Source organism: Adlercreutzia sp. CNCM I-6215, from assembly GCF_977072315.1.
This window is the reverse complement of record NZ_CDRVMA010000010.1, coordinates 1-57,313: the sequence shown is the minus strand read 5'-3', so window position 1 is coordinate 57,313 and position 57,313 is coordinate 1. Positions and strand designations below refer to the sequence as shown.

At 63.2% G+C, this 57,313-nt stretch carries 53 protein-coding genes, 2 tRNA genes and 2 pseudogenes (1 of these 57 cut by a window edge); 51 read left to right on the top strand and 6 right to left on the bottom strand.

Annotated features, from left to right (window positions below; translation table 11 throughout):
- The 15 genes from kdpA to ACW4LP_RS08600 all read left to right on the top strand — a co-directional run.
- On the top strand, positions 1-970 hold the 3' portion of the coding sequence (gene kdpA / locus ACW4LP_RS08670) for a potassium-transporting ATPase subunit KdpA (protein ID WP_331880081.1). 818 nt of this gene lie to the left of the window's left edge; the window shows 970 of its 1,788 coding nt (coding positions 819-1,788); its start codon lies off the left edge, out of view; its stop codon occupies positions 968-970.
- Positions 971-986: 16 nt separating this feature from the next.
- On the top strand, positions 987-3,065 hold the full coding sequence (kdpB, locus tag ACW4LP_RS08665) for a potassium-transporting ATPase subunit KdpB (protein ID WP_455803718.1): 2,079 nt from the start codon (positions 987-989) through the stop codon (positions 3,063-3,065).
- A gap of 80 nt (positions 3,066-3,145) precedes the next feature.
- Positions 3,146-3,757 (top strand): potassium-transporting ATPase subunit KdpC, encoded by a 612-nt coding sequence (gene kdpC, locus ACW4LP_RS08660; protein WP_417000681.1) that lies wholly within the window; start codon positions 3,146-3,148, stop codon positions 3,755-3,757.
- A gap of 121 nt (positions 3,758-3,878) precedes the next feature.
- The gene (locus ACW4LP_RS08655) at positions 3,879-6,710 is read left to right on the top strand and encodes an ATP-binding protein (protein WP_455803717.1); all 2,832 of its coding nucleotides are present in this window, start codon (positions 3,879-3,881) and stop codon (positions 6,708-6,710) included.
- A complete protein-coding gene (locus ACW4LP_RS08650; RefSeq protein ID WP_302012725.1) occupies positions 6,700-7,410 on the top strand; it encodes a response regulator in 711 nt (236 codons plus the stop codon). Before ACW4LP_RS08655 ends, ACW4LP_RS08650 begins: the two co-directional genes overlap by 11 nt.
- Before the next feature lie 82 nt (positions 7,411-7,492).
- Complete coding sequence (gene nrfD / locus ACW4LP_RS08645) at positions 7,493-8,578, top strand: NrfD/PsrC family molybdoenzyme membrane anchor subunit (protein ID WP_302683065.1); 1,086 nt, start codon at positions 7,493-7,495, stop codon at positions 8,576-8,578.
- Positions 8,566-9,108 carry a GntR family transcriptional regulator gene (locus ACW4LP_RS08640; RefSeq protein ID WP_241521349.1) on the top strand — a complete coding sequence of 181 codons (543 nt, stop codon included), beginning with the start codon at positions 8,566-8,568 and terminating at the stop codon, positions 9,106-9,108. The genes nrfD (ACW4LP_RS08645) and ACW4LP_RS08640 overlap by 13 nt, the downstream gene beginning before the upstream one ends.
- Entirely contained in the window at positions 9,011-9,958 is a 948-nt protein-coding gene (locus tag ACW4LP_RS08635; RefSeq protein WP_161128368.1) for an SPFH domain-containing protein, read from the top strand. Before ACW4LP_RS08640 ends, ACW4LP_RS08635 begins: the two co-directional genes overlap by 98 nt.
- Positions 9,959-10,613: 655 nt before the next feature.
- Positions 10,614-13,067 (top strand): molybdopterin-containing oxidoreductase family protein, encoded by a 2,454-nt coding sequence (locus ACW4LP_RS08630; RefSeq protein WP_173112201.1) that lies wholly within the window; start codon positions 10,614-10,616, stop codon positions 13,065-13,067.
- Positions 13,068-13,069: 2 nt separating this feature from the next.
- Positions 13,070-13,699: a 4Fe-4S dicluster domain-containing protein gene (locus tag ACW4LP_RS08625; RefSeq protein WP_114539621.1), complete on the top strand. Its 630-nt coding sequence runs from the start codon at positions 13,070-13,072 to the stop codon at positions 13,697-13,699.
- A gap of 73 nt (positions 13,700-13,772) precedes the next feature.
- Positions 13,773-15,062, top strand: coding sequence for an NrfD/PsrC family molybdoenzyme membrane anchor subunit (nrfD, locus tag ACW4LP_RS08620; protein WP_114539622.1), 1,290 nt, complete (start codon positions 13,773-13,775; stop codon positions 15,060-15,062).
- Positions 15,063-15,405: 343 nt separating this feature from the next.
- On the top strand, positions 15,406-15,807 hold the full coding sequence (locus tag ACW4LP_RS08615; RefSeq protein ID WP_114539623.1) for a hypothetical protein: 402 nt from the start codon (positions 15,406-15,408) through the stop codon (positions 15,805-15,807).
- On the top strand, positions 15,797-16,237 hold the full coding sequence (locus ACW4LP_RS08610; protein ID WP_114539624.1) for a DUF4405 domain-containing protein: 441 nt from the start codon (positions 15,797-15,799) through the stop codon (positions 16,235-16,237). The genes ACW4LP_RS08615 and ACW4LP_RS08610 overlap by 11 nt, the downstream gene beginning before the upstream one ends.
- Positions 16,238-16,342: 105 nt before the next feature.
- Positions 16,343-16,852, top strand: coding sequence for a prolyl-tRNA synthetase associated domain-containing protein (locus ACW4LP_RS08605; RefSeq protein ID WP_227070356.1), 510 nt, complete (start codon positions 16,343-16,345; stop codon positions 16,850-16,852).
- Between the two features lie 115 nt (positions 16,853-16,967).
- Positions 16,968-17,759, top strand: coding sequence for a TorD/DmsD family molecular chaperone (locus tag ACW4LP_RS08600; RefSeq protein WP_197745990.1), 792 nt, complete (start codon positions 16,968-16,970; stop codon positions 17,757-17,759).
- A 24-nt stretch (positions 17,760-17,783) separates the two neighbouring features.
- Here the strand turns inward: ACW4LP_RS08600 and ACW4LP_RS08595 are convergent, their stop codons facing one another.
- Both ACW4LP_RS08595 and ACW4LP_RS08590 read right to left on the bottom strand, forming a co-directional pair.
- A complete protein-coding gene (locus tag ACW4LP_RS08595; protein ID WP_173112207.1) occupies positions 17,784-18,734 on the bottom strand; it encodes a DUF5685 family protein in 951 nt (316 codons plus the stop codon).
- A gap of 11 nt (positions 18,735-18,745) precedes the next feature.
- Positions 18,746-19,489: a class I SAM-dependent methyltransferase gene (locus ACW4LP_RS08590; RefSeq protein ID WP_114539626.1), complete on the bottom strand. Its 744-nt coding sequence runs from the start codon at positions 19,487-19,489 to the stop codon at positions 18,746-18,748.
- A 178-nt stretch (positions 19,490-19,667) separates the two neighbouring features.
- On the opposite strand from ACW4LP_RS08590, the gene ACW4LP_RS08585 reads away from it, so the two are divergent.
- The 18 genes from ACW4LP_RS08585 (at position 19,668) to ACW4LP_RS08500 (ending at position 37,566) form a co-directional block, all read left to right on the top strand.
- Entirely contained in the window at positions 19,668-21,029 is a 1,362-nt protein-coding gene (locus ACW4LP_RS08585) for an amidohydrolase family protein (protein WP_114539627.1), read from the top strand.
- Between the two features lie 151 nt (positions 21,030-21,180).
- On the top strand, positions 21,181-21,393 hold the full coding sequence (locus ACW4LP_RS08580) for a CASC3 protein CASC3 (protein ID WP_114539628.1): 213 nt from the start codon (positions 21,181-21,183) through the stop codon (positions 21,391-21,393).
- A gap of 22 nt (positions 21,394-21,415) precedes the next feature.
- Positions 21,416-22,108 carry a Sec-independent protein translocase subunit TatA/TatB gene (locus tag ACW4LP_RS08575; RefSeq protein ID WP_227070357.1) on the top strand — a complete coding sequence of 231 codons (693 nt, stop codon included), beginning with the start codon at positions 21,416-21,418 and terminating at the stop codon, positions 22,106-22,108.
- A 2-nt stretch (positions 22,109-22,110) separates the two neighbouring features.
- Complete coding sequence (gene tatC / locus ACW4LP_RS08570; protein ID WP_173112216.1) at positions 22,111-22,890, top strand: twin-arginine translocase subunit TatC; 780 nt, start codon at positions 22,111-22,113, stop codon at positions 22,888-22,890.
- A complete protein-coding gene (locus tag ACW4LP_RS08565) occupies positions 22,891-23,247 on the top strand; it encodes a hydrogenase maturation nickel metallochaperone HypA/HybF (protein WP_173112219.1) in 357 nt (118 codons plus the stop codon).
- A 98-nt stretch (positions 23,248-23,345) separates the two neighbouring features.
- Positions 23,346-24,182, top strand: a complete 837-nt coding sequence (nadE, locus tag ACW4LP_RS08560; RefSeq protein WP_173112222.1) for an NAD(+) synthase — start codon at positions 23,346-23,348, stop codon at positions 24,180-24,182.
- Between the two features lie 137 nt (positions 24,183-24,319).
- Positions 24,320-25,555, top strand: a complete 1,236-nt coding sequence (locus ACW4LP_RS08555) for a sensor histidine kinase (RefSeq protein WP_455803716.1) — start codon at positions 24,320-24,322, stop codon at positions 25,553-25,555.
- Entirely contained in the window at positions 25,548-26,249 is a 702-nt protein-coding gene (locus ACW4LP_RS08550) for a response regulator (protein ID WP_173112228.1), read from the top strand. The genes ACW4LP_RS08555 and ACW4LP_RS08550 overlap by 8 nt, the downstream gene beginning before the upstream one ends.
- Positions 26,250-26,496: 247 nt before the next feature.
- Entirely contained in the window at positions 26,497-26,784 is a 288-nt protein-coding gene (locus ACW4LP_RS08545) for a co-chaperone GroES (RefSeq protein WP_022740431.1), read from the top strand.
- Between the two features lie 49 nt (positions 26,785-26,833).
- On the top strand, positions 26,834-28,468 hold the full coding sequence (gene groL / locus ACW4LP_RS08540) for a chaperonin GroEL (RefSeq protein WP_022740430.1): 1,635 nt from the start codon (positions 26,834-26,836) through the stop codon (positions 28,466-28,468).
- Between the two features lie 372 nt (positions 28,469-28,840).
- Positions 28,841-29,419, top strand: a complete 579-nt coding sequence (locus tag ACW4LP_RS08535; RefSeq protein ID WP_022740429.1) for a xanthine phosphoribosyltransferase — start codon at positions 28,841-28,843, stop codon at positions 29,417-29,419.
- Positions 29,416-30,831 carry a uracil-xanthine permease family protein gene (locus ACW4LP_RS08530; protein ID WP_114549682.1) on the top strand — a complete coding sequence of 472 codons (1,416 nt, stop codon included), beginning with the start codon at positions 29,416-29,418 and terminating at the stop codon, positions 30,829-30,831. Before ACW4LP_RS08535 ends, ACW4LP_RS08530 begins: the two co-directional genes overlap by 4 nt.
- 4 nt (positions 30,832-30,835) lie before the next feature.
- Positions 30,836-31,798, top strand: a complete 963-nt coding sequence (locus ACW4LP_RS08525) for a putative manganese transporter (protein ID WP_173112231.1) — start codon at positions 30,836-30,838, stop codon at positions 31,796-31,798.
- A 131-nt stretch (positions 31,799-31,929) separates the two neighbouring features.
- A complete protein-coding gene (locus tag ACW4LP_RS08520) occupies positions 31,930-32,622 on the top strand; it encodes a hypothetical protein (protein WP_455803715.1) in 693 nt (230 codons plus the stop codon).
- On the top strand, positions 32,619-34,370 hold the full coding sequence (locus ACW4LP_RS08515) for a carbon starvation CstA family protein (protein ID WP_114549679.1): 1,752 nt from the start codon (positions 32,619-32,621) through the stop codon (positions 34,368-34,370). The genes ACW4LP_RS08520 and ACW4LP_RS08515 overlap by 4 nt, the downstream gene beginning before the upstream one ends.
- Before the next feature lie 491 nt (positions 34,371-34,861).
- Complete coding sequence (locus tag ACW4LP_RS08510; RefSeq protein WP_114539640.1) at positions 34,862-35,464, top strand: HD domain-containing protein; 603 nt, start codon at positions 34,862-34,864, stop codon at positions 35,462-35,464.
- Positions 35,465-35,743: 279 nt separating this feature from the next.
- Entirely contained in the window at positions 35,744-36,175 is a 432-nt protein-coding gene (locus tag ACW4LP_RS08505) for a universal stress protein (protein ID WP_114539641.1), read from the top strand.
- Positions 36,175-37,566 carry an MFS transporter gene (locus tag ACW4LP_RS08500; protein ID WP_114549678.1) on the top strand — a complete coding sequence of 464 codons (1,392 nt, stop codon included), beginning with the start codon at positions 36,175-36,177 and terminating at the stop codon, positions 37,564-37,566. Before ACW4LP_RS08505 ends, ACW4LP_RS08500 begins: the two co-directional genes overlap by 1 nt.
- Positions 37,567-37,649: 83 nt before the next feature.
- On the opposite strand, the gene ACW4LP_RS08495 is transcribed toward ACW4LP_RS08500, so the two are convergent.
- Positions 37,650-37,723 (bottom strand) — tRNA-Gln (locus tag ACW4LP_RS08495).
- A gap of 20 nt (positions 37,724-37,743) precedes the next feature.
- A tRNA-Lys gene (locus tag ACW4LP_RS08490) sits at positions 37,744-37,819 on the bottom strand.
- A 446-nt stretch (positions 37,820-38,265) separates the two neighbouring features.
- Here ACW4LP_RS08490 and ACW4LP_RS08485 point away from each other — a divergent pair.
- Positions 38,266-39,558: a hypothetical protein gene (locus ACW4LP_RS08485; protein ID WP_114549677.1), complete on the top strand. Its 1,293-nt coding sequence runs from the start codon at positions 38,266-38,268 to the stop codon at positions 39,556-39,558.
- A 9-nt stretch (positions 39,559-39,567) separates the two neighbouring features.
- Here the strand turns inward: ACW4LP_RS08485 and ACW4LP_RS08480 are convergent, their stop codons facing one another.
- A complete protein-coding gene (locus tag ACW4LP_RS08480) occupies positions 39,568-40,134 on the bottom strand; it encodes a TetR/AcrR family transcriptional regulator (protein ID WP_114539644.1) in 567 nt (188 codons plus the stop codon).
- Between the two features lie 220 nt (positions 40,135-40,354).
- Between ACW4LP_RS08480 and ACW4LP_RS08475 the strand changes: the two genes are divergently transcribed.
- The 14 genes and pseudogenes from ACW4LP_RS08475 (at position 40,355) to ACW4LP_RS08410 (ending at position 52,148) form a co-directional block, all read left to right on the top strand.
- The gene (locus ACW4LP_RS08475) at positions 40,355-41,656 is read left to right on the top strand and encodes an agmatine deiminase family protein (protein WP_114549676.1); all 1,302 of its coding nucleotides are present in this window, start codon (positions 40,355-40,357) and stop codon (positions 41,654-41,656) included.
- A gap of 45 nt (positions 41,657-41,701) precedes the next feature.
- Entirely contained in the window at positions 41,702-42,784 is a 1,083-nt protein-coding gene (locus ACW4LP_RS08470; protein ID WP_114549675.1) for an ornithine carbamoyltransferase, read from the top strand.
- Between the two features lie 62 nt (positions 42,785-42,846).
- On the top strand, positions 42,847-44,145 hold the full coding sequence (locus ACW4LP_RS08465; RefSeq protein WP_114539647.1) for an MFS transporter: 1,299 nt from the start codon (positions 42,847-42,849) through the stop codon (positions 44,143-44,145).
- Positions 44,146-44,226: 81 nt separating this feature from the next.
- On the top strand, positions 44,227-45,159 hold the full coding sequence (locus ACW4LP_RS08460) for an alpha/beta hydrolase (RefSeq protein WP_181815615.1): 933 nt from the start codon (positions 44,227-44,229) through the stop codon (positions 45,157-45,159).
- Between the two features lie 51 nt (positions 45,160-45,210).
- A complete protein-coding gene (locus tag ACW4LP_RS08455; protein WP_114539649.1) occupies positions 45,211-46,482 on the top strand; it encodes an MFS transporter in 1,272 nt (423 codons plus the stop codon).
- 364 nt (positions 46,483-46,846) lie between these two features.
- Positions 46,847-47,065, top strand: a complete 219-nt coding sequence (gene infA, locus ACW4LP_RS08450) for a translation initiation factor IF-1 (protein ID WP_016309306.1) — start codon at positions 46,847-46,849, stop codon at positions 47,063-47,065.
- A 132-nt stretch (positions 47,066-47,197) separates the two neighbouring features.
- Positions 47,198-47,311 carry a 50S ribosomal protein L36 gene (gene rpmJ, locus ACW4LP_RS08445; RefSeq protein ID WP_016309305.1) on the top strand — a complete coding sequence of 38 codons (114 nt, stop codon included), beginning with the start codon at positions 47,198-47,200 and terminating at the stop codon, positions 47,309-47,311.
- Positions 47,312-47,333: 22 nt separating this feature from the next.
- Positions 47,334-47,702, top strand: coding sequence for a 30S ribosomal protein S13 (rpsM, locus tag ACW4LP_RS08440; protein WP_022740416.1), 369 nt, complete (start codon positions 47,334-47,336; stop codon positions 47,700-47,702).
- Between the two features lie 15 nt (positions 47,703-47,717).
- Positions 47,718-48,116: a 30S ribosomal protein S11 gene (rpsK, locus tag ACW4LP_RS08435; RefSeq protein ID WP_022740415.1), complete on the top strand. Its 399-nt coding sequence runs from the start codon at positions 47,718-47,720 to the stop codon at positions 48,114-48,116.
- A gap of 18 nt (positions 48,117-48,134) precedes the next feature.
- Positions 48,135-48,731 carry a 30S ribosomal protein S4 gene (gene rpsD, locus ACW4LP_RS08430; protein ID WP_022740414.1) on the top strand — a complete coding sequence of 199 codons (597 nt, stop codon included), beginning with the start codon at positions 48,135-48,137 and terminating at the stop codon, positions 48,729-48,731.
- A 29-nt stretch (positions 48,732-48,760) separates the two neighbouring features.
- A complete protein-coding gene (locus ACW4LP_RS08425) occupies positions 48,761-49,711 on the top strand; it encodes a DNA-directed RNA polymerase subunit alpha (RefSeq protein WP_022740413.1) in 951 nt (316 codons plus the stop codon).
- A gap of 13 nt (positions 49,712-49,724) precedes the next feature.
- Positions 49,725-50,159, top strand: a pseudogene (gene rplQ / locus ACW4LP_RS08420) (50S ribosomal protein L17); the annotation flags it as partial.
- Positions 50,160-50,823: 664 nt separating this feature from the next.
- Positions 50,824-51,048 carry a hypothetical protein gene (locus ACW4LP_RS08415; RefSeq protein ID WP_114549710.1) on the top strand — a complete coding sequence of 75 codons (225 nt, stop codon included), beginning with the start codon at positions 50,824-50,826 and terminating at the stop codon, positions 51,046-51,048.
- A 218-nt stretch (positions 51,049-51,266) separates the two neighbouring features.
- Entirely contained in the window at positions 51,267-52,148 is an 882-nt protein-coding gene (locus ACW4LP_RS08410; protein WP_114549709.1) for an energy-coupling factor transporter transmembrane component T family protein, read from the top strand.
- Here the strand turns inward: ACW4LP_RS08410 and ACW4LP_RS08405 are convergent.
- Entirely contained in the window at positions 52,145-53,131 is a 987-nt protein-coding gene (locus ACW4LP_RS08405; RefSeq protein ID WP_147270689.1) for a DMT family transporter, read from the bottom strand. The two genes, ACW4LP_RS08410 and ACW4LP_RS08405, sit on opposite strands and share 4 nt — an antisense overlap.
- 149 nt (positions 53,132-53,280) lie before the next feature.
- Between ACW4LP_RS08405 and ACW4LP_RS08400 the strand changes: the two genes are divergently transcribed.
- The 3 genes and pseudogenes from ACW4LP_RS08400 to ACW4LP_RS08390 all read left to right on the top strand — a co-directional run.
- A complete protein-coding gene (locus ACW4LP_RS08400) occupies positions 53,281-55,206 on the top strand; it encodes an oleate hydratase (protein WP_114549707.1) in 1,926 nt (641 codons plus the stop codon).
- Between the two features lie 138 nt (positions 55,207-55,344).
- A complete protein-coding gene (gene eno, locus ACW4LP_RS08395; RefSeq protein ID WP_114549706.1) occupies positions 55,345-56,637 on the top strand; it encodes a phosphopyruvate hydratase in 1,293 nt (430 codons plus the stop codon).
- Between the two features lie 486 nt (positions 56,638-57,123).
- Positions 57,124-57,313, top strand: a pseudogene (locus ACW4LP_RS08390) (IS21 family transposase); the annotation flags it as partial.

Genomic DNA, 57,313 nt, shown 5'->3' with positions numbered 1-57,313 from the left:
GAACCCCACGCCGCTTACGAATCTCCTCCAATGCGCGGCGATACCGCTCATCCCCTTCGCTCTCGTATTTGCTTTCGGGCGCATGGTGGGCGACCGCCGGCAGAGTCGCGCGCTCATGACGGTTGTCCTCACGCTTCTCGCGGTGGGCCTGTTCTCCGCTATCGCCGCCGAGACGGCGGCCACGTCTCAGCTTTCAGCCGATGGGGCAGTGTATCTGGGCGCCTTGGATCAGTCGGCTGGCAATATGGAGGGAAAGGAATGTCGTATCGGCGTCGGCGAATCGGCGGCGTGGACGGCGCTCACGAGCGCTACTTCCAACGGCTCGACCAACGCATCAATCGAGGCCATGACTCCTATCGGAACGCTGGTGCCGCTGGCGCTCATCGGACTTGGCGAGGTGGTCGGCGGCGGTGTCGGCACGGGGTTGGTGGGCCTGCTTGGCTTCACGGTGCTGGCGGTGTTCGTTGCGAGCTTGATGATAGGGCGCTCTCCTGAATACCTGGGAAAGAAGCTGGGTCCGGCCGAGATGCGCATGGCGGTCGTTATCGTGGTGGCGCCGGCACTTGCCATCCTGCTTGCCGCATCGGTGCTTGTGATGAGCCCCGCCAGCGCGGCGGCGGTGGGAACTCCGGCTCCCTTCGGTTTTACCGAGTTGCTGTATGCGGCCACTTCGGCCGGCGGAAACAATGGCAGCGGCCTTTCCGGTCTGAGCTCGAACACGCCGCTGATCAATGTGGTGCTGGGGGTGGAAATGCTCTTTGCCCGCCTGGCTCCGCTCGCTGCGGCGCTGGTGCTCGCCGGGAATTTGGCACAGCGCAAGGTTCAGGCGACGGGAGCGGTCGGGCTTTCCACCTCAAGCGCTTTGTTCGCCGTGCTGCTGTTGGTCATCATCGTGCTCATCGGCGCGCTCTCCCTTCTTCCGGCTTTTGCGCTGGGACCTCTGGCCGAGCAGTTCATGGGTGCGTTCTAGGTAAGGTGCGTGGGCTATGAAAAAGGAAACGAAACGAGCGATTCGCGACGCTTTTGCCAAGCTGTCCTTTCGCAGCCAGGCTCAAAATCCGGTTATGCTCATGGTGTATCTGTCGGCCTGTTTGACCACCGTGCTGCTTGCGTTGGCGCTCGCGGGCATATCTGACGCTCCGTGGGGCTATATTGCGGCAATTTGCGTGGTGCTGTGGGCGACGGTGCTGTTCGGAAACTTTGCCGAGTCGCTCGCCGAGGGTCGCGGCAAGGCGCAGGCCGATGCGCTGCGCTCCGCCAAACGCGATGTCGAGGCGTGCCTCATAGACAACGCCGCCCTCGCTGATGCCGCCACGATGGAAGACCCGTCGGCGTTTCTTGCCGATCGAGGCCGCGCGGTGGGATCGGCTACGTTGAAGCGGGGGCAGGTGTACCTTGTTCGCGCGGGCGAGCAGGTGCCCGCCGACGGCGAGGTCATCATGGGGGCGGCAAGCGTGGACGAAAGCGCGATTACCGGCGAATCGGCGCCGGTCGTGCGCGAGAGCGGCGGCGATCGGTCGTCGATTACCGGAGGCACGACGGTGCTCTCCGATTGGCTGGTAGCGCGGGTGACCGCTGAGGCGGGTCAGAGCTTTCTCGATAAGATGATCGCCATGGTCGAGTCGGCCGCGCGCAAAAAGACCCCCAACGAGCAGGCTCTCGAGCTGCTGCTCATCGCGCTGACGTTAGTGTTTCTTGCGGTGTCGCTGTCCTTGTACCTGTTCGGAGCATTTACCGCCGCGCAGCACGGCGCGGGAAATCCTCTGGGAATCACCTCGTTGGTGGCGTTGTTCGTGTGCCTGGCGCCTACCACCATCGGCGCGCTGCTGTCCGCTATCGGCATTGCCGGCATGAGCCGACTGAATGCGGCCAATGTGCTGGCCACCAGCGGGCGTGCCGTCGAGGCGGCGGGTGATGTAGATGTGCTCCTGCTCGACAAAACGGGCACTATCACGCTCGGCAACCGTCAGGCTGCGGCCTTTCTGCCCGTTGGCGGCGTTAGCGAGCACGAACTTGCCGATGCGGCTCAGCTGGCAAGCCTGGCCGACGAGACGCCCGAGGGACGCAGCGTGGTGGTGCTCGCCAAGGAGCGCTTCGGCATCCGCGAGCGCGAGTTGGCGCAGTCCGGTTTTGCGGTGGTTCCCTTCACGGCCCAAACGCGCATGAGCGGTGTGGATTTCGAGGGTCACGAGATTCGCAAGGGTGCGGCCGACGCCGTGCGGGCTTACGTGGAAGCGCGCGGGGGCGTCTTTGGCGCGGAGGTGGCCGCCGTGGCCGAGGAGGTGTCTCGATCGGGCGGGACGCCTTTGGTGGTGGCGCGCGATGCGCGCGTGCTCGGCGTCATTCACTTGAAGGACATCATCAAGTCGGGCATTCGCGACAACTTCGCCGACTTGCGCGCCATGGGCATTAAAACAGTGATGGTCACGGGCGATAACCCCCTCACGGCCGCTGCCATCGCCGCTGAGGCGGGGCTTGACGACTTTATTGCCGAGGCCACGCCCGAAGCGAAGCTTGCGGCCATCCGTCGCTACCAGGCCGAGGGGCATCTGGTCGCCATGACAGGCGACGGCACCAACGACGCTCCGGCGCTGGCCCAAGCCGATGTGGCCGTGGCCATGAACTCCGGCACTCAGGCGGCCAAGGAGGCCGGCAACATGGTGGACCTGGATTCCTCGCCCACCAAGCTCATCGAAATCGTGCGTATCGGCAAGCAGCTGCTCATGACCCGCGGCAGCCTCACCACGTTTTCGATCGCCAACGACCTGGCAAAGTACTTCGCGGTCATCCCGGCGCTGCTCGTGCCCCTTTATCCGGGTTTGGAGGTGCTCAACATCATGCATCTGGCCACACCCGCCTCGGCGATGCTTGCGGCCATCATATACAACGCTCTTATCATTGTCGCGCTCATTCCGCTTGCGCTGCGCGGGGTGAAGTGTCGCGAGGCGTCGCCGCACCGTCTGCTCGCGCGCAATTTGGCAGTGTACGGCTTGGGCGGCGTGATCGTTCCCTTTGCGGCCATCAAGGCGCTCGATGCGCTCATGGTGTTTGTCGGCGTTGCGTAAAGGCATCCGGGCCGCAACATGGCGGCGGCCTTCGTTTGAACCGCTGTGAAGGCAATTTTCGAGAACAGGAAGAACGCATTATGAGTGGAAAGATGGTGACGCGGTGCTTCGCGAGTGCCCTGGCGTTGTTTATCGCGGCAAGTGTGCTGTGCGGGATCGTTTACCCCTGGGCTGTGACGGGGCTGTCGGCTATAGCGTTCCCGTACCAGGCGACAGGCTCTATTATCGAGGTCGACGGGGTGAAGTACGGCAGCGAGTTGGTGGGACAGCCCTTTAAGAGCGACACCCATTTGTGGGGTCGGCCCACGGTGGTCGACGCCAGCTCCTTCTCCGATGCGGAGGGGCAGCCGCTTTTGTGGTACAGCCCCGAGAACCTCAGTCCCGCGAGCGACGAGTTTGCCGCGCGAGTGGACGAACGCATACAGCAGGTGCGGGCGGCCCATCCCGACCGTGCCGCGCAGCCCGTTCCAAGTGATTTGGTGACGGTGTCGGGATCGGGCTTCGATCCGCATATCTCGCCGGTCGCTGCCGATTACCAGGTGGAACGTATCGCTGCGGCAACGGGACGGCCCGAGAGAGAGGTGCGTGCCATTATTGCTCAGTGTACCGAGTACCCCCTGTTGGGCATTATCGGCGAAGCGCGGGTGAATGTGCTGAAGGTGAACCTCATGCTCGACGGCGTGCTGGAGTAAGTGGAGCTTGGCGCGCTTGGAGAAAACCTGAGGGAAACGGATAGCGAATGAGATGCGGCTGAGGAGTGGGGCGTGCTAGGATGCAGGGGCGCTGTCGGGACGACACGAAAGGGCAAGTGACGTGGCGGAAGTTCGAGAGAGATGGGAGATCGGCGGCGGCCGCGGCGACCCCGATGCCATCCTACAGCGAATCCGGGAGGAAGAGGAAGCGGGTGAGGCGGAGCGCTTCGAGGGGCGCGGCCGGCTCAAGGTGTTCTTCGGGTACGCCGCCGGCGTGGGAAAGACCTTCGCCATGCTCACCGAGGCTCATCATGTCCAAGATGAGGGCGTCGATGTGGTAGTGGGCTACGTTGAGCCGCACACGCGTGCCGACACCCTTGCCTTGCTCGATGGCCTGGAAGTGCTGCCCGTGAAATCGGTGAAGCACCGAAACGTCGCTTTGCGCGAATTCGACCTCGACGCCGCCCTGAAGCGCCGTCCCCAAGTTGTGCTGGTAGACGAGCTGGCGCATACCAATGCGCCGGGGTGCCGCCATCGCAAGCGCTATCAAGATGTCGAAGAGCTGCTCCGTGCGGGTATCGATGTGTACACGACGGTGAATGTGCAGCATCTCGAGGGGCTTAACGACAAGATTGCCTCCGTGACGGCTGTGGAGCCCTCCGAGCGGATCCCCGACCGCGTTTTCGACGCGGCCGATTCGGTCGAAGTCGTCGATTTGGAGCCTGCTGACCTCATCAAGCGCCTGCGTTCGGGCAAAATCTACACGCCCGAGCGGATCGGGTCGGCGCTTTCGCACTTTTTCTCGCGATCGAATTTGGCGGCGCTGCGCGAAATTGCCCTGCGTCGCGCTGCCGACCGCCTCACGCGCGCCTCTGCGGCTACGGTGCCGCATGCGGCTGGCGGCGAAGACGTTTTGGTGCTGGTGACCGCCGATGCGGCGGCGCCGCGAGTTATTCGCGCGGCAGCGGGTATGGCCGAGGCGTTTGGCGGCTCGTGCACGGCGCTTGTGGTCGAATCGGGCGGCGAGGGCGTGGAGGGGCGATCGAAAGGCGATGCGGCCCTTGCCCGCTCGATCGCCCTTGCGGAGGAGATGGGTGCGCACATCGTCACGTTGACGGGGGACGATCCGGTGCAGCCCGTGGCCCTTTACGCCGCAGCGGCGGGTATTCGCCGTATCGTGGTGCCCTCGATGCCCGGTCGCATCGGCCTGCTCGGATGCGGGGACGTGGCGTCGCGGTTGATGCGGGCCGCTCCCGAGGCCATGGTGACGGCCGTCCCCGCGGTGGACGCCCCCTCGGTGCTCGAGCGCTTGCGCACCCATGCGAGCTTTCGCCTCACGGCCTCCGATGTTTTTCGAGCGCTTCTCGCGATAGCCGTTGCGACGGCGCTGGGGGAAGTGGCGTGGCTGGCAAGCCCTACGCCCTCGATCATCCTCATGACCTATCTGCTGGTCGCGCTGCTGCTCGCCACGCGCGCGGATGGTTTTCTGTATGCCGTGCTTGTGGCGCTGGGCAGTGTCGTGGCCTACAACTTCTTCTTCACGGCGCCGCGCTACACCTTCCATGCCTATAGCCTATCGGCCCCCATCATCTTCGCGTTTCTGCTGATAGGAACATTGGGGGCCTCATCTTTGGCCATCCGACTGAAGCGTCAGGCGACCACGGCGGCGCGACGGGCCTATCGTACCGAGGTGCTTTTGGAGAGCAGTCGGGAGTTCCAGGCGGTCGTGAGCCTCGGCGCTTGTTTGGAGACGGCGGCGGCCCAAGTGGTGAAGATTCTCGATCGGCCGGTGGTGATGTACCAGGTCGATGGGGCGGCGCATGGCGGCCTCCTTCCGCCGCGGGTCTTCGATGTCCCCGGCAGCGGCGGGGGAGACGCCGAGAAGCTGGATCTCGCGGCTCCGGGCGAGATGGCTGTTGCGTCGTGGGTCGCCGCCAATGGCGAGGCCGCCGGCGCGACGACGGATACCTTGCGCGAGGCGCGCTGCCTGTACCTTCCCATTCGTTCGAAGGATCGCGTGTTCGGTGTGGCGGGATTGGTGATGGAGCAAGGCGACGACGACTTCGGCTCCTTCGAGCGCAATCTGCTCGTAGCGCTGCTTGACGAATGCGGTCAGGCGGCGGAGGCTCTGGCGCTGGCGAGCGAGCGGAAGAACCTCGCCGTGAAGGCCGAGAAGGAGGCGCTGCGCTCGAATCTGCTGCGTGCCATTTCCCATGATTTGCGAACGCCGCTCACGAGCATCTCGGGCGACGCCGATATGTTGCTCGCCTCGGGGGACGTCCTGGACGAGGCGCAGAGGAAGCGTTTGACGTCGGATATCCATGAGGACGCGAATTGGCTGATCAATCTGGTGGAAAATTTGCTGTCGGTGACGCGGCTCGACGACGGCGACGTCGAAGTGTCGCGCGCCCCCGAACTGGTTTCCGACGTGCTGGCCGATGCGCTGCGCCATGTCAGTCGCTTTGTGAGCGAGCATCGGCTGACGGTGGAGATCGAGGATGAGTTTCTCCTGGCTCAGATGGACGGACGTTTGATTGTGCAGGTGGTGGTGAACCTTTTGAACAACGCCATCGCCTACACGCCCGCGGGGTCGTCCATTCGCCTCACCGCGCATCGCGAGCGCAGCGCTTCCGGCGATAGGGTGGTTGTCGCGGTGGCCGATGACGGTCCGGGCATCCCTCCCGCCGAGCAAGCGCGCGTGTTCGATCTGTTCTACCACGGGGGACGGGTGGGCACAGGCTGCGAGGACGGCGAAGGGGGCGATGCGCGTCGAGGAATGGGGCTGGGTCTTTCGCTTTGCCGCTCTATCTTAAGGGCGCACGGCAGTGATATCGTGTTGCGCGATGCCTATCCGCACGGTTGCGTGTTCTCGTTCGCTCTTCCCGCGGCAGAGCTGCGCGAAGAGGCTCCGGTTGGCGTCGTCGAGGAAGGGAGTGCGGACGTTGAGCGATAGAAACGAGGGCGTTATCCTCGTTGTGGAGGATGACCCGGCGGTGCGCAATCTGGTTACGTGTGCCCTTGACGTGCACGGCTATCGTTCGCGCGAGGCATCCACGGCTACGGCGGCTCTCGCTGACCTTACGTGCGCGAGGGATGTCAACCTCGTCATTTTGGATTTGGGACTGCCCGATCGCGACGGGACGGAGGTCATCGGAGCGGTGCGCGGGTGGTCGCGCGTGCCGATCATCGTTCTGTCGGCGCGCCAGGAGGATGCCGATAAGGTGACGGCTCTTGATGCGGGGGCCGATGATTACCTGACAAAGCCCTTCTCAGTTGCGGAGCTGCTTGCCCGAGTGCGCGTGGCGCTGCGTCGCGTCGCCTTCGACGAGACCGAGGAAGAGGCGGGGGAGACGTATCGCAATGGCGATCTCGCCATCGACTTCGATGCCAAGGTTGTCGTGAGGGGCGACGACGAGATTCATCTGACTCCCATCGAGTACAAGCTTCTGGTGCTTTTGGCCCACAATACCGGCAAGGTACTCACCCACAACTATATCCTGAAAGAGGTATGGGGGCAGGCGTTGACGAGCGATCTGCCCAGTCTGCGCGTGTTTATGGCCACCTTGCGCAAAAAGATCGAGCCCGATCCTGCCAGCCCGGTCTATCTCCAAACCCACGTTGGCATCGGCTACCGCATGCTGCGTGTGGAATAGGTTTTCGCTTCTGCCCCATGTTGTCATATACATTGGCGAGCGTTTGTGTCATACTTCGGGAAACGGAATCGAAGGGGGCGCGTTGTTCGGGGAGCTGGTGACAGCCTATCTGTTCTTGGCCGGGGTCGGCGCGGGCGGCGTGGCCGCGGCGTCTGTGGCCGACCTGCTCTTCGTGCGCGAGCCCTTCGGCGCGGATGTGGTGCCTGACTTCGTTGAGAAGCGCCCGGCTGAGCGCCTGGTCGCCGGTGTGCTGGCCCTCTCCTGCGGGGCGCTGGCCCTCGGTGCCGGCTGCCTCGCCGCCGACCTCGGGCGTATCGACCGCGTGCTGTCGCTGTTTACGGCACCGCCTGTGACGCTCATGAACCTGGGCGCCTGGGCCGTGGCGCTGCTGACGGCGCTGGCGGCGGCGCTCGCCCTGGCGCGGTTTCTGTACGTGCCCTGGTTGCGTCGGTGCGCGATGGTGGTCGCGGAGATCGTCGCCTGCGGGCTGGCCGTGGTCGTGGCGGTTTACGCCGGGCTGCTGCTGCAGACGCTTTCCGGGGTGCGGCTGTGGTCGTCGCCCTGGGTGCCGACGCTCTTCGCACTGTCGGCCGCCTCCTGCGGCTGCGCCCTGCTCATGGCCGGGGCGCTTTTCGTGGAAGGCGACGGGAGCGTTCGGAAGGCGGTGCGCAGTGCCGCCCGCGTCGATGTGGTCGTCATCGTGGCGGAGGCGGTGGCGGCCGCGGGGCTTCTCGCCTTCGCGCTGGGAAGCGATCATTCGGGTGTGCGAGCCTCGGCGACGAGCCTCATGCACGGCCCGGCGGCGCTGCCCTGGTGGGCGGCTTTCGTGGCCTGCGGCCTTGCGGCGGCGCTCGCCGTGGAAGTCGGCTGCCTTGTTCGCGGGCACGGGCGCTCGCGCTCGGCTGCGAAGGCGGTCGCGAAGGCGTATCCCGCTGCGGCCCTGGCTCTTGCGGCTGCCCTCGTGCTCGTGGGTGCTCTGGGCCTGCGCGCCGCGGTGGTGGAGGCCGGTGCCCAGCGTCCCTTGGAGCTGCAGGAAGCGGAAGCCCCCGCTTCCGTACCTTCCGAAAACGAGGAGGCGGCGGGCTTGCGTTCCGCGCCTTCTGCAGAGGAAAGCGGGGGAGAAGGCTCCGCAACGGAAAGAGAGGACGTGACCCTGTGGTCAAACTAGGCAAGACGATACCGGCCGGGGACCTGTTCCAGCTGGACGATGCCAGCTCCATCCCCGTCTGGCTCCAGTTGAAGAACCGCTTCATCTACCTCATCACCTCGGGGTTCTACCTGCCGGGCGACCAGCTGCCCACGGTGCGGGGCCTGGCCGCCGAGGTGGAGGTGAACTACAACACCGTGAGCAAGGTGTACCAGAGCCTGGAGGAGGACGGCTACATCGTGTCGAAGCGGCGGCTCGGGGCGTTCGTGGCCGATGTGTCCGACAAGCCCGGCGTCTCGGCCGAGGTGACGGCGGAGATCGTCACGGCAGAGTATTTGCAGCGCTGCCAGGAGCTCGGCATGTCGCTGGAGGATATTGACGCGCAGTTCACGGCGGCGCTCGTGGCCGCCAAGGCCAAGCGCGAGAAGGACGGCACAAGCGAAGGAGCAGCCCATGACCCGCAAGAAGCACGGCGCGGACGCCTCGTCAAGTTCCCCGAGCCCGCAGGAGAGGGCGCCGCAGACGGGCGCGCGGCTGGAAACGGGGCGTAACCGCACCTCCCGCAACGGCGCCGTGGCGTTCACCATCATCGTGTTCGCCGCCGTTTGCGCGCTGGTGCTCGCTTGCGCCCAGGCCCTCGCGGGCGGCATCGGCCTCGCGGCCCTCGTGATCGCCGTGGTGGTCGGCATCCTGGCCGCCTCGTCGGTGCACATCGTCATGGAATGGGAGCGCGCCGTGGTCATGCGCTTCGGCCGCTTCAATCGCGTAGCGGGGCCGGGCATTGTGTTCACTTGGCCCGTTATCGAGTTCTACACCGTGCGCATCGACCAGCGCGTGGCGGCCACCTACTTTGGTGCCGAGGAGACGCTCACGGCCGATCTGGTGCCCGTGAACGTGGACGCGGTGGTGTTCTGGATGGTGTTCTCGCCGAAGAAGGCGGCCGTAGAGGTGGAAGACTACGCAAGCGCTGTGGCATGGATGGCCCAGGCCACGCTGCGGGCGGCCATCGGGCGCGCGAGCTTGGCTGAGGTGGCCTGTCGGCGCGACCAGCTGGACGCCGAGCTGAAAGAGGTGCTGGAGGCGAAGCTGGACGGCTGGGGGATCGACGTCATCGACGTGGAGGTGCGTGACATCGTGGTGCCCCGCGAGCTGCAGCCGGCGATGGCCGCCGCTGCCGTCGCGGCCCGCGAGCGCGACGCTCGCATGACCCTGGCCGAGGCGGAGGCGGACATCTCCGACATGCTAAAGGACGCGAGCGCCAACTACGAGGGCGACCCGGAGGCCATGAGGTTGCGCACGATGCATTTGGCCTACGAGGCCGTGAAGCAATCTGGCGGCACGCTCGTCATCCCCAGCGCCTTCAGCGAGGGCTTTGTGCCCGAAGGCGGGGAGAAGGCCTAGCGACCGACGACGCATCTGTGCTACAATGGGCCTCGCCTAGAGAACTTGGCCCCGAAGGGCCGGGACGCCCGAAGACGTCCCGGTAGCGAGGGTGCCTAGTCCTCGCTGTTGTTGGATGACCCGTCACTATGTGGCGGGTCCCCGCTTTCTAGGGCCAAAAGTGCAACCCCAAGAGTGGCGGCTCCAATCAAAGTCTGGACTAAGGCCAGGAAAACGCTCATCTGCATCACCTCCCTCCCGTTATCTAGAATTGGTGTTAGGGGAGATGTATGCAGAGAGCCCCAGCTCCCCGCTTAATTCATAATAATACAAACAAATATTCTATAATCAAGACTTGACTTTGCAAAATGGTGCAATTTTCTGCCATGAAAATGGTTTGCATGAAATGATCTCTGATCCGGTGTTTTGAATCAAGGACAAATTTTGTCATAGATTGTCCTACATTTTCTCTTGACAACATATGACAAAGTATGACAGACTGGCAGCATCAGAATCCGGCCGATTCTAAAGACATGTACGGTATCCCATCAAACTGTTGCGCGATTACCGGGTTCGCCCATGGGGGATGGGAAAGAGGAGGAAAGCGCAAGACGATTCTGCGGATCAGCTCTCTGTCTGAATTGCGCGTTCCTCTCACTCGAAAGAGGAGGAGAGAATGTCTGGAAGCGAAAAGCGTTCCAATCTCACTCGCAGAGGTCTCCTGAAGGCTACTGGGGCGACTGTGGGAGCGGCGGCGCTTATCGGCGGCGGTGTCTTACGGGCGCTTGGTCCTGATGAGGGGGCTTTTGCCGAGGAGCCTGAGGACCAAACAAAATGTCGTGTAGGCTGCTGCTGGACCTGTGTTTACTGTCAATATGAAGCACACGTTAGAGATGGAAAGATTGTAAAGCTTTCTCCGATTGAGGGCGGAAGCCCTCGGGGTTCTCGTATGTGCCTTCGAGGTCGTTCAAGGATGCGTGCTGTTTACAACCCCAATCGAATTCTTTATCCGATGAAGCGAGCTGGCGAGCGAGGGGAAGGCAATTGGGAACGAATCAGTTGGGATGAGGCAATATCTACTATTGCGTCAAAATGGAAATCGTATAGGGAGGAATTCGGTCCACGCTCTATTGCATACTATTGGGGTTCTGGGAATTGCGCCGCGCTTGGTTCGGGCAACTTTGGAGGTCTTTTAGGACGGCTTGCAAATGTTCTCGAGATGACCATGGTGGATTACTGCACAGATATGGCCCTTGGATATGGCATGGCGCGGGTTGCGGGGGACGGGATGTTCCGAAATGGAGCCTCGCTCATAGGCAATGCCGATAAAGTTGTCATGTGGGGGTGCAACTTTGTCGATGCTTGGTGGCAGCATTGGTGGCCCCTTGCTGATGCAATGGAAAAGGGAAGTACGAGGCTTATCGTAGTTGACCCCAACTACTCCACCACTGCGTCTAAGGCGAATATGTGGGTGTCTAATCGTCCCGGTTCGGACCCCGCTCTGCTCCTTGGGATAATGAATTACATCGTCGAAAACGATTTGCACAATAAGGAGTTTTTGCTAAATCATTCGAATGCATCTTTTTTGATACGTCAGGATACAAAAAAAATCCTTCGTGCAAGCGACCTCGGCATTCTTTCTAAGGAGAAAGGAGACTCCTCTGTCGAAAATGTGTCGGAAATCCTCGATTCTCCTATTGTCTGGGATGAGCAATCGCAGACAACAGTTGCCTATGATGCCGCTGTCAGCCCGGCTCTCTCCGGAGAGAGGCTGGTGCATGGGATACCAGTGAAAACAGCCTTCGACATGCTTTGCGATGAGCTCGGAAAGTACTCGCTTGAAAGAACCTCGGAACTGACTGAAGTTTCAGTTGACGATATCCGAAAGCTCGCAATCGAGGAATCCGAAGGAGAGATCTGGAACATCGCAGGATATGCAAGTCAGGCTTACGATAATGGTGCCGAGTTCGGGCAGGCGCTTGCTACGCTGGCTATTTTGACGGGCACGGTAGGGCGTGCTGGCTCTTGTGTTGGAGGTTCTTGGTACTCTTTCAACACTAATCCTGCGTTCATGGCTCCGACAGGCACGTTTGTTAATACTGTTCCCGTTCTTTCTATGACTGACATTATGGACTCCGGGCAATATGCTGGGGAAGACTACCCGATCAAGTCTCTATTTGTAGCTGCTGCGAATCCTATGTCGAGCGGTGGAAGCTCAAATGAGATATTGGAATGGTGGAATAAGATTGACTTTATCGTTGTGTCTGATCTGCAATATAGCGATAGTGTGAAATATGCCGATATAGTGTTGCCTTGTGCGCATGCGCTTGAAGTCGAGGATGTGCTAAAGGGTAGTTATTATCCGTATGTTGGAATAACCGAAAAGGCGGTCGAGTCGCCTGCAGAGGCAAAAAGCGATTCTGATATTGCCCGGTTAATATCGGTCGAAATGGGCGTTGGAGAGTATTTTGAAAAGACCGATGAAGAGTACTTGAGGGAATTGGTTGACGAGTCCGAGCTCGGTCTTGAACGGGGCATCACTCTCGATAGGCTTCGGGTTGAAAAAGATATCTGTTACGACGAAACAGATATCAAATTCTATGGCGGAGTATTTCCAACAGAAACGGGCAGGGCAAATATCTATTGCGAAACGGTTGTGCCGCGTATCGATTGGGGTCAAGAGCTCGATCCTGATTTTGGACATGTTCCAACGTTCTCTCTCCCCAACGAAGCGTGGCCCAGGGGTGAGGTCGCGAAAAAATATCCTTTTACTTTGATGTCGCACCGGCTACGAACACGCTGGCACACTGGCGAGTTCGAAAATGAATGGATGCGTGAGATCGCGCCCGAGCCCATTGTGAAGATTAATCCATCAGATGCAATAGCCCGCAGCATTGAAGACAATTCTTATGTCGAGCTGTTCAACGAACGAGGACATGCCGTCGTTCGTGCGATTTACGCAGACGATATTCGTCCAGGGGTGCTGATTTACCCGAAAGGCTGGCAGCAGTGTGAATTCAAGGAAGGCGGGTTCTCGGAAATGACCTCAGCTCATTGCAATCCGTTTACCGTAAACACATCGTTTATGGATGTGGCGGCAGACATTCGACCGTGGGGGCAGGGAGAGTAAAAATGAGTGGATCGAGATACGGCTTTGCCATAGATACAATAAGGTGCGTCGGGTGCCATACCTGTTCTATAGCATGCAAAATTGAGAATAATTTACCAGACGATGTGATCTGGAACCGCGTTTTGACAAATGGTGGCGCCTCCATGGATACAGCGAGTGGAACGTTTCCTAATCTCAGCAAGGAGTATGTAACCGTTGCGTGTCAACATTGCGAGAATCCTGCATGTGTGAAGGTCTGCCCTGTCGGTGCAACGTTTAAAGATCCGGATACCGGTGCGGTAAGGCAAGATTATGATAAATGCATTGGATGTCGTATGTGCATAGCTGCTTGTCCTTATACGGGGGTTCGTTCTTTCAATTGGGATGAGCCGACTCATTCAATAGGATTTGCCGTTGGAGACACAGATGCGCCTGAACACCAGAAGCATACGGTGGAAAAATGCACAATGTGCTGGCATAGGCTTGCCCGTGGAGAAGAGCCGACTTGCGTAGAGGCATGCTTGGCAAAGGCTAGGCATTGGGGCGATTTGGACGATCCGAATTCGGAAATTTCCAAGCTTATAGCTTCGCGCGAGTACAAGCAGCTGCTTCCTGAAGAGGGAACGAAGCCGTCGGTGTATTACCTGGTGTAGGGCGCTTTCCCTCGTCATGCGATATCGCGGGCGGGGCGTGGTTGCGCCGCCCGCCTACTTCTAGGAGATTCTCATGTCTGATTTCTCTACTGGGGCCATCGTCGATGATGACCTCGACCTTAGTGCGGCCAAGGGCCGCTCAAAAAGCCATGAGGCGGTCGCTGCTAAGACGGCCGCATGGGGCGGCAAGGGGCTGAACGCCGCCATCGGCGTCTCGGCCGTCATCATGGTTGCCGGCATCGTGCTGTGGGGTGTGCAGCTCTCGGGCGGCATGGTGCAGACCGGCATGCGCAATCTGAGCTCGTGGGGCCTCTACATCACGTCGTTCATGTTCTTCGTGGGCCTGTCGGCCGGCGGCCTCATCATCTCGTCGGTGCCCAAGGCCTTTGGCATCGCGGGCTTCGGCGGCATCTCCAAGGTGGCCGTCATGAGCTCCATCGCCTGCACCGTGGCCGCCATCGGCATGGTGGTGGTAGACCTCGGCCAGCCGGCGCGCCTGTGGGAGCTGTTCGCCTACTCCAACCTAGGCAGCCCGCTCATGTGGGACATCGTGGTGCTCGGAACCTACCTCATCCTGTCCTGCGTGTACCTGTGGGCCCAGGTGCGGGCCGACGCGGGCAAGGTGTCCCACACCGCCCTGCGCGTGATCTCGGTCGTGGCGCTCGTCACCGCCGTGCTCGTGCACTCGGTGACCGCCTGGATCTTCGGGCTTCAGCAAGGCCGCGAGATGTGGCACACGGCCCTGCTCGCCCCCTGGTTCGTGTCCTCGGCGCTTGTGTGCGGCACGGCGCTCGTGATGGTGGTCGCCATCGCGCTGCGCCGCGCGGGATACCTCTCGCTCGACCAGGCCTACCTGGTGAAGCTCGCCAAGCTGCTCGGCGCCTTCGTCGTGGTGGACCTGTACTTCTTCGGCTGCGACCTGCTCACCGAGGCGTTCCCCGGCGGCTCGGGCGCGGAGGTGGTCGCCATGCTGACGGCCGGCCCGCTCGTCCCTTACTTCTGGACGGAGGTCGTCGGCTGCGCCCTCTGCGCCGTCATTTGCTTCACGCCGGCGCTGCGCACCAACGCCCTGCTGGTCGCCGGCTCGCTGCTCGCGATCCTCGGCATCTTCTGCAAGCGCGTGCAGCTGCTCGTCGGCGGCTTCCAGATCGCCAACCTGGACTACGCCGGCCCGCTAACCCCCATGCAGCACACGGCGTGGGATTCCGGCCTCTCCGGCATCTACGGCGGCATGGTCTACTGGCCGACGCCGCTGGAGCTCGGCGTGACCCTCGGCGTCGTGGCCCTGGGCGTGCTGGTGTTCCTGCTGGGCATTAAGCTCCTGCCCCTTCGCCCGAAAGACGACGAGGCGCCTTCCGAGTAACCGTCCCTCTTATGTGCAGGCCCGCGCCGCCCCTTCCCGGCGCGGGTCCCTTTGGTGAGATAGACGTGGCGCATTCGCGAGTGTGGTTTCGGAGGGGATGCTCCACAAAGGAAGTCTCAGAAAATAAAAGTGAAGCGTGGGAGCGAAATTTTCGAGTTGTTAGGTGTCGTTGCGCGCGCCATTGGCCGTATCGGTTGGGAGAAAACTCTACGACCTGGGGTTTTGCTTCCGCGCTTTCCCTGTGGGCTCTCCGAGCGCGCAAGCAAACCCCTAACAACTCGAAAATCTTGGTCCAATAATGGCTTGAAAATTGTCTGGCTCAGCGAAAGGGAGGAGATTCGCAATGCTGAAGAAGTTGGTCGCCACCGCTGTCTTGGCGGCGCTCGTGGGCGCGGTGGCGATGGTCGGCTTTGCGGCTGCGCCCTCGACGGCTATCCAGCCCATCGCCGCTGATTCGCCGTGTCCGGCCGCGGGGTGCGCGTCGGACGCGTGCCATGGGTTCGAGGCGGTGCCCGAGCCCGACGGGGCTCACGAGATGGTGTGCCCCGAGGCCGGTTGCGCGTCGACGGAGTGCCATGGGTGGGGCTCGCTGATCGAGCGCTACCATCAGGCCTCCGACATGTCGTTGAACGTGTGGATACTTATGCCGGTGGCCCTCGTGCTGGGGCTGTGGCTGCTCGTGCGCCGCATGGGCCGCGGCGCTCGTAGGACTGCCGGCGAAGAGGAGGCCTGCTATGAAGCGTAGCCATGCGCTGTTCGACATCGCCGTGCTCGCCGTGTACCTGCTGGCGGCCAACCCGGCCCTCACGGGCATCCCGCTGCACGAGTTCCTTGGGCTCGGCGCCTTCATCATGGTCGCGGCCCATGTGGTCGAGAGCGGGGAAGGTCTGGGCGGCCGCGGGCGCGTGGGCCAGCTCGTTCTGAACGCCGTGCTGCTCCTGGCGCTTGCTGTGTGCGTCGTGTCCGGCGTCATGGTGTCGGGGACGGTGCTGCCCTCCCTGGGGCTGTACGCCTCGGGCTACCACTTTTGGGATCCGCTTCACGCGGTGGCGGCCAAGGTGCTCTTGGCGGCCCTGCTCGTGCATCTGGTCGTGCGCGCTCCCGCCGCGCTGGCGGTTCTACGGCAACGCAGGGGTCTTCGCGCTGCGGAAAGCGATTGCCTGATGGGCCGCTGATCCAAGTTAGTCTTCCACCCCGCTTTTCTTCGCTATACTGTGCCGCAGAGAAATCGACGGCGTGTTTGCGATAGGCGATGCCGGACGGCGGAAAGGAGCGGGACTGTGGCTTTTGGAAAAGAAGAGGTGTGCGCGTATCTGGACAGTCGCGGGGTTGTCTACGATCGAGTCGATCACGAGGCGGTCTTCACCATGGAGGCGATGGACGCGCTCTCATTGCCCTTCGCCAATGTGGTGGTGAAGAACCTCTTTTTGCGCGACGACAAGAAGCGCAACTACTATCTGGTCGTCATGCCCGAGGATAAGCCGGCGAATCTGAAGGCTTTGCGGGCGGCTCTCGGAGCGCGGCCCTTGCGTTTTGCCTCGGAAGAGGACTTGCAGGGAATTCTCGGTCTGCGCGGTGGGGCGGTCTCTCCTTTCGGCGTGCTGAACGATACGGAAGGGAAAGTGCAGGTGGTGTTGGATGCGGCTTTGCGCGATTGGCCGGCCGTGGGCGTGCATCCCAACGACAACACGGCCACGCTGCGCGTTCCTCTGTCCGACTTGCTGGCGCTGTTCGAAGATCGCGCCGTGCCCTATCGGTTCGTCGCCACAAGCGAGGCTTCTGCGCAGTAGGGCGCTCGGCGTCAGCCATGGAGTTGCGACGCTGGTCGCGAAGCTACGCCGACAACGGGGCCGCACAATGCTATGCTTCTCGTTGATAAAACCCATCCGCAAAGGAGGAACTTCCATGACCGTATCCGCAAACATTTGGCAGGCGCGCGCGGCGATGTGCGAGCTGTTGGCGCTGTCGTTCCGCTACCCGGAGGACAAGGTGCTCGCCGAGGCCATCGCCTCGGGGGAGTGGGGCGAGGCCGCCGACGAGATCGCCGGCGCGCTCGGGATCGACTGGACGGCCGCCGCGGCCCCCGGTGCCGCTGAGGCCGCTGCGCTGCCCGATCCGGACGACATCCAGAAGGAGCTGCGCCCCGAGGCTACGCGCCTGTTCGTGGGCGCTCCCGAGGCGGCGTGCAGCCCGTACGAGGGCGTGTGGCGTGCGAAGGCCGAGGGCGTGCAGCCGCTGCTGTTCGTGAACCCGCACTCCATGGCTGTGGAGCGCTTCTGCAAGGCCTGCGGATTGGGCCGTCCCGAGGGCACCAACGAGCCCTTGGACGCCGTGTGGACCGAGCTGGAGCTTCTGGAGTACCTGGCCCTGCGCGCGGCGGCCGACGCCATGGACGCAGCGGCCGAGGCCGATGTGGAAGCTGGCGGCGACGGCGCGCCTACCGAAGAGCAGGCCGCGCAGTACAAGGAGGTCGGCGACGAGATTGACGAATTCGACGCGGAGGACGACGGTCCCGAGCCCGGCGACGTGGTGGCCTCGGCCGATTTGCCCGGCGGCTCTCCGGAGGCGGCCTGGGACGAGTTCATGGCCGAGCACGCGAAGGTGTGGATGCCCCAGTTCGCCGAGGCCTGCGAGAAGGATTCCCGCGTGCCGTTCTACAAGCAGGCCGCCAGCCTGCTTGGCGCCTTCATCAAGTAGCGTCAGCGCGGTTGCGCGCGTCGGTCAGTTTCGAGGGGGTTCGCTCTGCGGGCTCCCTTCATTTTGCGCGAGGGCGTCTTGGGGCGGATAGGCTTTGTTGAACTGGGCCCAGACGCCGGAATACAGAATGGCGTCCATGAGATGCGCGTCTTGCACCAGCGGCAAACGCTCGTAGGGCGCGGCCGCGTCGGCGGCAGCGAGGGACAGCGTGGCGCGCATGGCCTCGGCATCGGAGCCGAGCGTCACGAAGGGATTGTAGCTGCCCGAAGCGGCGTCGTCGTTGAAATCGACAGCGGCATCCATCAGGTAGATGAAGCGCCCGAGGCCGCGCCCCAGCTCTTCCATTGCTTCGGTCCAGAATCCCTGGTTGTGGGCGAACAGCCGCCCGAGCATGCGCCCGAACTCGCGGGCTGCGGCATCGGGGTCGAACGCGAGGGCGGTATCGGTTGCGTCTGCGCTAAGAGGAGAGACGCAAGCGGTTTCAGTGCTGTCCGAAAGTGCCGGTGTGTTGTTGCGTTCAGCGCCTTCGATAGCCCGAATCGCCGCCATGGCTCGCTCAATCTCGGCGCACTGCTCGGGGATGCGCGCCCGGGCCCGCTCGTAGGCGCCGGCGAGCAGGCGCTCGGCCGCCCGTGCCGCAAGATCGCCGTCGTCGGCCACGTCGTCGAGCACCTTGTGGTAGGCGAGTGCCACGGAGAGGTCGGCGGCATAGTCGGTCCACGCCGAGCGCGCCCATGCCCGCGGGGCGGCCGGTGCCGGGTGCATCACGCAATGGCTCGTGCCCTGCGTCTCGGCAGGCTCATGCAGGGAGTTGCACAGCAGCACGAAGAAGGTGAGGTCGTAGGTCAGGCACGCCCGCGACAGCTGCCCGTACCGGTCTCGCAGCGCGAGGCACAGCCCGCAGTACACCGCCCGGTAGCGCTCTTTCTCCTCCTCGGAAAGTGCTCCCGCATCCGCCACCACGAACCCGAACATGGGCTGCCCGTTTACTCCGGCTTCTTCGCGACATGCACGGCCGCGATGCCGCCGGTGTAGTTCTTCCAGGTGACGTCGGTAAAGCCGGCCTCGCGCATCATCTCCGCCAGGCCTTCCTGGTCGGGGAAGGCGCGGATCGATTTCGCCAAGTACACGAAGCCGTCCTTGTCGCCGGTGACCAGGCCGCCCCAAAACGGGATGAGGTGGCGCAGGTAGAAGTGGTACAGCGCCCGCCACGCGCCGTTGGGCGGCGTGGAGAACTCCAGGCACACGAGCGAGCCGCCCGGCTTCAATACGCGGAACATCTCGGAAAGCGCCCGGGGCCGGTCGGGCATGTTGCGGATGCCGTAGGCCATGGTGATGACGTCGTAGGAGGCGTCCGCGTAGGGGATGTCCTGGGCGTCCACCACGTCAAAGTCGATGGGCACGCCGGCGCCGTCCCCCTCATCGATGTGCATGCGCGCCACGTCCAGCATCTCGGGTACCAAATCGGTGCACTGGATATGGCTCGGGTGCTTGGTGCGGGCCACGGTGAAGGTGACGTCTCCGGTGCCCCCCGCGATGTCCAGCACGTCGTGGCTCTCATCGATGGGGGCCTGGCGCATCATGCCCGCGAGCCACAGCTTGTAGGCGCCGAAGCTGGAGAGGGCGTTGAACCGCTCGTATTTCCGGGCGATATGCGAGAAGATGTCGCGCACGCGCTCGCTGGAAAGCTCGGCCGGGGCCTCGAGCCCGGTGGCGGTGTCGATGGTCATAGGCGTAAAACTCCCTCGTGCGGCGCGCCGATCCCGCAAGATCGCGCCCTTCGTATCGTCGTTTGGCCCCAGTATAGGGCACTCGCCCGCAAATCGAGGGCGCATATCCCTAGGCGGCGCGGCGCCGTGCTATCATGGGTGGCTAATTGAACACGCCCCTCATGAATTGGGAGGTACCATGCTTCTGTGTGCCCAGTATATCCTGCCGGTTTCTTCCGAGCCCATCATCGATGGCGCGGTCCTCGTGCGCGACGGCGTCATTCGCGACATCGGGAAGGCCGAGCAATTGCGCCTGCGCTACCCCGAGGAAGAGGTCGTCGACCAGGGTCTGGCCGCCGTCATGCCCGGCCTGGTTGACCTGCATACGCGCCTCGAGCAATCGGTGCTGCGCGGCGTGGTGAACGACGCGCCCTATGTGCAGTGGCTCGCGGAAGTGGCCCAGAAAAGCGGGCGCATGGAAGCTTCAGATTGGTTCGACTCCGCTATTCTGGGCGGCCTGGACGCTCTCTCCAGCGGCATCACCACGGTGGCCGACATCACGCTGACCGGCGCCTCCTGCACGGCCGTGAACAAGCTCGGCCTGCGCTCGGTGATCTACCGCCAGGTGGGCGCCATGGACAAGAACCGCATCGACGCGGCCATGCAGTTCGCCCAGAAGGACATCCTGCACTGGCGCGAGGAGGTCGACTCCGACCGCGTCGCCATCGGCATTGCCGCGGCGCCCCTGTTCACCAACCACCCGGCCATGCTTTCCGCTATCTCGAAATTCGCCCAGAAGGAGGATCTGCCCGTGGCCCTGTGGCTCGCTGGCAGCCGCGAGGAGTCCGACTTCGTGCGCTACGGCTCGTCGCCCTTCCAAGTGCACGGCGGCGATGTGAAGCGCGGTTACGTGGAGATTCCGCCCTGGCTGCCCACGGGTGTGAGCCCGGTGCGCTACGCGCTGAACTGGAACGCCTTCGACGCCGACAACGTCATGATCGTCGGCGCGGTCTACGTGGACGACGAGGATTTGAAGAAGCTGCGCTCCCACAACGTGGCCGTTTGCGTGTGCCCGCGCGCCTCGGCCCAGCTGGGCATGGGCGTCGCGCCCCTGGACGAGTACATCCGTGCCGGCCTGCGCGTGGGCCTCGGCACCGACTCGCCGGCGGCGACGGAATCCACCGACATGCTCTCGGAGATGCGTTTGGGCATGCTGCTGCAGCGCGCCGTGAACCCCGGGCGCTTCCTCGACTCCCATACGATGCTCGAGGTGGCCACGCTCGGCGGCGCGCGGGCACTCGGCATTGCTGATAAGGTGGGGTCGCTGGAGATCGGCAAATGTGCCGACATGATCGCCGTGGATCTGTCCAGCTCGCATCAGTCCTTCACGACCGATCCGGTGGCCGCCGTGGTGAACACCTGCACCACGGCCGACGTGCTCATGACCATGGTCGACGGCAACGTTCTGTACGAGAAGAACCGCTGGCACGTGAAGGTGGAAGTGGCGAAGAGCATCGCGCGGGTCATCGAGATCCGCTCCAAGCTGCGCCCCGAGGCCTAGCGGGCGCAATCGCTGAGCGGGGTGCTCGGCGCAGTTGTGAATTCGTGGAGGGCGCGCCGCGGCAGGCATTTTCGCTGGCGCGGCGCGCCCGCTTCTGCGATAATGCCATATTTGCGTATACTTGAAGTTGGGAACCTGAGGAGTACCCGCGATGTCGAGCAAGAAGAACAAGACCGGCGCGAAGAATCCCACGCGCAAGCAGCAGGCCGAGCGCATCAAGCAGGCCGAGGAGCGCGAGCGTCGCGCCAAGGAGGCCGCCGAGGCCAAGGCGCGCACCAAGAAGATCTTCACCGTGGTCGTGTGCGTCATCCTCGTGCTCGCCTTGGGCATTCCCACTATGGCGTTGACCGTGCTCTCGCTGTAGAGCTGTTGAAAGGAAACCAGTCGTGTTTGGAATCGGCGGATTCGAGCTTTTCCTCATTCTGCTGTTCGGGTTCCTCATCTTCGGACCCGACAAGCTGCCTGCCATGGCGAAGACCCTCGGCAAGGCCATCGCGAAGTTCCGCAACGCCCAGGAGGAAATGAGCGGCGTGCTGAAGGGGGAGATGGTGTTCGACAAGGACGCCGAGGATCCCTTCAAGAACCCGCTCGACGCCTTGGACGAGGCGGCGGCCAAGGCCAAGAAGGGCGCCGACAGTGCCAAGAAGGCCGCGAGCGCTGTGTCGAAGAAGGCGAGCGCAACCACCAAGAAGAGCACTTCCACTGCTGCCGCCGGCGCCGCCGCGGCTGCTGCGGCCAAGGCCGAGCAGGACGGCGAGGGCACAGCCGATAAGGCCGATGCCGCCCCGGCGAAGCCCGAGAGCTTCGCCGAGCGCAAGGCTCGCTACGACAAGGAGCGCGCCGAGCGCAAGGCCGCTGAAGCCGAGGAGCTGAAGAAGAAGGAAGAAGAGGAGCGCAAGGCCGCAGCCGAGAAGCGCAAGGCCGAGGCGGCTAAGAAGCGCGAGGAGGCCGCCGCCAAGCGGAAGGCCGAGGCGGAGGCCAAGAAGGCCGCCGAGGAGGCCAAGGCTGTGACCGAGGCCGCCGATGATGTTCCGGTTGCTGGCGTTGCCAAAGCCGCCGACGAGAAGAAGGAGGCATAAAGATGCCAATCGGACCGGCACGCATGCCGCTATTCGACCACCTCGGCGAGCTGCGCATGCGCCTCGTGCGCATCGTCGCCTGCCTCGCCGTGGCCGTGGTCGTGTTCTACATGGCCACCCCTACCATGGGCCAGTTCCTCCTCATGCCCATCGCGGAGTTTCTGCCCAACGTTGACGGCATGGCCTCGCTTCAGGCCATCGACCCCTTCGAGGCGTTCTCCGTGCGCTTCCAAATCTCGCTGTGGGCGGGCATCGTGGCCACGTCCCCCGTCATCCTGTGGCAGCTGCTCGCGTTCTTCCTGCCGGCGCTGAAGCCCAGCGAGCGCAAGTGGTTCATGCCCACCTTCGCCGCCGCCGTGGCCCTGTTCATCATCGGCACGGTGTTCTGCTACCTCATCATCTTGAACCCGGCGTTCCAGTGGCTCACCGACCAGGCCATGGGCCTCGGCTATGTGGCGCCGCGCATGAGCTCCTACATCGACATCATCATCAAGTTCGAGCTCGGCTTCGGCTTCGCCTTCGAGCTGCCGCTCATCGTGTTCTACCTCGTCATCTTCGACGTCATCCCCTATAAGAAGCTGCGCGGCAGCTGGCGGACGGTCTACGTGGTGCTCATGGTCATCTGCGCCGTGGTCACCCCCGACGCCTCGCCGGTCACCATGCTGCTCATGTTCGCCGCCATGATCGCGCTTTACGAGGGCAGCCTGCTTATCGCGCGCGTGGTGCTGGGCCGTCGCATCAAGCGCCAGAACGAGCGCTTGGCGGCGGAAGAGGACGAGTAAGTGCACGAGCTGGGACTGATGACCGGCGTCATGGACGCCGCCGTGGAGGCGGCCCGCGAGGCCGGCGCGACGCGGCTTCTGGGCGTGAGGGTCTCCATCGGCGAGGCCACGGAGGCGGTGGAGGACGCCCTCGTGTTCGCCTTCGAGGCCCTGGCCGAGGCCGACCCGTTCACCCAGGGCGCCACGCTGGATCTGACGATGATCCGCCCGCGCAGCGTCTGCTTGGAATGCGGCCACGAGTTCGAGCACGACCTCTACAACCGCTTCTGCCCCGTCTGCGACTCGTTCGCCACCGAGCTTCTGGCCGGACGCGAGCTGCAGATCGACTCCATCGAGGTGGATCTGCCGGAAAACTGACGGCTGCGGGCGTCGCCAGACTGACGCACGCCGGCAATCGGCCCGAAACAAAGCGCTGCCATACTCGTGGCAGCGCTTTTGCTATAGAAAGGACGTCTATGAACCCCCAGCAGATGTACGAGGCCTGCACCGACGCTTTGGGCGCCTTCGTGCGCAGCGCCGGCTTCACCGATGTGGTCATCGGGCTGTCCGGCGGCATGGATTCCACACTCGTGGCCGTCATGGCCGCCGACGCGCTGGAAGCCGACCACGTCCACGGGGTCATGCTGCCTGGCCCCTATTCTAGCGAGTCGTCCATCGACGACGCCGAGGCGCTGGCCTTAGCCCTCGGCATCTCCAACATCACCGTGCCCATCTGCGAGCCCTTCGAGGCCTTCGAGGCCGTGCTCGCCCGGGCCTGTGGCGGCGCGCTTTCGGGCCTTGCCGCGGAGAACACCCAGGCCCGCTGCCGTATGGTGTGCCTCATGGCGCTCTCGAACGCCCACGGCTGGCTCATGCTGAACACGGGCAACAAGTCCGAAGCGGCCATGGGCTACTCCACTCTTTACGGCGACACGGCCGGGGCCTTCGCGCCTTTGGGCGGCGTGTACAAGACCGACGTCTTCGCCATGGCCCGCTGGCGCAACCGCCGGGCTGTGGAAGAGGGCGGTACTGGCCCCATTCCCGTGAACGTGTTCGTGAAGCCGCCGAGCGCGGAACTCGCGCCCGATCAGGAGGACGAGAAGTCCCTCGGCGTCGATTACGCCACGCTGGATCGAATTCTCGTCGCCTATGTGGAAGAGGGGAAGGATGCGGCGGCTATCGTCGCCGAGAGCGGCCTGAGCCGCGATTTGGTGGATTACGTCATCGCCCGTACCGACGCCAACGCCTTCAAGCGTGCGTTGGAGCCTCCGTACCCTGACGCGCCGTTCTACGGCGATCCCGCGTCTCGTTAGTGAAGCTGCGTCCCGCTGGCGATCCCGCGTCCTGCTGGCGAACGAGCCCCGTCTGGGGTCGGCGTTGTTCAACAGGCTCGTTTCATACACTCCGCGGTGTATGGCGCGTGGGCGTCCGGTCGTTTACCATAGCGGTCATGGATAAGATCTTTCGAAATACCCCGAAGTTTACGGCCACCGACTGGCTCATCGACGCCGTCATCGCGGCGGGGGCCTTCGGGTTCTGCTGCCTGCAGCTCACCGTGGCCGTTAACCTGCTCATCCCCGACGAGTTCATGCGCCGGCTCATGGGCATCCAGGCTATGGTGCCCTCGGGCCTCTCGCTTCTGGCCGTCGCGCTCACCACGCTGCCGCTCGTGCTGCGGCGCAAGTGCCCCTGGGCCGTGTTCGTGTGGTGCCTGGTCAGCTGGGGTCTGCTTCAAGCGGAGCTGAACGGCATCGCCCTGTCCGTGGCGGGCCCCCTCATTGCGCTGTTCACGCTGGCGTCTGCGCGCTCGCGGGCCGAGGCGGCCATCGCGTGCGCGGTCATGTGCCTGGTGCTGCTGTTCGCACCGGCGCCCCCGGAGCAGTCGCGCATCTTGACGCAGCTCACCGTGTTCCAGAACATGGCGCTGGCCCTGGCGGCCGCGTTCGCTGGCTACGCTCTGCACGAGCACCAGGAGCGCACCCGCGCCATCGAGGAGCGGGCGGTTGCCGCCGAGCGCAGCCGCGACGCCGAGGCGCGCCGTCGGGTGGAGGCCGAGCGCGTCTCCATCGCCCGGGAGGTGCACGACATCACGGCCCATTCGCTGTCGGCTGTGAGTATCCAGGCCGCGGCCGCCGAGCGCCTGGTCGATCGCGATCCCGCCGCCGCCAAGGAGGCCATCGCCGAGGTGCGTCGCACCGCCAAGGGCGCTCTGGAGGAAATCCGCGCCATGATCGGCGTGTTGCGCGCGGGGGAGGGGCCGGCCGAGACGACGCCCACCCAGGGCACCGATCGCATGGGCGATTTGGTGTCCTATTTGGAAGGTGCCGATATCGAGGTCACGCTGGACGAGACCGCCTACGACCGCGCCTGCGTGCCGGCGTTCATCGACGTGGCCCTCTTCGGCATCGCGCGTGAGGCGGCCACGAATATCGTGCGCCACGCCGGGGCGCGCCGTGCGACGCTGGCACTGTCCACGAAACGGGAGGGCTTCGCCGAGCTTATCGTCGACGACGACGGGAAGGGGCTCGCTGCCCCGGCCGCCGCGGCCGGTCACCACGGCCTGCTCGGCATGCGCGAGCGCGCGCGGCTTCTGCAGGGTACGTTCTCCGCGTCCCCAAGTCCGCTCGGCGGCGTGCGCATTGCCGTGAGCGTTCCCCTCAGCCAGAAGGAGGAGACCCATGAGTGAGGCCGATCCCATCCGCGTGCTCGTTGTGGACGACCAGGATCTCGTGCGCGGCGGCTTCAAGGCCATTCTCGGCACCTACGAGGGCATCGAGATCGTCGGCGAGGCCCGAAACGGGGCCGATGCGGTACAGGAGGCGCAGCGCCTTCGGCCCGACGTGGTGCTCATGGACATTCGCATGCCCGAAATGAACGGCATCGAGGCCACCCGCGCCATTACGGGCAACCCGCTGCTCGCAAAAACCCGGGTGCTCGTGCTCACCACCTTCGACGTGGACGAGTACGTTTACGATGCTCTGGGCGCCGGGGCGAGCGGCTTTTTGCTGAAGGACGCCGACCCCGACGAGATCGTGGCGGCCGTCCGCGTCGTGGCCCGAGGCGACGCGCTCATTCAGCCCTCGGTGATGCGCCGGCTGGTGGAGACCTTCGTGGCCGCGCGTCCGCGGGGCGGCTGGGGCGCCGCCGATGTGGCCGAGACTCGCCGCGCCGCGCTGACGAGCCTCACCGACCGCGAGCGCGAGATCCTCGTGCTGGTGGCCCGGGGCCTTTCCAACGACGAGATCGCCGAAGAGCTGTTCATCTCGCCGGCCACGGTGAAGACGCATCTGGCCCGCGTCATGGCTAAGACTGATGCTCACGACCGCGCCCAGCTCGTCGTCTTCGCCTACGAGACGGGTTTGGTGACGCCTGCCCCCTAGGGAGACTGTTCACCTGCACAAATTCCAACTTGAAAAGTAATCCCTGATCAAGATTATAATCACAGGAAACTTGAGTGAAAAAAACTCAAGTTTTTCTCCGTCCCCTCTTGCATTCCTTCCCGTAGCTGTTATGATGCGTAACTGTTTAGCACTCGTTGCTACCGAGTGCTAGCACTTAACCTAACCGAGTGGTTAAATTGGAAGTTGCGCGAAGGCGCTACAACAACCATTGAAAGGACGGCAAGCTATGAATTTGAAGCCTCTGGGCGACCGCGTCATCCTGAAGCAGGACGAGGCCGAGGTTACCACCGCGTCCGGCCTGTTCCTGGCCTCCGATGCCAAGGAGAAGCCCCAGACCGGTACCATCATCGCCGTGGGCGAGGGCAAGATGGACAAGGACGGCAAGCTGCTTCCTATGCCTGTTAAGGTCGGCGACAAGGTCATCTACGGCAAGTTCGGCGGCACTGAGGTGACGCTGGACGGCGAGAACGTGCTGATTCTGCGCGCCGACGACATTTACGCCGTAGTTGAATAACTGAGAAGATAAACCGAGAAGATAGATCCACTGAAAGGAACGCGAACTTATGGCTAAGGAAATCAAGTTCGATACCGATGCCCGCTCCGGCTTGGCCGCGGGCGTCTCCAAGCTGGCCGATGCCGTCAAGGTGACGCTCGGCCCCAAGGGCCGCTACGTGGCTCTGGAGAAGTCCTACGGCGCCCCGCTCATCACCAACGATGGCGTGACCGTCGCCAAGGAAGTCGAGCTGGAGAACCCGGTCGAGAACATGGGCGCCCAGCTGGTGCGCGAGGTGGCCGTGAAGACCAACGACGTGGCCGGCGACGGCACCACCACCGCCACACTCCTCGCCGACGTCATCGTCTCCGAGGGCCTGAAGAACGTGACCGCCGGCGCCGACGCGCTGGGCATTCGCCGCGGCATCGAGAAGGCCACCGACGCCATCGTGGCCGCCATCAAGGCCGACGCCACCCCGGTGTCCACCAAGGAGCAGATCGCCAACGTCGGCCGCATCTCCGCCGGCGACGCCGCCATCGGCGACAAGATCGCCGAGGCCATGGACGCCGTGGGCAACGACGGCGCCATCTCCGTGGAGGAGTCCCAGACCATCTTCGGCATCGACATGGACATCGTCGAGGGCATGCAGTACGAGCGCGGCTATATCTCCCCCTACATGGCCACCGATATGGAGAAGATGGAAGCGGTGCTGAAGGACCCCTTCATCCTGCTGACCGACATGAAGATCAACTCCATCCAGGACATGGTTCCGCTGCTGGAGGAAGTCATGCGCGCCCAGCGCCCGTTGTTCATCGTGGCTGAGGACGTCGAGGGCGAGGCCCTGTCCACCATCCTGCTGAACCGTCTGCGCGGCACCCTGAACGTCGTGGCCATCAAGGCTCCCGGCTTCGGCGACCGCCGCAAGCGCATCCTCGAGGACATCGCCGTGGTCACCGGCGCCCAGGTCATCGACAAGGACTTTGGCATGACCATGGCCGACGCCACGATGGAGATGCTCGGTACCGCCAAGACCGTGAAGGTCACCAAGGACACCGCCCTTATCGTGGACGGCGCGGGCAAGAAGGAAGACATTGAGAACCGCATCCAGATCATCCGTGCCGAGCTCGAGCGCGTCGATTCCGACTTCGACCGCGAGAAGGCCCAGGAGCGCCTGGCGAAGCTCTCCGGCGGCGTGGCCGTGCTGAAGGTGGGCGCTGCCACCGAGTCCGAGCTGAAGGAGAAGAAGTCCCGCATCGAGGACGCCCTGCAGGCGACTCGCGCGGCCGTGGAAGAGGGCATCGTCGCCGGCGGCGGCGTGGCGCTCGTGGACGCCATCGGCGCCCTGGACGCCGTCAAGGCCGATGACAAGGACGAGGAAGTCGGCATCGACATCATCCGCAAGGCCATCGAGGCCCCGATGCGCGCCATCGCCCAGAACGCCGGCTTCGAGGGCTCCGTCGTGGTGGAGAAGGTCAAGAGCCTGCCGAAGGGCGAGGGCTTGAACTGCGCCAACGGCGAGTACGGCAACATGATCGAGATGGGTGTGAACGACCCGGTGAAGGTGACTCGCACGGCGCTGCAGTCCGCGGCCTCCGTGGCGGCTCTCATCCTCATCACCGAGGCCACCATCAACGAGATCCCCAAGGAGGGTCCCGATCTGAGCGCTCTGGCTGCCGGCATGCAGGGCGGCGGCGGAATGTACTAGGCCCAAGCAGGAAAAACTTGCGCGCGGCCTAACCGCGTAACCTACTAACTCGCAGAAGGGCGCCTCATCAGGGGCGCCCTTCCTGTTGCGCGCGAACATTTTCGCCCATTACTTGTAAATTGTGCTTTTTTGGAACACTTGACTTGGAAAATGTGCTTATTTGTTTTCGGAAAACCCCCATTTTGACCTGGTAAAACTCAAGAAATACCAGGTCAAACCCCTATTCAAAAAAGCACATTTTCCAAGTTCTCAACCGCCAATTTCCCGTCCGCTCTATTTCATGGGCGTTTTCGGCAGTCGTTCCCAAGAGGGGCGCGATCTCCTAAGATAGTGCGATACGCGAAAATGGCCCCGAAGCCCAAGGAGGTTTCTGTGGAATTGTTGGAAGAGCGCATTCGCCGCGATGGCGTGGTGAAGGCGGGCGGTGTGCTGAAGGTGGACGCCTTCTTGAACCACCAGATGGACATTGAGCTGTTCTCCCAGATGGCCGAGGAATGGAAGCGGCTTTTCGCGGGCAAGCCCATTAACAAGATCCTCACCATCGAGGCCTCGGGCATCGGCATCGCCGCCGTGGTGGCGCATCATTTCGGCGTGCCCGTGGTGTTCGCGAAGAAGACCCAGTCCATCAACCTGGATGGCACGATGTATTCCACGCGCATCCAGTCCTTCACCCACAACCGCATCTACGACGTCATCGTCTCCACCCGTTTTCTCGGGCCCGACGACCATGTGCTCATCATCGACGACTTCCTCGCCAACGGCTGCGCCCTACGCGGCCTGCTCGAGATCTGCGAGAGTGCCGGGGCCACTGTGGAGGGCATCGGCATCGCCATTGAGAAAGGTTTCCAGCCCGGTGGCGACGAGCTGCGCGAGGCAGGTTACGACCTGCAGTCGCTCGCCATCGTCGAGGCCATGGATCCCGCTACCGGCGCCATCGAGTTCCGCTCATGAGCCGCAAGAGAAACGTGGAAAGCGAGGGCGGCGTGGTTTTCATCGACCCGAAGATGAAGGCGCTCTCGTCCCTTGATGGCGAGATCGGCTGGCTTGCGGCCTTCCCCTACGGCCTGCAGCACGTGCTGGCCATGTTCGTGGCGAACCTCGCGCCCATCGCGATCATTGCGGCAGCGGCCGGCCTTCCCGAAGATTTGCGGGCCACGCTCATTCAGAACGCCATGTTCATCGCCGGCATCGGCACCTTCGTGCAGCTGTTCCCGCTGTGGCGGGTGGGCAGCGGGCTTCCCATCGTCATGGGCATCAGCTTCACCTTCGTCTCCGTGGCCTGCACCATTGCGGCGACCCAGGGCTACGGGGCGCTCGTGGGAGCGGTCATCGTGGGCGGCCTCATCGAGGGGCTGCTGGGTTTGTTCGCCCGCTGGTGGCGGCGTATCATCACACCCATCGTGGCGGCCGTGGTGGTGACCTCTATCGGGTTCTCGCTGCTCGGCGTGGGGGCGGCCTCCTTCGGCGGCGGCTCCGGCGCGGAGGATTTCGGCAGCGCCACGAACCTCATCCTCGGCACCGTCTCGCTTCTGGCGTGCCTTGTGTTCCAGGGCCTCGCCAAGGGCGCCACTAAACAGCTTTCGGTGCTCTTCGGCCTTGTCGTGGGGTATCTGGTGGCCATTCCGCTGGGCAAAGTGGACTTCTCCGGCTTCGCTTCGGCGCAGCTCTTCTCGCTGCCGGGCGTGCTGCCTGTGACGCCGGAGTTCAACCTCGGCGCCATCATCACCGTCACGCTCATCTTCCTCGTCTCCGCCACCGAGACCGTGGGCGACTGCTCGGCGCTCACGGCCGCCGCGCTGCGCCGCAACCCCACGGACAAGGAGCTCTCCGGCGCCGTGACGGCCGATGGCCTCGTTAGCTCGCTCGCCGGCGTGTTCGGCTGCTCGCCGGTCACCTCGTTCTCGCAGAACGTCGGCCTCATCGCCATGACCGGCGTGGTGAACCGTCGCGCCATCGCCACGGGAGCGGTCGTGCTCGTGCTCGCCGGCTTCGTGCCCGTGGTGAGCCTCGTGTTCGCATCGCTGCCCGAGGCGGTGCTCGGCGGCTGCACCATCATGATGTTCGGCAACATCATCGTCAGCGGCTTCCAGATGATCGCCAATGCCGGCTTCTCCCAGCGCAACATCACCATCGCCGCGCTGTCGCTGGCCGTCGGCATCGGGTTTACGCAGATGGGCGACATCTTCGCCATCTTCCCGGAGCTCGTGCAGAGCGTCTTTGCCGACAACTGCGTGGCCGTGGTCTTCGTCGTGGCCATTCTGGCGAGCTTGCTTTTGCCCAAAGATCAGAAGGTGGAGGGCCCGCTGATCGTGGAGGAGGGCAACGATTCGGTGGATATCGCCACAGACGCGTTAGAATCTTAGATCCATGGAAACCATCGCGCACATAGCCGAACACGTGCTGGAGCATTCTCTGGCCGACACCCTGTACCTCATCCCGTTTCTGTTCGTCACCTACCTGGCCATGGAGTGGCTCGAGCACAAGACCGGCGGCAAGACCCAGGAGGCCATCCGCCACGCCGGTGCGGCCGGGCCCATCGTCGGCGCGTTTCTGGGCGTGGTGCCCCAGTGCGGCTTCTCGGCCGTGGCGGCCACGCTGTACGCGGGGCGCGTGATCACGCTGGGGACGCTCTTTGCCGTGTTTCTCTCCACCTCCGACGAGATGCTGCCCATCTTCCTGGCCGAGGCGGTGCCCGGCAATACCATCTTGTCCATCATGGGGGCGAAGGTAGTCATCGGCATGGTCATGGGCTTCATCGTGGATGCCGTGCTGCGCCTGGCGCGCCGCGACAAGGAGCGCCTGCGCATCCATGAGCTGTGCGAGCAGGACCAGTGCGGCTGCAACCACGACTGCCATACCTGCGAGCAGGCTCCCGAACGCGCCTACGAGCACCACGACGACGTGGAGCACACCCACGAGCACGGGCACGGTTGGAAGGGCATCCTGAAGAGCGCCACGAAGCACACGGTGCAGGTGACGTTGTTCATCTTCCTCATCACCATTGCGCTGAACGTCGTCCTGGAAACGGTGGGGGAGGACGCGCTCGCCCAGTTCCTCGGCGACAACCCGAATTTCTCGGTGTTCGCGACCGCGCTTGTGGGCCTCATTCCGAATTGCGCCGCCAGCGTGGTCATCGCCCAGCTGTACGTGGAGGGCGTGCTGGGGGCCGGCGCCATGCTGGCCGGGCTTCTGGTGAGCGCCGGCGTGGGACTGCTCGTGCTCGCCCGGGCCAACCGCCCCTGGAAGCAGAATGTCGCCATCATTGTCGTGCTGTATGCCACGGGCGTGTTCTGGGGCCTCATTTGCAACGGGCTGGGCGTCGTGTTCTAGCGGCATCGCCGAGCGTTTCCACTCCGTAAAAACCTGACGAGCCGTCAAAAAAGTTCTTGCATCGCCCAGTCGTAAGTACTACGCTCGCAAAGTTAACTTTTTCGGTCATCAATGGGAAGAAGGCGATGGCGTTGGCAGGCCGTGGAGAAGTCATCGAGCGACTTCTTGCCGCCCATGAAGCGTGGTTCGACGTCGAGCGCGACCACGACTTCGCCGGCCGCACCTTCCCGGGTTACGCCGAGTTCCATTCCTCGGTCTCTCGGTACGTGCTCGTCAAGCGCGCGAAGTTGTGGGAGGCGGCCAGCCACGAGCACCTGTTCTTCTGGGGCACGCCCCGCCTGACCACAGGCGAGCTGGACGACTTGGTCGGCTGCGTTACCGGCGAGGGGCTCTCCCTCGTGCGGCCCGCGCCCGATCACATGACGACGTACTTGTCGCTCGCCATCGTCGCCGATGCCGTAGACGATCTCGCGTGGGAGCGCGTGCGGCGCACACGCTTCCACAAGAACTTCGCGCTCGGCTGGCGGGGGTGGGCCGATCTGCGTCTGGCGGTGGCCGACTTGTCGCGCGGGCGCGTGACGACCAATTCACAGGGAAAACCGCTGGGGGAAACGCTCCAGGCCAATGCGTTCATCGACGGCGGCGTTGCTGTGCGCGACGCTCGTTGCGGCAACGCGAGCAGCGCTGTTCGCGACGCCGTGCGCGATGGGCATCGGCTTGACGCGTCCGCCCCGGCGTTTCCGCAAGATCGGGAGGGCCGAGCCTGCGATGGCGCGCGCCCTCTCTTTGAAGCCCAGGGCGAGAAGAGAGGAAGTACGTTATGAATGCCCTGATCATTCTTCTGGTAGCCATCGCGGTTCTCGTGTGCGGCTACGTCTTCTACGGCGGCTGGCTCGCCAAGCAGTGGGGCATCGACCCCAACCGCCCCACGCCGGCCCACGAGTTCGAGGACGGCAAGGACTACGTGCCCGCCGCGCCCTACGTGGTGCTCGGCCACCATTTCTCGTCCATCGCCGGCGCCGGCCCCATCAACGGCCCCATCCAGGCGGCCATCTTCGGCTGGGTGCCGGTGCTTCTGTGGGTGCTCATCGGCGGCATCTTCTTCGGCGCCATGCACGATTTCGGCGCGCTGTTCGCCTCCATTCGCCACAAGGGGCAGACGCTCGCGACGGTCATTGCCGAGAACATCGACGACACGGCCAAGAAGCTGTTCTGCATCTTCTCGTACCTGACGCTCATTTTGGTGGTGGCCGCCTTCGCCTCCATCGTGGCGAGCACCTTTGCTGTGGCACCGGTGCCCACTGACGACGCCGCCAAGGCCGTGGCAGTCGAGACGGGGAATTTGGCCAACATGCGCACGGCCATGATCTCGGTGCTGTTCATCGTGGTAGCCGTCATCTACGGCGTTATCACCCGTGGTCGCAAGATCCCCGCGGCCGCGAACATCGTCTCAGCTCTGGCCATCATCGTGGTCGTCGTGGCCCTCGGCTACAACTTGCCGGTCATCGCGCTGGACAACACCACCTGGATGATCCTTGTGGGCCTGTATATCCTCGTGGCCTCCGTGGCCCCGGTGTGGATCCTTCTGCAGCCGCGCGACTACCTGTCGAGCTATCTGCTCTACGGCATGATCGCCCTGGCGCTTGTCGGTATCATCGGCGCCGGCGTCATGGGCAACGCCGCCTCGCTGGACATTCCCGCATTCACCGGCTTTTCCGCTGCGGCTGGCACATCCAAGGTGGCTGCCTCGGGCTTTTTGTTCCCGGCGCTGTTCATCACCATCGCCTGCGGCGCCATCTCCGGCTTCCACAGCCTCGTGGCCTCGGGCACTACCTCCAAGCAGCTCGATCGCGAGGCCGAGGCGCAGCCCATCGCCTACGGCGGCATGCTGCTCGAGTGCTTGGTGGCGGTCATCTCGCTGTGCGCGGTGGCCTTCGTGTTTTCCGGCTATATGGACGGCACCTACGCCTCGCCGACCCAAGTCTTCGCCGCGGGCCTTTCCCAGATGCTCGCCTGTGTGCCCGGGCTCGCCGGCGCGGAGTCGGTCGCCTACGCGTTGCTCGTGCTGGCGGTGTCGGTGTTCTGCCTGACCTCGCTCGACACCGCGACGCGCCTGGGCCGCTACATGTTCCAGGAGCTTTTCACGCCCCACGGCATGGAGGCAAGCGACCTTACCGGTTGGCGCGCGGTGCTCGTGAACCCCTGGGTCGCCACCATCATCACGGTGGTGCTCGGCGTGGGGCTGGGCATGACCGGCTACCAGCTCGTGTGGCCGCTGTTCGGTGCCGCCAACCAGCTTCTGGCCGCCTTGGGCCTGCTGGCCGTGTGCGCGTGGCTCGGCAACGCAGGCCGCAACAACAAGATGTTCTATGTCCCCATGGCGTTCATGATGGTGGTGACGCTGACCTCGCTGGCGCTGACGGTGTGGGCCAAGATCGGTCTTCTGGCCGCGGGCACGGTGGATGCCGCCACGGTGCTGCAGCTGGTCATCGGCGTGCTGCTCATGGTGTTCGCCGTCATCTTGGCCGTCAAGGGCTGCAAGACCATCTTCGGAAAGAAGCGGGTCGCGTAGAAGCGGGTCGCGTAGAATCGAGTCGCGTAGAATCGAGTCGCGTAGAAGCGGGTCGCGTAGAATCGGGTCGCGTAGAAGCGGGTCGCGTAGCTGCAAGCATCCTGCTGTTGGTCTCTTCGCATTGCTGCCCCAGAACGGGCACCCGGGAATCCTGGGGGCTCGTTTCGGGGCATAATTTCGAGTTGTTAGACATAAGGGAGCGCGCTAACAGGTCTGTCGATCGCTTTGGCGACTGCGCATCTCGAGGCAACTGGGCAAAAGGCCAGGTCGCAACCTTGTCACTACTCTGCAGCAGGATCATGCTACAGCGGAACGATCATTTTGCTCGACAGTGAGAGTCTAACAACTCGAAATTCTTGCCCGAAACAAGGACGTGGATTGTTCGAGCACTAAAGTGGGCATAGGGAATTTTGTTTCGCACCCCATAGCGCAAGGGGGTGCATCCCCGTTATAGTGTCAGGAAGCGACAAACAAGACGAGAGGAGACGCCCATGACCGCACTTTCCGCCGGCATGACCCGCGAGCAAGCGGCTGAACTGCTCGCTGCCCACAACAAGGATCCGTTCCATATCGAGCACGGCGAGACCGTCGAGCAGACCATGCGCTACTTCGCCCGCGAGTACGATCCGGAAAACGAGGAGTTCTGGGGCATCGTGGGCCTTCTGCACGACTTGGATTGGGAAGAGCACGACGACGAGCCGGAGAAGCACACGCTGTACGCCGCGCCGCTCATCGAGGAGGCGGGTGGTACGCCGGAGCTCATCCGCGCTATTCAGTCGCACACCTCCGACTACAACACCGATCTGCCCAAGCCGGAGCTTCAGATGGAGAAGATCCTGTTCGCCACCGAGGAGCTGACGGGCCTCATCGGGGCGGCCATCGTCATGCGGCCGAGCAAGTCGGTCATGGACTTCAACGTGAAGTCGCTCAAGAAGAAGTACAAGGACAAGCGCTTCGCCGCCGGCGTGAGCCGCGAGGTCATCGCCTCGGGCGCCGATATGCTCGGTTGGGAGCTGGACGAGCTGTTCGCCCGCACCATCGAGGCCATGCAGTCCTTCGCCCCCGACCGCGACACGTTCGTCGAGCCGGAGTAGGGGCCTTCTGAGGAAGGTCGTTGGCTTTCGCCGGACGCCTTCTATGGTAAAGAACAGGCGAGCCGCCGCGGCTACGGCGGGCCGCCTCGCAATGCTTTCGAATAATTGTGTTGTGGGGCCGCTTCCGCTGTCAGACGGGGGCGGCTTTTTCTATTGCAACAACTTTGCAAAGAATCGGTGGCGGCAGGCTGGCGGGTCTACAATGGAAAGCGGACTTGATTCGGTTACCTGTTGCCCGACGGGGTGCCGGGGCCGATGCGCGAAGCAGAAAGGATGCCCATGTGGTGCAAGAAGATCCTCGTCGCCTATGACGGCAGTGCCCCCTCCCATCGAGCGCTGGAGGTGATGCGCGAGATTGCCGCCCAGAACCCGGCGGTAGAAGTGGTGCTCGTGCACGTCATGCGCCTGTTCTCGTCGGGCTCGGCCGCCGCCGGCATGGACACCGTCATGGTGGACGACGCCATGGCCATTCGCGAGGAGCTGGAGGCCATCGCCGCCGATATGGTGAACCCGACTGAGGTGCGCGTGCTCAAGGGCACGTCCCCGGCCGACCTCATCGTGAACTGCGCGAAGGAGGAGGGCTGCGACCTCATCATCATGGGCAGTCGCGGCCAAGGCGGCGTGAAGGGCTTTTTGGGTTCCGTGAGCTATGCCGTCACCAAGGAGTCGCCCATGACGGTGCTCATCGCGAAAGAAGGCGACTGCCGCTAATGGCCTCATCTGCTGCCAAGGTTGCTATTCCTTCGCGTTGCGAAAGGCCCGCGCCTGCGCCCGCACCGCTCTGGACGCGCAACTTCATCGCTGGCACCTTCCTGAACTTCTTCATCGCCGGCAACTACTTCATGCTCATGGTGGTCATGACCGCCTATGCGCTTACCGTGTACCAGGCGCCGGCCGCCGTGGCTGCCTTCTGCGCCAGCGCCTTCATCGTGAGCACGCTGTTCTCGCGTTTCGCCGCCGCGCCGATGATGGAGCGCTTCGGACGGCTGCCGCTGCTTATCGTCGGGTGCATCGCCGAGGTGGCGCTTTCGGCGTTGTACCTGCTGAACGAGCCGGTGGGCGCGCTCATCGGCGTGCGTCTGGCCCACGGGTTCTCCTACGGCGTGTGCTCCACCACCATCGCTACGGTCATTACCAGCGTGGTGCCGCCCGAGCGCAAGGGCGAGGGCATCGGGTACTTTATGCTGTCCATCACCCTTGGCAGCGCCATCGGGCCCTTTGCGGGCATTTTCCTGGCGAACAACTTCGGCTATCCGGTGGTGTTCGTTGTGGCGAGCGTGCTCGTGGCTCTTTCCATTCCGGCGGCGCTGCTTCTGCGCCCCGCATCTTCCACGAAGGTGAAGGGGAGCGAAGCGGCCGCCGAGGCCGAGGTGGAAGCGGCCGCCGATGCCGTGGCCGGTGCGGTGGCGGAGGCCCCGGACGAGGAGGCGCGCGAAGATGCCGCCGCCAACCGCGACGAGGCGCTGGCGGCCTCTACCCGCGTGCCCTCCACTCATTTGGAAGAGAAGGTCGCCGCCAAGGTGGAGCATTCGCCGCTCGCCCGTTTCGTGGAAGCCGGCGTACTGCCCATCTCGGTGGTGTGCGGCCTTCTGTTCTTCGGCTATTCCAGCCTGCTCACGTTCCTCACGCCCTACGCCACTGAGATCGGCCTGGCCCGGGCCGCCAGCGTGTTCTTCGTCGTGTACGCGCTGGCCATGTTCGTCACGCGCCCCTTCACCGGCCGCGCCTTCGACCGCGTGGGGCCTCATCCCGTCATGGTGCCGGCGTTCGTGTCCTTCGCGCTCGGCATGGTGGTGCTCGCCTTCGCGGCCAACGACTGGATGATCCTGGGGGCTGCGGCCCTGCTCGGCTTCGGCGTGGGCACCGTGCAGTCGTGCGGGTTGGCCATGGCCGTGCGCGTGACGAGCGATGCGCGCCTGTCGGTCGCCAACGCCACCTTCTACATGCTGCTCGACGTGGGCGTGGGCATCGGCCCCATCCTGCTCGGCATCGTGGCCCCGCTCATTGGGTATGCGAACCTGTACCTCTGCATGGCCGTCGTGGGTGCGCTCGCCCTGGCCCTGTTCCTCGTTGTCGCCAAAACAGAGAAGGGCGCGCGGTAGGGGAGGGTTCTCGCGGTTGCGTCTCCGTCTCTCAGCAGGCAATGAAAAAGCCGCTCCGGAGAGAGGCTTGCTTGTGCGGAAAATGGCTGGGGTACTAGGATTCGAACCTAGGTAGCTGGTACCAAAAACCAGAGTCCTGCCGTTGGACGATACCCCAGTGCCGTATCGAACGAAAAGTGGTGGGCCCTGCGGGGATCGAACCCGCGACCTTGGGATTAAAAGTCCCCTGCTCTACCGACTGAGCTAAAGGCCCACTTCTTTACGCAATCGCATAGTCTAACGCTCCGTGCGATTTCGGTCAATGAGCAATTGGCCCACGGGGCATCCCCGTTTTTGTGCAAAACACGGCAGATCTCGTAATTGGAGGTGTTGGATGAGGGGTTTGTGAAAAGTATGACCTGGGAAAACGTGTCTTCATTCTTGAAGAACGTGCGTTCCGCACTACGAGAACTACTGTGTTTTGCACAATTGGAGGCATCGGAGGCCCAGAGCGTCGACGTGCCGGTGTGCCGCGGTGCCTGCGCGTCGGTGCGACAAAGCGCCGGGATGCAGGGTTGCAGAATAGTAGCGATGCGATGGTGTTTCGCGAGAGAGAAGTCGCAACTGGTAAACTTAACCGTGAACATCAGGGATAGCGGGGCCGCATGGCCGCCGCTTCAGGGCGTCGCGTCGACGCCCGACGCATTTCGGGAGGCAACCATGCTGCACGCCCACGATGAATCAGTTCGCGCCCACTTGCTGGAGGGCGGCTTCGGCCTGGAGAAAGAGTCGCTGCGCATCGACGGCGGCGGCTTTCTCGCCCATACGCCGGCCGACTTCGCCGACGACGTGCACATCGTGCGCGATTTCTCCGAGAACCAGGTGGAAGTGAACACGCCGGTGTGCGCCACGCCGGCCGAGGCGATCCAATCGCTGGAGCGCTACAACGGCCTCGTGCAGCGGGCCATCGCGAATTTGCCCGAGCGCGAGCTTTTGTGGCCCTTCTCGAACCCGCCCTATATCCTGAACGAGAAGGACATCCCCATCGCCCAGTACTTCGGCGACGATGCCGGCAAGACGGAATACCGCGAGTACCTCTCCGACCGCTACGGCCGCTACAAGATGGCCTTTTCCGGCATTCACCTGAACTACTCTTTCGGCGAGGCGCTGCTGCGTGCCGACTACGAGCTCGCCCGCGCGGAGAGTCCCGACGCCCCCGCCATTTTCGAGGCCTACCGCGACCAGTTCTACGTGCGCCTGGCCGAGAACTGCGTGGCCTACAGTTGGATTCTCACCGCGGTCATGGCCGCGAGCCCGGTGTGCGACTCCTCCTTCGTGGAGAAGGGCCGCATCGGCGGCGACCTCTTCCAGGGCCTGGCCACCGTACGCTGTTCGGAGCTCGGTTACTGGAACTTCTTCGCGCCCATTCTCGATTATACGAGTGCGGCGGCCTACGCCGATTCCATCCAGTCCTACATCGACAGCGGCATGATTCGCTACCCCTCCGAGCTCTATTACCCCATCCGGCTGAAAAACTTCGGCCCCTACAGCCTGGAGGGCTTAAAAGAGGGCATCAGCCACATCGAGCTGCGCATGGTGGACTTGAACCCGCTCGTCCGTTCCGGTATCGACGAGCGCGACGTGCTGTTCAGCCAGCTGTTTTTGGTATGGGCCGCCGCCCAAGCGCCGGCGAACCTCACGGTGAAGGACCAGGTGCAGGCCGTGCAAAACTTCAAGAACGCCGCCCACTACGATTTGAAGACCGTGAAGATCGTCATGCCCGACGGCACCGCCTGCTCGGTGGTGAAGGCTGCCAAGCGTATCATCGATGCCATGGAAGCGTTCTTCGATGACTTCGGCACCTCGGTCCACGAATGCCTGGCCTTCCAGCGCCTGAAGTTCGAGGACCCTCACACTCGCTACGCCTGGAAGATCCGCGAGGAATACGGCCAGGGCTTCGTAGCCCGCGGCCTGCAACTGGCCCGCAAGCTCCAGAAAGGGTACGTGGAGTAGGGAAGGACCCTATCCGAAGATGGCTTTCAAGGCCATGTCACGGGTGGCTTTCATGTTGATCTTGCAGCCGCGGAGCATGATGTCGCCGATGCCGTAGATGAAGATGCCCAAGTACTGCTTGGCCGCATCGATGTCCATATCGGCCGAAACGGCGCCGATTGCCTTTCCATGCTCCAGCGCAGTTGCGAATATGGCGCAGGTCTCGTCGTACTGGGCCTGGGCGCTCTCGGTGATGGCCGGAATCTGCCCCGACGTCGATTCGACGGTGGCAACGAACCGGGCCCGCTGCTCATCGTTGCGCAAATTGCTGGTGATGCTCGCAATGAGGGCCGCGAAGGCCTGCTTGAACTCGGCGGGCTCCGTGCAGCCGAGCGCTTCGTCGGCGCTCACGTTGATGAGCGGGTCGATCATCTCGTAGGTGGCCAGCAGCAGGTCCTCTTTGGAAGAGAAGTGGTAGTAGAGGGCCGGCCTCGTGATGCCGAGCTCTTCGGCGATGGCTCCCATGGAGGTGTGGTTGTAGCCCTTCTCCGCGAAGGCCCGATAGGCGATTTCCAGTATTTGATCTCGTGTTGACATGGGGTTTTCCTCGCTCTGCAACCAATAGACTCGTTCGCTCGATGCTTTTTCGATCGCCTATATATTACCTGAAATCTTTACAGCGTATAAAAAAAATTACACATTGTAAAAAAATCCATTGACTTTGAGCGGGAAGGTCACTATAGTTTGCCTTACTTACAGTAAGTAAGGAACAAGAGGGGCGTTCGCAAGAGCGCGGGCAGGACGAAAGGAGCAGCAAGTGGAAATTGAGAAGTTCCGATTCCCGGGAGAGTTCGAACCGCAGACCGACGTGTTCATCAACTGGCTTCCCGACTATTGCGCCGGTGAGGACGGCGACAAGGGTCGTGAGGTGCTCGTCGAGGTGGTGAAGAATCTGCTGGGTCACGTGAACGTTCATGTGAACTGCGGCTGCGAGACCTCCCTTGAGGCCTGCAAGCAGATGCTGGCCGATGCGGGTGTGGATGTGTCCGACCCCGATACCGAGGGTCAGCGCAACACCGCCGCTGACAACGGGGATGAGAAGTTCAGCCCCTTCATCCGCTTCACCCAGTTCGACGACTGGAGCGTGTCCATCCGCGACAACGGCCCCGATGTCATGATCGACGACGAGGGCAACACGCTGGCTGTGAACATGCGCTGGAGCAACTACTCCAACAACGACAAGATGGAGCCTGCCCAGCAGCTGGCCCGTCGCGCCGGCGCGAACATGGCCATCGACCTTGACGTTTTCGACATGGTGAACTCCGACATGGTGTCCGAAGGCGGCAACCGCGAGTTCAATGGCAAGGGCGTCATGATCGCCGTTGAGGACACCGAGGTGGTCAAGCGCAACCCCGAGTACACCAAGGAAGAAATCGAGGACGAGTACAAGCGCGTCTGGAACCTGGACAAGATCATCTGGATTCCCAAGCCGATGCTGGAAGACGACGACATCCGCAAGGGCCCCATCGACAAGATGGAGGACGGCACGCTGATTTGGCCTGGCTCCTTCGCCGCCCATGCCGATGAGTACTGCCGCTTCGTGGACGAGGACACGGTGCTTCTGGCCGAGGTGACCGAGGAGGAAGCCGCCGAGGGCCCCATCAGCGCCGAGAACAAGCGCCGCATCGACGCCGCCTACGAGATCCTCAAGAACGAGACGCTGCCCGACGGCCGCCCGCTGAAGATCGTGCGCATGCCCTTCCCGGAGCATCTCATCTTCCGCGGCAGCCAGGACAACCCCACGGTCATGGGCTGGAAGCAGTTCTTCGACGAGAACGGCGGCGTGGCCTTCGACGGCACCCCGTGGCCCGAGGGCGACTACTGCTTCGTCAACTCCTGCAGCTACTGCAACTTCCTCGTGTGCAACGACGTGGTGTTGGGCCAGCGCTACTGGCACGAGGGCATGGATCCGAAGATCAAGGAGAAGGACGAGCGCGCCAAGGCGGTGCTCAAGAGCGTGTTCCCCGGCCGCGAGGTCGTCATGCTGGACACCTACTACCTGAACCTGTTCGGCGGCGGCGTGCACTGCTGGACCAAGAACGTGGCAATGCCCCAATAACGTGAGTTCGCAAGGGAAGAAAACAAGAGGAAAGGAATCTCACCCATGCTTAACAACTTCGTAGGAAAGGACATCATCAACATCGGCGACATGACCCCCGACCAGTTCCAGTACCTGCTGGATCTGTCCAAGATGCTGAAGGCCGAGAAGATGACCGGCGTCGATCACGCCCGCTTCCACAACAAGAACGTGGTGGCCCACTTCGAGTGGGAGTCGACCCGCACCCGCTGCGCCTTCGAGACCTCCTGCCATGACCTGGGCCTGGGCTTCACCTACCTGTCCAACTCGCACTTCGGCAACAAGGAGACGGTGAAGGACTCCATCCGCGTGTTCAGCGAGATGTACGACGCCATCGTGCTGCGCGCCCAGCGCGAGGAGGCCTACGTGCGCGAGGTGGCCGACATCGCCACCATTCCAGTCATCAACGCCTGCTGCGAGGGCGACCATCCCACCCAGATGCTGGCCGACGCCCTCACCATGCAGGAGCTTTTGGGCAACCTGAAGGGCCGCAAGCTGGCCTTCGTGGGCAACTGCGCCACCACCGCCATGTGGTACGGCCGCCTGTGCGCGCTTCTGGGCATGGACTTCTACGCCGTGGGCCCCGACGACGAGCGCTACCAGCTGTGCGACTCCTTCAAGGAGAACATCGAGGACCTGTTCAACAAGTGGGCACCGAACAACGAGATCGTGCTCACCTCCGACAAGGAGAAGCTGAAGGGCATGGACGTGGTGACCACCGAGTGCTGGATCTACCAGAACCCCGACGTGCACGACGAGGACCTGGCCGCCACCGGCGACTGGACGAGCTTGGAGTACTCTTACGACGCGTGGCTGCGCCACTCCGACATCATGGAGCCCTACCGCGTGACGAGCGACCTGATGGAAGATTACGTGAAGAACCCCGACTGCCTGGTCATGCATATGCTGCCGGCCTACCACAACGCCGACATGAAGCTGATGCAGAAGTTCCTGGCCGAGGCCAAGAACGAGCGCGACCGCCGCATCCTCACCGAGGGCATCTGCATCTCCGACGAGTGCTTCGAGAAGCACGCCAGCGAGATCTTCCGCGAGGCCGGCAACCGCCAGCCCACCATCAAGGCCTGCCTGGCCGCTGTTCTGGGCATCTAGTCGTCGACTCACCACGGGCGGGCGGCCTGCGCGGCTGCCCGCCGTTCCCGTAAGGAGAAAACATGTCTACTGAAGTAGCAAAGAAAAGCGGAAGCGGCTACGCCTGGCTCGTCATGGTCGGCTTTGGCATGGTCATGTGCGCCACTATCGGCGCCATCACCGTCATGGGCGGCCTGTTCTACTATCCGGTGTGCGAGGAGCTGGGCTTCGATCTGTCATCGTTCACCCTGTACGTGACGCTGTCCATGGTGTTCATGGCGCTGGGCATGCCCATCTGCGGCAAGATCATGGCATCGGGCAAAATCAAGCTGTCGGTGCTCATGACCGTGGCCGTGCTGCTGGAGCTCGTTCCCTTCGCCTGCATGTCCATGTTCACCGAGATGTGGATGTGGTTTGTGGCGGCTGTGCCCATCGGCTTCGGCCTGTCGGCCACCAGCACCGTGACCGCTGCGCCCACCCTGGGCAACTGGTTCCACAAGAAGACCGGTTTCGCCATTGGCATGATCTTCACCATCCAGAGTATCTTTGTGGCGGTGGCGAGCCCCATTTTCAGCAACATGATCGAGATGCTCGGTTGGCGCATGAGCTACGTGGTGCTGGCCATCATCGCCGCGGTCATGGCCCTGCCCTTCACCATCTTCGTCATTCGCTATCGTCCCGAGGACAAGGGCATGCTGCCCTACGGCTACGACCCGAACGCCGTTGAGGAAGAGGGTGGCGCGGTCGCCGAGACCGGCGTGCCCTACAAACTGGCCCTGCGCTCGGTGCCCTTCGTGATGGCCGTCCTCGTGGTCATGATGTCCATGACCATCTCGAACATGAACGTGGTGTTCCCCACCTATGCCGAGGTAGTTGGCCTTGGCGCCATTGTGGGCGGCTTCATGGTGACGGCGGCAAGCCTTGCCGATATCGCTCTCAATCCCATCCTGGGCACCACGGCCGACAAGTTCGGCCCCACCAAGTCGTTCATCGGCTGGACCGTGGTCACCATGGTGTCGTTCGTCATCCTGTACTTCAGCGTGAACAGCCCCATTCTGGCCATCGTGGGCGCGGGCATCAACGATGTCATGTACGCGCTCTGCGGCGTGGGCCTAGCCACCTTCACCATGGCCTGGTTCGGCAAGAAGGACTATGAGCGCATCTTCTCCACGGTCATGATGTTCGGCTATCTTGTTGCCAGCCTGGGCGTGCCCATCATGATGAAGATCTACGAGGTTACCGGTGCCTTCGAGAACGTGTTCGTCTTCGGGTTCATCGTCTGCGCCATCATCATCGTATGCCTGCTGGTGGGCGAGAAGCAGTCCGCGAAGCTGCCCCAGGAAACCGTCGAGGTTGCCGCCGAGGCCGCCCCGCAGGAGTAAGCCCCAAAGCCACCTGCCCTTGTGCCGGGCAGGTGGCTTTTCGCGTTTTCCGATTCTCGAGAAAAGGAGAGGATGAGGGGAATGACCTATCGCTACCATCCCGAGCTCCAGGAGCTCGTAGACGACCCCGCGGGCTTCCCGCCTGCGGAGAAGTTCGTGGGAACCCTTGAGGAAATGCGCGCGTTCGCCGACCCCCTCTACGCCGAGATGCGGGACTTGCCGCTGGCGGAGGGGGTCGTGGCGCGTGATGTGGAGATTGAGACGGCCGACGGCTATCCCATGCGGGCCCGCTGGTACCGGAAGGAGGGGTCGGATGCGCGCTCGGCGGTGATGTACGTCCACGGGGGCGGCATGATCCTCATGGGCATCGACGAGATGGACGCGGATATCTCGCGCTATGTGGCCCTAAGCGGCGTGCCGTTTCTGTCCATCGGCTACCGCCTGGCGCCCGAGCATCCGCGCCCCCAGGCCGAGGATGCCCTCGACGGGTACCTGTGGCTCATCGGCCATGCGGACGAGCTGGGCATCGATGCGCACCGCGTTGCCATCATGGGCGACAGCGGCGGCGCGGGCATTGCGGCGGGGGCCGCTATCCTCGCGCGCGACAGAGGCGTGCCGCTGGCCAAGCAGATTCTCATCTACCCCATGCTGGACGACCGAACCGTGGCCTGCGACGATGAGCTCGACGGCCTTGCACACGTGTGGTTCGCGGAGAACAACAAGATGGCCTGGGAGGCCGTGCTGGGCGAGCGCCGGGGAACCGATGAAGTGCTGCCCTGCGAGGCCCCGGCGCGCAACGAGAGCTTCGAGGGCCTGGCGCCGGCTTTCCTGGAGGTGGGCGAGCTCGACCTGTTCCGCGACGAAACCATCGAGTACGCGAAGCGCCTGATGGCGGCTCACGTTCCCGCCGAGCTCCATGTGCTCACGGGCCTCACGCACACCTTCGACACGTTCCCGCTGCCCATTGCCGACAAGGCCTTCGAGTACCGGTCCTATGTAATCTCGCAGCTGTGAGAGATCGACTTTGGAAACGAATCTTCGAGCTTAGAAACGGAGTTGGATGCAATGACATCTGCGAAAACCGTTGAACAGGGGAATAAGCCCCACTATGCATGGCTTGTGATGATTGCCTATGGTCTGATGATGAGCGGCACCATCGGCTCGTTCTCGGTGGTGGGCGCGCAGTGGTTCTATCCTGTCAGCACGGACATCGGCTGCGAACTCTCTACCCTGACGCTCTATACCACCATAGAAATGGTGTGCATGGGCCTGGCCATGCCCCTGGTGGGCAATTTGCTCACGCGCGTGAAACTGCCGGTCATCCTGATCGCGGCCGTGGCCATGGAGGTGCTGGCCACTGTGGCCATGGCCTTCTACGATGAGCCCTGGATGTGGTATGTCTCCGGTGTGTTCGTCGGTCTCGGGCTGGCGGCCACCAGCACCGTTACCGTCACGCCCACCATGGGTAATTGGTTCGCGAAGAAGACCGGCTTCGCCATCGGCGTGGTGTGGGCCATCCAGGCGCTGTACTGCGCCGTGGCAAGCCCTTTGTTCGCCACCATTATCGAGGCCATTGGCTGGCGCTCCTCATATTTCGTGCTCGCCGCGGCATCCGCATGCCTGGCGCTGCCTGCCATCGTCTTCGTTATCCGCTATCGCCCTGAAGATAAGGGGCTTCTGCCTTACGGGTACGAGGAAGCGGCTGGGCGCGCTAAAACCCTGGCTCCCAGCACCGCGCCCGGCGTGCCGGCAGCCGCAGCGTTCCGCAGCGTGCCGTTCCTCCTCTGCGTGGGCGTGGTGATGCTGTGCCAAGGGACGGCCTGTATGAACGCCATTTTTCCAACCTACGCCGAAGTGGTGGGACTTGGCGCGGTGGTGGGCGGACTGATGGTGTCCTCGGCGAGCCTCTGCGACATTGTCTTTAACCCCCTGGCGGGTGCCACCAGCGATAAATTCGGCTCGACGCGCGCCATGGTGCTGTGGACGGGCATCACCATGGTGTCATTCGTGGTGCTGTACTTCAGCAGCGAGTCGGTGGTAGGCTCGTGCGTAGGCGCTGGTTTGAACGACGCCATGTACGCCATCACCGGCGTGGGCTATTCCACCTTCGCGCTCTCCATCTTCGGCATGAGGGACTTCGAGAAGATCTTCTCGCGCATCACCAGCTGCGGCTACCTGGTTGCTAGCCTGGGCATTCCGCTGATGATGTCCATCTACGAGGCCACCGGCGTGTTCCAGAATGTGTTCGTGTTCGGCTTCATCGTCGATATCGTCATCATCGCCCTGGTCATCCTCGCGAAGAAAAGCAGCCGCACCCTGCGCTGGTTGAGCGAGTAGCCGTCGACCATCTTTTCGTGTAGGGGTGCGCGCCTGGGTTCCCTGTTGTCTCATCTGGGCGCGCCGCCCCCTTGTTTTATCTGCCAAGGTGCGCCTCCCGCTTGCATCGAGGGGCGCACCTGTGCTAGCATACCCAATTGCCGACAAGGCGGCCGCGCGAGGCAGCGCGAACAATACCTGGCGGCTCCGGTTGATCTCCGAGAGCTGCGCGGCTCGACCGCAGGCCTGACAAGCAGGTCATTTTCAAAGCCAAATCCGCTTTTTGGTTTTTTACGCCCTTGTGCGATTTTTTCTTCAAATCCTCTTGCCTTTTTGATACTATCTTGCGTTGCTGCTTTATCAGTCCGTTTTGGAGGAGCAACTTTTGGCTAAGGAAGATGTAATCGAACTCGAGGGCACGGTGCTCGAAGCCCTGCCCAACGCGATGTTCAAGGTGGAGCTCGAGAATGGCCACACCATCCTCGCCCACATTTCCGGCAAGATGCGCATGCACTACATCAAGATCCTGCCCGGCGACCGCGTGACCGTGGAGCTGTCGGTGTACGACTTGAACCGCGGCCGCATCACCTACCGCTTCAAGTAATCCCCTTAGGGCCTGCATAGGGCGCCCCCGCGCGAAGACCCGGATCCTTCGCGCGCGGTCACAGCTGAGAAAACACTCGCCAGCGGCTGGGCGTGCACGTATAGAACGATCCGCATACCGAAAGGAAACGACATGAAGGTACGTCCCTCGGTCAAGAAGATGTGCGACAAGTGCAAGATCATCCGACGCCATGGCAAGATCCTCGTCATCTGCGAGAATCCGCGCCATAAGCAGCGTCAGGGCTAGGAAGAAAGGACTTTAGAACAACATGGCACGTCTCGTTGGTGTCGATCTTCCCCGCAATAAGCGCATTGAGATCGCCTTGACCTACATTTACGGCATTGGCCTCACTACGGCCAAAGAGATCATCGCCGCTACCGGCGTCGATCCCGACATTCGCGTGAAGGACCTTTCCGAGGAAGACCTCGCGAAGCTGCGCGACTACATCCAGCAGAACCTCAAGGTCGAAGGTGACCTGCATCGCGAGGTTTCTCAGAACGTGAAGCGCCTGATGGAGATCGGCTGCTATCGCGGTCTGCGTCATCGTCGCGGCCTGCCCGTTCGCGGCCAGCGCACGCACACGAATGCCCGTACCCGCAAGGGTCCGCGCAAGCAAATCGGCGGCAAGAAGAAGTAGTGAGGTAAGCAAACCGTGGCTAAGAAGCAAGTACGTACTACGCGCATCAAGCGCTCTGAGCGTAAGAACATTGCCGTGGGCGCCGCTCACATCAAGTCTACGTTCAACAACACCATTGTCTCCATCACCGATCCCCAGGGCAACGTGATCTCCTGGCAGTCCGCGGGCACCGTGGGCTTCAAGGGCTCCCGCAAGTCCACGCCGTTCGCCGCGCAGATGGCCGCCGAGGCCGCCGCGAAGACGGCCATGGAGCACGGGCTGAAGAAGGTTGCCGTCTACGTGAAGGGCCCGGGTTCCGGTCGCGAGACCGCCATCCGCTCCCTGCAGGCTGCCGGCCTCGAAGTGGCCAGCATCCAGGACTGCACCCCCATCCCGCACAACGGCTGCCGCCCCAAGAAGCGTCGCCGCGTGTAACTGAAAGGATCGTACATTATGGCAATCAACAGAACTCCGGTTCTCAAGCGCTGCCGTCAGCTGGGCATCGATCCTGTGGTGCTCGGTTACTCCAGCAAGAAGGAATCCATCCGCCAGCCCAAGCGTCGCCGCAAGGAGAGCGAGTACGCTATGCAGCTGCGTGAGAAGCAGAAGGCCAAGTTCATCTACGGCGTGCTCGAGAAGCAGTTCCGTGGGTACTTCAAGCGCGCCAAGTCCATGGAGGGTCAGACCGGTGAGAACCTGATGACCATCCTGGAGACCCGTCTCGACAACGTGGTCTTCCGCCTGGGCTTCGCCCGCACCCGCAAGGAAGCCCGCCAGATGGTGACCCACGGCCACATCTGCGTGAACGGCCGCCGCGTAGACATCCCGTCCTTCCGCGTGCGTCCCGGCGAGCTCGTCTCGGTGGCCCCCAAGGCCAAGGAGCTTCTCGTGGTGAAGAGCGCTCTGGTCTCCAACGAGCGCGTTCAGGTCCCGGCATGGCTGGAGATCGACATCGAGAAGCTGCAGGGCAGCGTGCTGTCCCTCCCGACGCGCGACCAGATTGATCTGGACATCAACGAGCAGCTCATCGTCGAACTGTACTCGAAATAATCGCGACTTTTTTAGGAGGCTACCCATACATGACAGAGTTCATGAGGCCTACCGTTACCACGGAGGAAGTCAACGACACCGTTGCCCGCTACATCGTCGAGCCGCTCGAGCGCGGCTACGGCAACACGCTGGGCAACTCCATGCGTCGCGTGCTGCTCTCCTCGCTGGACGGGGCTAAGGCCACCGCCATCCAGATCGAGGGCGTCCAGCACGAGTTCACTACCGCGGAAGGCGTCATCGAGGACATCGCCGACATCGTGCTGAACGTGAAGGGCCTGGTGTTCTCCCAGGTATCTGACGAGGCCGACGAGGCGACCGCCCACGTGTTCGCCGAGGGCCCCTGCACGGTGACCGGCGCCGATCTGGAGGTGCCGGGCCAGTTCAACCTGGTGAACCCCGATCACGTCATCGCCACGGTTGCCGACGGCGGCCAGCTGGACATGACCATCCGCATCGGTGTCGGCCGCGGATACGTGTCCGCCGAGCGCAACAAGCGCACGGAGGATCCCATCGGCATCATCCATGTGGACTCGCTGTTCTCGCCGGTGCGCCGTTGCACGATGAACGTGACGGACACCCGCGTGGGCCAGCGCACCGACTACGACAAGCTGGTTCTTGAAGTTGAGACCGACGGATCGCTCGCCCCCACGGAGGCAGTGTGCCGCGCGGCCAACATCATCAACCAGTACATGGGCGCGTTTTTGGCTTTGGCTTCCACCGGCGAGGAGGAAGAGGGCGAGGCTCCCTCCATCTTCGCGCCGGAGGGTCAGGAGTCCAACGCCGAGCTTGACAAGCAGATCGAGGATCTGGACCTTTCCGTCCGCTCCTACAACTGCCTGAAGCGCGCGGGCATCCATTCCGTGCGCCAGCTCGTCGAGTTCTCCGAGAACGACCTGCTCAACATTCGGAACTTTGGTGCGAAGTCCATCGAGGAAGTGAAGGACAAGCTCATTTCCATGGACCTCAATTTGAAGCTTTAGGAGACAAAGAGTTATGAGACACAACAAGAAGGGTCGCAAGCTCGGCACCGACTATAGCCACACTAAGGCTATGAAGCGCAGCTTGGTTTCCGCCCTGTTCCTGAACGACCGCATCAAGACGGTGGAGTCCCGTGCCAAGGAGATCCGCCCGCAGGTCGACAAGGTGATCACCTGGGCTAAGCGCGGCGATCTGCATTCCCGCCGCCTGGCCATCGCCTACCTGAACGACAAGGAGCTCGTCCGCGAGATCTTCGAGAAGGTCGCCCAGGGCATGTTCCAGGATCGTCCCGGCGGCTACACCCGCATCATGAAGCTCGGGCCTCGCAAGGGCGACAACGCCCCCATGGTCATCATGGAGCTCGTGACCGAGCCCTGCGTGCCCAAGGCCGAGCGCAAGGCCGCTGCCGAGAAGAAGGCCGCTGCCAAGAAGGCTGCCCCGAAGAAGGTCGCCAAGAAGGCCGACAAGTCCGAGGAGCTCGCCGAGGATCTGGGCTTCGAGGCCGACGGCACCGTCGAGCAGATCGAGGCTGTAGACGCCGCCGAGGCCGTTGCCGAGAACGGCGCCGAGATGACCGATGCCGAGAAGGTCGAGGCCGTCGAGGAGAAGAAGGCCGAAGAGGCCGAGGCGTTCCGCGAGACCGAGGAGACCGCCGGTGATCCCGCCGAGGCCGCCAAGGAGGAAGCCGAGAAGGCCGAGGCCGAGGCTGCCAAGGAGGTCGAGACCTCCGAGGTGGAGAAGGCTGAGGAAGAGAAGGCCGACGTCAAGAGCGAGTAATCGTTCGACTGGGAACTTCGGGTGCGCCGCGCGCCCGCCAGCCGCAAAAGCGGAGCGTGGAAGCATCGTTCTATACCGGAGAAGCCGCCCTCGGGCGGCTTCTCTGCGTTTCCTCCCGTAGGGGGCGACCTCGGTCGCCCCTTGCCGTAAGCGCGGTATGACTTGCGGCGCGGGTCTCATGACGGCAAGGCAACGTGCGTCCAACCTCTGAATTACCATCGGCCCGCTCAAGTTTACCTTGCTGCTGAGGCCCATAGAATACTCCTTGCAAGGGCAACCGATCTTGCTCCTGCAGTGTAAGTTCATGGGTATCGCACCGATTGAAAGGAGCCGGATCATGGCTGACAAGGATACGCTGATGGAGGAGTTCGTTGCGACCGAGGCCGCCAAGAACGAAGATGCCGCCAAGGATCTCGAGCGCGTCGAGCAGCAGGTTGTGGCCGAGGCCACCATGTCCACCGAGTACGATGACGCGCTGGGCAACGAGCAGGCTGCCGCCGAGGATGCGGAGACTGCCTTCGAGTTCGAGCAGGCCGAGATTGCGGCCGAGCAATCGCTCTAACATCTGCATGCGGGCCGTGCGGCTCGCCGATTCGAGGCCGGTTCGCTAACTCGCCGGCTTCATGATGACTCCACCAAGCCTGGGCTCTTCCTTAACAGGAGCCCGCGGGATGGCTTGACGGAATTGAAAGAAGGCGCCCCCTTGAGCATGGGGGCGCCTTCTTTTGCGCCTCTGCACAAAACACGAGCGCTCACCGGTGTCTGGCCGATGGGGGAGGGATGGCGTCCGTGACGATGGGGGCTCTGTGGGATACTGGCGACATGGAAAAAGCCTCGATATATTCTGTCGCATCCGAGAAGGGGGACGCCGGTGCTGCTCGCGCAGACGCTGCGAAACGCGCAGGCGGTGCGAGATGCGGCGCCGGCGAAGCTCGCCGTGCCGCGCGCATCGGTGCGAAAGGGACACTGCGCACCGTGGACGCCCGTGTGAAGATCGGGCTGCTCGTGGCCTATTCCGTGGCGCTTTTCTGCACGGAAAACCTTCTGGGTCTGGGTGTGGCGGCTGCGCTGCTGGCGGCCGTGGCCTCCGTCGGGGACGTCCCCGTTGCCCGTCTGCTGCGCGAAGGGGCCTTCGCCTACCTCATTGTCGGCTTCCTGCTCGTCTACAATGTTACAGCCTCTGGGTGGCTTGCGGGAATCGCGGTGGCCCTCCGGCTGCTTCTGCTGGTATGGGCGAGTCTTTTGCTCACGGCGCTTTCCACGCCCGCAGAGCTTTCCGAGGGGCTGCGCCGCCTGTTCTCCCCTTTGGGTCGCTTGGGCCTGCCCGTACGCGACTTCGCGACGTCGCTTTCCATCGCTCTGCGGTTCATGCCGCTGCTTTCCGAGGAGCTGAGAGCCGTGAGAGCCGCCCAGGCCTCGCGGGGAGCTGCCTTCGAGGAGGCAGGGCTCGTGCGACGCCTGCGGGCCTACGGGGGGCTCATGGTGCCGGTGCTCGTAGGGCTCTTTCGCCGGGCCGATCGTCTGGCCGCAGCTATGGAGGCGCGATGCTACGGGGCCTCGGGAGAGCCGACCTCGCTTGTCGAGCGCCGTTTCTCCGCCGGCGACGGAGCGGTTCTTCTCGTCGGCGTTGCCGCCTGTGTCGCTTTCGCGCTCGTTCCCTAGGGGTTCGCAACGGGCTCGGCGTCGTCCTCGTTGGCTATCGGGACGTTGCGCGATCCCAGGATGCCGAGCGGTTCGTTCGTCTCCGGTCGCTTCTCGCGCTTTGCCCGTGCCGGCGCCAGCTCGCTTATCAGAATGGCCGCGAAGATGAGGACGAAGCCCGCGGCCATGCGCCCCGTAACCACCTCGCCGTAGAACAGCACGCTGGCCAGCACGCCGAAGACCGATTCCAACGACAGCAGAAGCGACCCTTGGGCCGGAGAGACGTGGGCGAGCCCCACATTCTGGAAGAGATAGCACAGCCCCGAGGCAAACACCACGAGGTAGAACAGGTTGAAGGCGAACTCCGGCGTGAGAGCCGCCAGGTTCGGCGCCGGCTCGGTGAGTGCACCGACCACGAGCCCCATGAGGCCACCGAAGAGGAACTGGTACACGGTGAGGGCGAGCACATTGAAGTGCTCGGAGTAGCGTGAGATAGCGATGATCTGCGCCGCGAAGAAAACGGCGCACAGAAGCGTCATGGCATCGCCGAACTCGAAGGAAAGGGAGCTGGTCGTGAGCGACACGAGCCCGATGCCGACGATGCACATTCCCGCAGCGCCCACGTTGGCGAGGGTGGGACGCTTGCCGGCGACGACCCACAGCATGAAGGGCACGATGACGCAGTAGGTGGCAGTGAGGAAAGCGTTCTTCCCCGGCGTGGTGTCGGCGAGTCCCACGGTTTGCACCCAGAACGCGAGGAAGGTCACGGCGGCGAGCACCAGTCCCGCCTTGAGGCACGGCCCGTTCAGCGTGCCGGCCAGCGAGCGGTGGAACACGGCGGCCATGAGAAGCCCCGTCAGGAAGAAGCGCACGCCGATGAGCTGGGCCGGGGGCAGCACGTCCACGGCGTCCTTCATCACCACGAAGGCGAACCCCCAAATAATGGTGGCCGCCAACAGCATGAGCTTGTACACGAAGCCCGGGATATGTCTCTTCTCAGTCACAGCCTGCCATTATAGTGCGGCCTTTCGCGTTTCGCCAGGTTACTGCCAGCCAACGGGGGCGCAACGGAATCCTGTTGACGGGCGTGGGTGTGCACGGTGGCCGCATGATGGTGGGTAAGCGTTAAACCCGACCAGAGAGGACGTGCGCTATGTACTATTCCAGCGGCAACTACGAGGCCTTCGCTCATCCGCTTCCGCCCGAGGGCGTGGAAAACAAGCAGGCCTACATTGTCGGCAGCGGCCTGGCGGGACTTGCTGCGGCGTGCTTTCTTGTGCGCGACGGCCGAATGCCCGGCGAGAAGATCCACATTCTGGAGCGCGACCCGCGCGCCGGCGGCGGTTGCGATGGCTGGGAGTACCCGGGGCTCGGCTTCACCATGCGCGGCGGCCGCGAGATGGACAACCACTTCGAGGTGATGTGGGATCTGTTCCGCGACATCCCCTCCATCGAGGATCCGTCGGTATCGGTGCTCGACTACTACTATTGGCTGAACAAGCGCGACCCCAACTACTCGCTGTGCCGCGCCACGGTGGATCGCGGCCGGGACGCCCATACCGACAACAAGTTCAACCTGTCCGACAAGGCCTGCATGGAAATCATGAACCTGTTCTTCACCCCGGAGGAGGAGCTGCAGGACAAGGTCATCACCGAGTACTTCTCCGATGAGGTGCTGAACTCGAACTTCTGGCTGTACTGGCGCACGATGTTCGCCTTTGAGAATTGGCACTCGGCGCTGGAGATGAAGCGCTACGTCACCCGCTTCGTGCACCATTTGGGCGGCCTGCCCGATTTCTCGGCCCTGCGCTTCACCCGGTACAACCAGTACGAGTCCATGATCCTGCCCATGGTGAACTACCTTGAGGCCCACGGCGTCGACTTCCAGTTCAACACCCACGTGACCGACGTGCGCTTCAGCTGCGACGACGCCAAAGACGACAACCGCAAGCTGGCCACGGAAATTCGACTGGTGCGCGAGAACAACCCGGCGGCCATCGATGCCGCCGAGGGGCTGCCCGAAGACGGCAAGACGGCTCCCGTCGCCGATACGGGCCGCGAGGAGACCATTCCGCTCACGGAAAACGACCTCGTCTTCATCACGCCCGGCAGCCTGGTGGCCCATTCCTCCTTCGGCAGCCAGGACAAGCCAGCCCGCTTCGCACCCGAGCTCACCCCTGGTGACGGCTGGGATCTGTGGAAGAAGATCGCGGCCCAGTCGCCGGAGTTCGGCCGTCCCGAGAAGTTCTGCGGCGACCCGGAGAAGAGCAACTGGGAAAGCGCCACGGTGACCACGCTGGACGAGAAGATCCTGCCCTACATCGAGGCCATCTGCAAGCGCGACCCGCTTTCCGGCGGCGTTGTCACGGGCGGCATCGTGTCGGTGAAGGACTCCAGCTGGCTGCTCTCCTGGACCATCAACCGCCAGCCGCAGTTCCGCGCCCAGCCCGAGGGGCAGGTGTGCGTGTGGCTCTACGGCCTGTTCACCGACGTGCCCGGCGACTACGTGAAGAAGCCCATGCGCGATTGCACCGGCAAGGAAATCTGCGAGGAGTGGCTGTACCACCTGGGCGTGCCCGAGGAGCAAATCGAGGAGCTGGCCGAGCATTCCGCGAACACTGTGCCCTGCATGATGCCCTACATCACGGCCTTCTTCATGCCCCGCGCCGATGGCGACCGTCCGCTCGTCGTGCCTGAGGGCGCCGTGAACTTCGCCTTCATTGGGCAGTTCGCCGAGACGCCGCGCGACACTATTTTCACCACTGAGTACTCCATGCGCACTGGCATGGAGGCGGTATATACGCTACTCGACATCGACCGCGGCGTGCCTGAGGTGTGGGGCAGCGTATTCGACCTGCGCGTGCTGCTGAACGCGACGGTGCTTCTGCGCGACGGCAAGCCTGCAACGGACATGAACATGAACGTGCTGGAGAAGCTGCTGCTGTCGCGCGGCCTGAAGGAGATCGAGCACACCGACATCTACGGTCTTCTGAAGGAGTTCGGCGTCATTCCGACCACCGACGAGAACCGCGATGTGCCCGTGCCCGCTACGGGTGCCGTGTGGCCGGGCATCCACTAGGTTCGGAAAACAGCGGCCCAGCCTGTTTTATGCGCCCCGTGCGGAATGAGTCCGCGCGGGGCGCTTGCGCGTGCGTCGTTCGTGCTATGATGGTGAACGCTGATTAGAAGCATCAACCAACCTTCAAGGAGGCACTACATGAGCGTCATCATCGATGTGTACGGGCGCGAGGTTCTCGACTCTCGCGGCAACCCCACCGTCGAAGTGGAAGTTGTGCTGGAAGACGGCGCCTTCGGCCGCGCGGCGGTTCCCTCGGGCGCTTCCACGGGCGCTTTCGAGGCCGTGGAGCTGCGCGACTGCGACAAGAGCCGTTATCTGGGCAAGGGCACGCTGGATGCCGTGGCCCATGTGAACAACGAGATCGCCGACATGCTCATCGGCCTTGAGGCCGAGGATCAGCGCATGGTGGATGCCGCCATGATCGAGGCCGACGGCACGGAGAACAAGGGGGCCTTCGGCGCCAACGCCATCCTGGGCGCGTCTTTGGCCGTGGCCAAGGCCGCCGCGGAGGCTGCCGAGCTGCCGCTGTACAAGTACGTGGGCGGTGCGAACGCGCATCTTCTGCCGACGCCCATGATGAACATCCTGAACGGCGGTGTGCATGCCGACAACAACGTGGACTTCCAGGAGTTCATGATCATGCCCGTGGGCGCTCCCACCTTTGCCGAGGCCCTGCGCTGGTGCGCCGAGATCTACCACACCCTGAAGAAGGTGCTGCATGATGCGGGCCTTGGCGGCGGCGTGGGCGACGAGGGCGGATTCGCCCCCAACCTGAAGACCAACGAGGAGCCGCTGGCCTATATCGTGGAAGCTTGCGAGAAGGCCGGTTACAAGCCGGGTACCGACATCCTGTTCGCCATGGATCCGGCTTCCACGGAGTTCTACAACGCCGAGACCGGCAAGTACGTGCTGGCCGGCGAGGGCCGCGAGCTGACGAGCGACGAGATGGTGGACTACTGGGAGGCGCTCGTGAACAAGTACCCCATCGTCTCCATCGAGGACGGCATGGCCGAGGAGGACTGGGACGGCTGGAAGAAGCTGACCGACCGCATCGGCGACCGCGTGCAGCTGGTGGGCGACGACCTGTTCGTTACCAATTCCAAGCGCCTCGCCAAGGGCATCGAGCTGGGCTGCGCCAACGCCATTCTCATCAAGGTGAACCAGATCGGCTCGCTCACCGAGACGCTTGAGGCCATCGAGATGGCCAAGCAGGCCGGCTACGCCTGCGTCATGAGCCACCGCTCCGGCGAGACCGAGGACGTGACCATCGCTGATCTGTCCGTGGCGTGCAACACCGGCCAGATCAAGACCGGCGCCCCGTGCCGTTCCGACCGCGTGGCCAAGTACAACCAGCTCATCCGCATCGAGGAGCAGCTGGAGGGCCAGGCCCAGTACGCGGGCATGAAAGCCTTCTACAACATTAAGCGCTAGCGACGTGAGACCCGTCCCAAGGACGGGAACATGCAAACGGACGGAAGGCCACCCAGCGTGAGGGTGGCCTTCTTCGTTTTGCGACGGTTAATCAGGGTTGCTTTCGCCCGCTCCCGCTTGCTGCCCCGCTTTCGGTCGACGAAGGGGGCCGTTTCTGCACGAGATCGACGGTTATGAGCGTCTGAATTTCGCAATGGGGCCCGTGGCAGGAGGCCCTCTTTAGAAAACGCCTGATCAGCTCGCTGCGTTCAGGAAGCGCATTTCGAGAGTGCGATGCGAGGGGGGTGCGGACAGTTACTTGGACAGCGGCCTACGCCGCCAGCCCCAACCGTGTTAGCGCTACCGTAATAATCGCCGATTGGGCCCCCGCTTCCCGCCAATCGCGCCACCGCACAGGCGCCGATCGCGCTACCGGACTTTGGCCGGCGGCGCCCCCGGCGCCGCAAGGTGTAGGCTCCCGACGTCTCCGGACGGAAGGAGCCCCGATTGGAAAGGAACATCATGGGAGAGTTCGACATGTACAGGCAGGCGGGCACCACGCCCAACTTCACCGACATCGCCCGGCGCTACGGCATGAACCGGCACACGGTGGCCAAGTACTGGAAGGCCGGCGGCCAGGTGGAGGACGCGCGCAGGTGCCGCCCGAGCGGGCTGGACCGCCACAGGGAGGTCATAG

Coding starts and splice junctions, on each gene's coding strand:
- tatC (WP_173112216.1), top strand. CDS start 22,111: ATGCCAATCGGACCGGCACGCATGCCGCTATTCGACCACCTCGGCGAG.
- kdpB (WP_455803718.1), top strand. CDS start 987: ATGAAAAAGGAAACGAAACGAGCGATTCGCGACGCTTTTGCCAAGCTG.
- ACW4LP_RS08585 (WP_114539627.1), top strand. CDS start 19,668: ATGCTTCTGTGTGCCCAGTATATCCTGCCGGTTTCTTCCGAGCCCATC.
- ACW4LP_RS08545 (WP_022740431.1), top strand. CDS start 26,497: ATGAATTTGAAGCCTCTGGGCGACCGCGTCATCCTGAAGCAGGACGAG.
- ACW4LP_RS08455 (WP_114539649.1), top strand. CDS start 45,211: ATGACATCTGCGAAAACCGTTGAACAGGGGAATAAGCCCCACTATGCA.
- ACW4LP_RS08615 (WP_114539623.1), top strand. CDS start 15,406: ATGCTGAAGAAGTTGGTCGCCACCGCTGTCTTGGCGGCGCTCGTGGGC.
- ACW4LP_RS08415 (WP_114549710.1), top strand. CDS start 50,824: ATGGCTGACAAGGATACGCTGATGGAGGAGTTCGTTGCGACCGAGGCC.
- ACW4LP_RS08470 (WP_114549675.1), top strand. CDS start 41,702: ATGCTTAACAACTTCGTAGGAAAGGACATCATCAACATCGGCGACATG.
- ACW4LP_RS08500 (WP_114549678.1), top strand. CDS start 36,175: ATGGCCTCATCTGCTGCCAAGGTTGCTATTCCTTCGCGTTGCGAAAGG.
- ACW4LP_RS08530 (WP_114549682.1), top strand. CDS start 29,416: ATGAGCCGCAAGAGAAACGTGGAAAGCGAGGGCGGCGTGGTTTTCATC.
- ACW4LP_RS08630 (WP_173112201.1), top strand. CDS start 10,614: ATGTCTGGAAGCGAAAAGCGTTCCAATCTCACTCGCAGAGGTCTCCTG.
- ACW4LP_RS08590 (WP_114539626.1), bottom strand. CDS start 19,489: ATGACCATCGACACCGCCACCGGGCTCGAGGCCCCGGCCGAGCTTTCC.
- ACW4LP_RS08550 (WP_173112228.1), top strand. CDS start 25,548: ATGAGTGAGGCCGATCCCATCCGCGTGCTCGTTGTGGACGACCAGGAT.
- ACW4LP_RS08555 (WP_455803716.1), top strand. CDS start 24,320: ATGGATAAGATCTTTCGAAATACCCCGAAGTTTACGGCCACCGACTGG.
- ACW4LP_RS08625 (WP_114539621.1), top strand. CDS start 13,070: ATGAGTGGATCGAGATACGGCTTTGCCATAGATACAATAAGGTGCGTC.
- ACW4LP_RS08480 (WP_114539644.1), bottom strand. CDS start 40,134: ATGTCAACACGAGATCAAATACTGGAAATCGCCTATCGGGCCTTCGCG.
- ACW4LP_RS08525 (WP_173112231.1), top strand. CDS start 30,836: ATGGAAACCATCGCGCACATAGCCGAACACGTGCTGGAGCATTCTCTG.
- ACW4LP_RS08425 (WP_022740413.1), top strand. CDS start 48,761: ATGACAGAGTTCATGAGGCCTACCGTTACCACGGAGGAAGTCAACGAC.
- groL (WP_022740430.1), top strand. CDS start 26,834: ATGGCTAAGGAAATCAAGTTCGATACCGATGCCCGCTCCGGCTTGGCC.
- eno (WP_114549706.1), top strand. CDS start 55,345: ATGAGCGTCATCATCGATGTGTACGGGCGCGAGGTTCTCGACTCTCGC.
- ACW4LP_RS08515 (WP_114549679.1), top strand. CDS start 32,619: ATGAATGCCCTGATCATTCTTCTGGTAGCCATCGCGGTTCTCGTGTGC.
- nadE (WP_173112222.1), top strand. CDS start 23,346: ATGAACCCCCAGCAGATGTACGAGGCCTGCACCGACGCTTTGGGCGCC.
- ACW4LP_RS08610 (WP_114539624.1), top strand. CDS start 15,797: ATGAAGCGTAGCCATGCGCTGTTCGACATCGCCGTGCTCGCCGTGTAC.
- ACW4LP_RS08410 (WP_114549709.1), top strand. CDS start 51,267: ATGGCGTCCGTGACGATGGGGGCTCTGTGGGATACTGGCGACATGGAA.
- ACW4LP_RS08485 (WP_114549677.1), top strand. CDS start 38,266: ATGCTGCACGCCCACGATGAATCAGTTCGCGCCCACTTGCTGGAGGGC.
- ACW4LP_RS08600 (WP_197745990.1), top strand. CDS start 16,968: ATGACCGTATCCGCAAACATTTGGCAGGCGCGCGCGGCGATGTGCGAG.
- ACW4LP_RS08595 (WP_173112207.1), bottom strand. CDS start 18,734: ATGTTCGGGTTCGTGGTGGCGGATGCGGGAGCACTTTCCGAGGAGGAG.
- ACW4LP_RS08460 (WP_181815615.1), top strand. CDS start 44,227: ATGACCTATCGCTACCATCCCGAGCTCCAGGAGCTCGTAGACGACCCC.
- ACW4LP_RS08505 (WP_114539641.1), top strand. CDS start 35,744: ATGTGGTGCAAGAAGATCCTCGTCGCCTATGACGGCAGTGCCCCCTCC.
- ACW4LP_RS08400 (WP_114549707.1), top strand. CDS start 53,281: ATGTACTATTCCAGCGGCAACTACGAGGCCTTCGCTCATCCGCTTCCG.
- nrfD (WP_114539622.1), top strand. CDS start 13,773: ATGTCTGATTTCTCTACTGGGGCCATCGTCGATGATGACCTCGACCTT.
- ACW4LP_RS08510 (WP_114539640.1), top strand. CDS start 34,862: ATGACCGCACTTTCCGCCGGCATGACCCGCGAGCAAGCGGCTGAACTG.
- kdpC (WP_417000681.1), top strand. CDS start 3,146: ATGAGTGGAAAGATGGTGACGCGGTGCTTCGCGAGTGCCCTGGCGTTG.
- ACW4LP_RS08465 (WP_114539647.1), top strand. CDS start 42,847: ATGTCTACTGAAGTAGCAAAGAAAAGCGGAAGCGGCTACGCCTGGCTC.
- ACW4LP_RS08635 (WP_161128368.1), top strand. CDS start 9,011: ATGACCCGCAAGAAGCACGGCGCGGACGCCTCGTCAAGTTCCCCGAGC.
- rpsM (WP_022740416.1), top strand. CDS start 47,334: ATGGCACGTCTCGTTGGTGTCGATCTTCCCCGCAATAAGCGCATTGAG.
- rpmJ (WP_016309305.1), top strand. CDS start 47,198: ATGAAGGTACGTCCCTCGGTCAAGAAGATGTGCGACAAGTGCAAGATC.
- rpsD (WP_022740414.1), top strand. CDS start 48,135: ATGGCAATCAACAGAACTCCGGTTCTCAAGCGCTGCCGTCAGCTGGGC.
- ACW4LP_RS08580 (WP_114539628.1), top strand. CDS start 21,181: ATGTCGAGCAAGAAGAACAAGACCGGCGCGAAGAATCCCACGCGCAAG.